At 43.1% G+C, this 57,671-nt stretch carries 52 protein-coding genes, 1 pseudogene and 1 riboswitch (1 of these 54 running past the window's edge); of the genes and pseudogenes, 20 read left to right on the top strand and 33 right to left on the bottom strand.

Annotation, left to right across the window (positions count from 1 at the left end):
- The 5 genes in view from sufD to V7Q33_RS11155 are tightly spaced (at most 35 nt apart) and all read left to right on the top strand, a layout consistent with a single transcriptional unit that may run on beyond the window.
- Positions 1 to 39, top strand: the 3' end of a protein-coding gene (gene sufD, locus V7Q33_RS11175; protein WP_331976537.1) for a Fe-S cluster assembly protein SufD. The gene continues 1,269 nt to the left of window position 1, outside the view; only the last 39 of its 1,308 coding nucleotides appear in the window; the start codon falls outside the window, past its left edge; the stop codon is at positions 37 to 39.
- Between the two features lies 1 nt (position 40).
- Entirely contained in the window at positions 41 to 1,288 is a 1,248-nt protein-coding gene (locus V7Q33_RS11170) for an aminotransferase class V-fold PLP-dependent enzyme (RefSeq protein WP_333819891.1), read from the top strand.
- 3 nt (positions 1,289 to 1,291) lie between these two features.
- Positions 1,292 to 1,726 carry a SufE family protein gene (locus tag V7Q33_RS11165; protein WP_333819890.1) on the top strand — a complete coding sequence of 145 codons (435 nt, stop codon included), beginning with the start codon at positions 1,292 to 1,294 and terminating at the stop codon, positions 1,724 to 1,726.
- The gene (locus tag V7Q33_RS11160; protein WP_331976531.1) at positions 1,723 to 2,070 is read left to right on the top strand and encodes an SUF system Fe-S cluster assembly protein; all 348 of its coding nucleotides are present in this window, start codon (positions 1,723 to 1,725) and stop codon (positions 2,068 to 2,070) included. Before V7Q33_RS11165 ends, V7Q33_RS11160 begins: the two co-directional genes overlap by 4 nt.
- Before the next feature lie 35 nt (positions 2,071 to 2,105).
- Entirely contained in the window at positions 2,106 to 2,522 is a 417-nt protein-coding gene (locus V7Q33_RS11155) for a BrxA/BrxB family bacilliredoxin (RefSeq protein ID WP_331976529.1), read from the top strand.
- 64 nt (positions 2,523 to 2,586) lie between these two features.
- Here the strand turns inward: V7Q33_RS11155 and V7Q33_RS11150 are convergent, their stop codons facing one another.
- The 3 genes from V7Q33_RS11150 to V7Q33_RS11140 are packed head-to-tail and all read right to left on the bottom strand — an operon-like array spanning position 2,587 to position 5,807.
- Entirely contained in the window at positions 2,587 to 4,173 is a 1,587-nt protein-coding gene (locus tag V7Q33_RS11150) for a Na+/H+ antiporter (protein WP_333819889.1), read from the bottom strand.
- Between the two features lie 31 nt (positions 4,174 to 4,204).
- Complete coding sequence (locus tag V7Q33_RS11145) at positions 4,205 to 5,125, bottom strand: NAD-dependent epimerase/dehydratase family protein (RefSeq protein WP_331976525.1); 921 nt, start codon at positions 5,123 to 5,125, stop codon at positions 4,205 to 4,207.
- A gap of 25 nt (positions 5,126 to 5,150) precedes the next feature.
- Positions 5,151 to 5,807 (bottom strand): phosphoadenylyl-sulfate reductase, encoded by a 657-nt coding sequence (locus V7Q33_RS11140; protein WP_331976523.1) that lies wholly within the window; start codon positions 5,805 to 5,807, stop codon positions 5,151 to 5,153.
- A gap of 121 nt (positions 5,808 to 5,928) precedes the next feature.
- Between V7Q33_RS11140 and V7Q33_RS11135 the strand changes: the two genes are divergently transcribed.
- The 7 genes and pseudogenes from V7Q33_RS11135 to lhgO all read left to right on the top strand — a co-directional run bounded on the left by V7Q33_RS11135 (position 5,929) and on the right by lhgO (position 14,737).
- Positions 5,929 to 8,076, top strand: a complete 2,148-nt coding sequence (locus V7Q33_RS11135) for a gliding motility-associated C-terminal domain-containing protein (protein ID WP_333819888.1) — start codon at positions 5,929 to 5,931, stop codon at positions 8,074 to 8,076.
- A 4-nt stretch (positions 8,077 to 8,080) separates the two neighbouring features.
- Entirely contained in the window at positions 8,081 to 9,001 is a 921-nt protein-coding gene (locus V7Q33_RS11130) for a PorP/SprF family type IX secretion system membrane protein (protein WP_333819887.1), read from the top strand.
- 63 nt (positions 9,002 to 9,064) lie between these two features.
- A complete protein-coding gene (locus V7Q33_RS11125; RefSeq protein ID WP_333819886.1) occupies positions 9,065 to 9,475 on the top strand; it encodes a 6-pyruvoyl trahydropterin synthase family protein in 411 nt (136 codons plus the stop codon).
- Positions 9,435 to 10,124 carry a GTP cyclohydrolase I FolE gene (gene folE, locus V7Q33_RS11120; RefSeq protein WP_331976517.1) on the top strand — a complete coding sequence of 230 codons (690 nt, stop codon included), beginning with the start codon at positions 9,435 to 9,437 and terminating at the stop codon, positions 10,122 to 10,124. Before V7Q33_RS11125 ends, folE begins: the two co-directional genes overlap by 41 nt.
- A gap of 115 nt (positions 10,125 to 10,239) precedes the next feature.
- A complete protein-coding gene (locus tag V7Q33_RS11115) occupies positions 10,240 to 10,749 on the top strand; it encodes a MarR family winged helix-turn-helix transcriptional regulator (RefSeq protein ID WP_331976515.1) in 510 nt (169 codons plus the stop codon).
- A gap of 40 nt (positions 10,750 to 10,789) precedes the next feature.
- Positions 10,790 to 13,045 (top strand): annotated as a pseudogene (locus V7Q33_RS11110) (aconitate hydratase); the annotation flags it as partial.
- A 495-nt stretch (positions 13,046 to 13,540) separates the two neighbouring features.
- Positions 13,541 to 14,737: an L-2-hydroxyglutarate oxidase gene (lhgO, locus tag V7Q33_RS11105; RefSeq protein ID WP_333819885.1), complete on the top strand. Its 1,197-nt coding sequence runs from the start codon at positions 13,541 to 13,543 to the stop codon at positions 14,735 to 14,737.
- A gap of 42 nt (positions 14,738 to 14,779) precedes the next feature.
- Here lhgO and V7Q33_RS23415 read toward each other — a convergent pair whose 3' ends face one another.
- From V7Q33_RS23415 to V7Q33_RS11090, 4 genes are all read right to left on the bottom strand, one after another.
- Positions 14,780 to 14,866 (bottom strand): hypothetical protein, encoded by an 87-nt coding sequence (locus V7Q33_RS23415; protein ID WP_442945935.1) that lies wholly within the window; start codon positions 14,864 to 14,866, stop codon positions 14,780 to 14,782.
- A 388-nt stretch (positions 14,867 to 15,254) separates the two neighbouring features.
- The gene (locus tag V7Q33_RS11100; RefSeq protein ID WP_333819884.1) at positions 15,255 to 18,098 is read right to left on the bottom strand and encodes a DNA gyrase/topoisomerase IV subunit A; all 2,844 of its coding nucleotides are present in this window, start codon (positions 18,096 to 18,098) and stop codon (positions 15,255 to 15,257) included.
- Between the two features lie 26 nt (positions 18,099 to 18,124).
- Positions 18,125 to 20,029 (bottom strand): DNA topoisomerase IV subunit B, encoded by a 1,905-nt coding sequence (locus tag V7Q33_RS11095; protein ID WP_333819883.1) that lies wholly within the window; start codon positions 20,027 to 20,029, stop codon positions 18,125 to 18,127.
- 251 nt (positions 20,030 to 20,280) lie between these two features.
- Positions 20,281 to 20,721: a hypothetical protein gene (locus tag V7Q33_RS11090; RefSeq protein ID WP_331976507.1), complete on the bottom strand. Its 441-nt coding sequence runs from the start codon at positions 20,719 to 20,721 to the stop codon at positions 20,281 to 20,283.
- 112 nt (positions 20,722 to 20,833) lie between these two features.
- A riboswitch (TPP riboswitch) is annotated at positions 20,834 to 20,925 on the top strand.
- Positions 20,926 to 21,001: 76 nt separating this feature from the next.
- Between V7Q33_RS11090 and V7Q33_RS11085 the strand changes: the two genes are divergently transcribed.
- The 6 genes from V7Q33_RS11085 to mtaB all read left to right on the top strand — a co-directional run bounded on the left by V7Q33_RS11085 (position 21,002) and on the right by mtaB (position 26,979).
- Complete coding sequence (locus V7Q33_RS11085) at positions 21,002 to 21,703, top strand: class I SAM-dependent methyltransferase (protein WP_333819882.1); 702 nt, start codon at positions 21,002 to 21,004, stop codon at positions 21,701 to 21,703.
- Positions 21,704 to 21,706: 3 nt separating this feature from the next.
- On the top strand, positions 21,707 to 22,783 hold the full coding sequence (locus V7Q33_RS11080) for an AIR synthase family protein (RefSeq protein WP_333819881.1): 1,077 nt from the start codon (positions 21,707 to 21,709) through the stop codon (positions 22,781 to 22,783).
- Between the two features lie 28 nt (positions 22,784 to 22,811).
- Positions 22,812 to 23,447, top strand: a complete 636-nt coding sequence (locus V7Q33_RS11075) for a thiamine phosphate synthase (RefSeq protein WP_333819880.1) — start codon at positions 22,812 to 22,814, stop codon at positions 23,445 to 23,447.
- Between the two features lie 32 nt (positions 23,448 to 23,479).
- The gene (locus V7Q33_RS11070; protein WP_331976499.1) at positions 23,480 to 23,761 is read left to right on the top strand and encodes a Trm112 family protein; all 282 of its coding nucleotides are present in this window, start codon (positions 23,480 to 23,482) and stop codon (positions 23,759 to 23,761) included.
- 66 nt (positions 23,762 to 23,827) lie between these two features.
- Entirely contained in the window at positions 23,828 to 25,558 is a 1,731-nt protein-coding gene (locus tag V7Q33_RS11065; protein WP_331976497.1) for a phospho-sugar mutase, read from the top strand.
- A 101-nt stretch (positions 25,559 to 25,659) separates the two neighbouring features.
- Positions 25,660 to 26,979 (top strand): tRNA (N(6)-L-threonylcarbamoyladenosine(37)-C(2))-methylthiotransferase MtaB, encoded by a 1,320-nt coding sequence (mtaB, locus tag V7Q33_RS11060; protein WP_333819879.1) that lies wholly within the window; start codon positions 25,660 to 25,662, stop codon positions 26,977 to 26,979.
- A gap of 282 nt (positions 26,980 to 27,261) precedes the next feature.
- On the opposite strand, the gene V7Q33_RS11055 is transcribed toward mtaB, so the two are convergent.
- Positions 27,262 to 27,918: an ABC transporter ATP-binding protein gene (locus tag V7Q33_RS11055; RefSeq protein WP_333819878.1), complete on the bottom strand. Its 657-nt coding sequence runs from the start codon at positions 27,916 to 27,918 to the stop codon at positions 27,262 to 27,264.
- Positions 27,919 to 27,988: 70 nt separating this feature from the next.
- On the opposite strand from V7Q33_RS11055, the gene sucC reads away from it, so the two are divergent.
- On the top strand, positions 27,989 to 29,200 hold the full coding sequence (sucC, locus tag V7Q33_RS11050) for an ADP-forming succinate--CoA ligase subunit beta (RefSeq protein WP_331976491.1): 1,212 nt from the start codon (positions 27,989 to 27,991) through the stop codon (positions 29,198 to 29,200).
- Between the two features lie 63 nt (positions 29,201 to 29,263).
- A complete protein-coding gene (locus V7Q33_RS11045) occupies positions 29,264 to 30,130 on the top strand; it encodes a DUF6089 family protein (RefSeq protein WP_333819877.1) in 867 nt (288 codons plus the stop codon).
- Between the two features lie 52 nt (positions 30,131 to 30,182).
- Here V7Q33_RS11045 and V7Q33_RS11040 read toward each other — a convergent pair whose 3' ends face one another.
- The 25 genes from V7Q33_RS11040 to V7Q33_RS10930 all read right to left on the bottom strand — a co-directional run.
- Complete coding sequence (locus V7Q33_RS11040) at positions 30,183 to 32,051, bottom strand: polysaccharide biosynthesis protein (RefSeq protein ID WP_333819876.1); 1,869 nt, start codon at positions 32,049 to 32,051, stop codon at positions 30,183 to 30,185.
- A 247-nt stretch (positions 32,052 to 32,298) separates the two neighbouring features.
- Positions 32,299 to 37,074 (bottom strand): hypothetical protein, encoded by a 4,776-nt coding sequence (locus V7Q33_RS11035; protein WP_333819875.1) that lies wholly within the window; start codon positions 37,072 to 37,074, stop codon positions 32,299 to 32,301.
- An 84-nt stretch (positions 37,075 to 37,158) separates the two neighbouring features.
- Entirely contained in the window at positions 37,159 to 38,280 is a 1,122-nt protein-coding gene (locus V7Q33_RS11030; RefSeq protein WP_331976483.1) for a DegT/DnrJ/EryC1/StrS family aminotransferase, read from the bottom strand.
- 20 nt (positions 38,281 to 38,300) lie between these two features.
- On the bottom strand, positions 38,301 to 38,702 hold the full coding sequence (locus V7Q33_RS23410; RefSeq protein WP_414693425.1) for an exosortase F system-associated membrane protein: 402 nt from the start codon (positions 38,700 to 38,702) through the stop codon (positions 38,301 to 38,303).
- Entirely contained in the window at positions 38,699 to 39,241 is a 543-nt protein-coding gene (gene xrtF, locus V7Q33_RS23405) for an exosortase family protein XrtF (RefSeq protein ID WP_331976481.1), read from the bottom strand. Before xrtF ends, V7Q33_RS23410 begins: the two co-directional genes overlap by 4 nt.
- Before the next feature lie 4 nt (positions 39,242 to 39,245).
- On the bottom strand, positions 39,246 to 39,872 hold the full coding sequence (locus tag V7Q33_RS11025; RefSeq protein WP_333819874.1) for an acetyltransferase: 627 nt from the start codon (positions 39,870 to 39,872) through the stop codon (positions 39,246 to 39,248).
- Entirely contained in the window at positions 39,869 to 40,483 is a 615-nt protein-coding gene (locus tag V7Q33_RS11020) for an acetyltransferase (protein WP_333819873.1), read from the bottom strand. Before V7Q33_RS11020 ends, V7Q33_RS11025 begins: the two co-directional genes overlap by 4 nt.
- On the bottom strand, positions 40,473 to 41,075 hold the full coding sequence (locus tag V7Q33_RS11015) for a sugar transferase (RefSeq protein WP_331976477.1): 603 nt from the start codon (positions 41,073 to 41,075) through the stop codon (positions 40,473 to 40,475). Before V7Q33_RS11015 ends, V7Q33_RS11020 begins: the two co-directional genes overlap by 11 nt.
- Positions 41,076 to 41,105: 30 nt before the next feature.
- A complete protein-coding gene (locus tag V7Q33_RS11010; RefSeq protein WP_333819872.1) occupies positions 41,106 to 42,263 on the bottom strand; it encodes a glycosyltransferase family 4 protein in 1,158 nt (385 codons plus the stop codon).
- Entirely contained in the window at positions 42,250 to 43,245 is a 996-nt protein-coding gene (locus V7Q33_RS11005) for a polysaccharide deacetylase family protein (protein ID WP_333819871.1), read from the bottom strand. Before V7Q33_RS11005 ends, V7Q33_RS11010 begins: the two co-directional genes overlap by 14 nt.
- A 79-nt stretch (positions 43,246 to 43,324) precedes the next feature.
- On the bottom strand, positions 43,325 to 44,545 hold the full coding sequence (locus V7Q33_RS11000) for a hypothetical protein (RefSeq protein WP_331976470.1): 1,221 nt from the start codon (positions 44,543 to 44,545) through the stop codon (positions 43,325 to 43,327).
- A 3-nt stretch (positions 44,546 to 44,548) separates the two neighbouring features.
- Entirely contained in the window at positions 44,549 to 45,538 is a 990-nt protein-coding gene (locus V7Q33_RS10995; RefSeq protein ID WP_333819870.1) for a GNAT family N-acetyltransferase, read from the bottom strand.
- 101 nt (positions 45,539 to 45,639) lie between these two features.
- Positions 45,640 to 46,758 carry a glycosyltransferase family 4 protein gene (locus tag V7Q33_RS10990; RefSeq protein WP_333819869.1) on the bottom strand — a complete coding sequence of 373 codons (1,119 nt, stop codon included), beginning with the start codon at positions 46,756 to 46,758 and terminating at the stop codon, positions 45,640 to 45,642.
- Positions 46,759 to 46,816: 58 nt separating this feature from the next.
- A complete protein-coding gene (locus V7Q33_RS10985) occupies positions 46,817 to 47,626 on the bottom strand; it encodes a glycosyltransferase (protein ID WP_331976464.1) in 810 nt (269 codons plus the stop codon).
- Between the two features lie 61 nt (positions 47,627 to 47,687).
- Positions 47,688 to 48,776 (bottom strand): glycosyltransferase family 4 protein, encoded by a 1,089-nt coding sequence (locus V7Q33_RS10980; RefSeq protein WP_333819868.1) that lies wholly within the window; start codon positions 48,774 to 48,776, stop codon positions 47,688 to 47,690.
- The gene (locus tag V7Q33_RS10975; RefSeq protein WP_333819867.1) at positions 48,773 to 49,918 is read right to left on the bottom strand and encodes a glycosyltransferase; all 1,146 of its coding nucleotides are present in this window, start codon (positions 49,916 to 49,918) and stop codon (positions 48,773 to 48,775) included. The genes V7Q33_RS10980 and V7Q33_RS10975 overlap by 4 nt, the downstream gene beginning before the upstream one ends.
- Positions 49,918 to 50,454, bottom strand: a complete 537-nt coding sequence (locus V7Q33_RS10970) for a serine O-acetyltransferase (protein ID WP_331976458.1) — start codon at positions 50,452 to 50,454, stop codon at positions 49,918 to 49,920. The genes V7Q33_RS10975 and V7Q33_RS10970 overlap by 1 nt, the downstream gene beginning before the upstream one ends.
- A 1-nt stretch (position 50,455) precedes the next feature.
- The gene (locus tag V7Q33_RS10965) at positions 50,456 to 51,385 is read right to left on the bottom strand and encodes a glycosyltransferase family 2 protein (protein ID WP_333819866.1); all 930 of its coding nucleotides are present in this window, start codon (positions 51,383 to 51,385) and stop codon (positions 50,456 to 50,458) included.
- Complete coding sequence (locus tag V7Q33_RS10960; RefSeq protein WP_333819865.1) at positions 51,367 to 52,134, bottom strand: FkbM family methyltransferase; 768 nt, start codon at positions 52,132 to 52,134, stop codon at positions 51,367 to 51,369. The genes V7Q33_RS10965 and V7Q33_RS10960 overlap by 19 nt, the downstream gene beginning before the upstream one ends.
- 49 nt (positions 52,135 to 52,183) lie before the next feature.
- On the bottom strand, positions 52,184 to 53,086 hold the full coding sequence (locus tag V7Q33_RS10955; RefSeq protein ID WP_333819864.1) for a glycosyltransferase family 2 protein: 903 nt from the start codon (positions 53,084 to 53,086) through the stop codon (positions 52,184 to 52,186).
- Between the two features lie 21 nt (positions 53,087 to 53,107).
- Positions 53,108 to 53,920, bottom strand: coding sequence for a glycosyltransferase family 2 protein (locus V7Q33_RS10950; protein WP_333819863.1), 813 nt, complete (start codon positions 53,918 to 53,920; stop codon positions 53,108 to 53,110).
- Positions 53,917 to 54,906, bottom strand: coding sequence for a glycosyl transferase (locus tag V7Q33_RS10945; protein ID WP_333819862.1), 990 nt, complete (start codon positions 54,904 to 54,906; stop codon positions 53,917 to 53,919). The genes V7Q33_RS10950 and V7Q33_RS10945 overlap by 4 nt, the downstream gene beginning before the upstream one ends.
- Before the next feature lie 48 nt (positions 54,907 to 54,954).
- Positions 54,955 to 55,731, bottom strand: coding sequence for a glycosyltransferase family 2 protein (locus tag V7Q33_RS10940; RefSeq protein ID WP_331976446.1), 777 nt, complete (start codon positions 55,729 to 55,731; stop codon positions 54,955 to 54,957).
- A 12-nt stretch (positions 55,732 to 55,743) separates the two neighbouring features.
- A complete protein-coding gene (locus tag V7Q33_RS10935; protein ID WP_331976444.1) occupies positions 55,744 to 56,883 on the bottom strand; it encodes a glycosyltransferase family 4 protein in 1,140 nt (379 codons plus the stop codon).
- A partial coding sequence (locus V7Q33_RS10930) for an NAD-dependent epimerase/dehydratase family protein (RefSeq protein ID WP_333819861.1) occupies positions 56,856 to 57,671 on the bottom strand: 816 nt, incomplete at its 5' end. The genes V7Q33_RS10935 and V7Q33_RS10930, both read right to left, overlap by 28 nt.

The raw sequence follows: 57,671 nt of genomic DNA, 5'->3' as shown, positions 1-57,671 counted from the left end.
GACAACGTGATCAGCGAAAGATTACATAAAGATTTTTAGTATGACTTCTTCCTCTCCTGCTATAGATCGCAAACTGGACATCGATGCAATACGCAAAGAGTTTCCGGTGCTGCATCAACAAGTAAATGGTCGCGACCTGGTATACCTGGATAATGCGGCCACTTCGCAGAAACCGCTGAAGGTAATCAACGCGCTGATCGATTACTATCAGGGATACAACGCCAACATTCACCGTGGTATTCATACGCTGGCGGAGCGCGCTACAAAAGCATACGAAGAAACGCGCCATACCTTGAAGCGTTTTATCAATGCCAGGTCTGAACAGGAGATCATCTTTACCCGCGGTGTAACAGAAAGTATAAACCTCGTAGCGTCTTCGTATGGACGTGCCTTCATAAAAGAAGGTGACGAGATTATTGTATCGGGATTGGAACATCACTCCAACATTGTTCCCTGGCAGCTTGTATGCGAAGAGAAAAAGGCTACGCTCAAGACCATTCCCGTATTACCGGAAGGTGTGCTCGATCTTGATGCCTACAGGAAATTACTCTCATCAAAAACGAAGATCGTTTCGGTTAACCATGCTTCCAACAGCCTGGGTACTATAAATCCTGTAAAGGAAATTATAAAGCTTGCGCATGAAGCAGGCGCTGTAGTGTTATTGGACGGTGCACAATCAGGAGCGCATATCGAGATCGATGTGCAGGATCTGGATTGTGACTTCTACTGCCTGTCGTCACATAAGATGTATGGCCCCACAGGGACGGGTATTCTGTATGGCAAGAAAGACCTTCTTGAAAAGATGCCTCCCTATCAGGGTGGTGGTGAAATGATTAAGGAGGTAACATTTGAAAAAACAACATACAACGACCTTCCTTATAAATTCGAAGCGGGCACTCCCAACATTGCCGATGTTGTAGCCTATAAATATGCGGTAGACTTTATCAACGAACTCGGCAGAGAAGCCATGGCAGCTTATGAACATGAGTTGCTGAGCTATGCTACCGAACGCATTTCAAAATTGAAAGGTGTACAACTCATCGGCACCGCTCCTGAAAAAGTGAGCGTGCTTTCATTTACGGTAGAAGGCATTCATCACTTTGATATTGGTCAGATGCTGGATGCGCGTGGTATCGCGGTTCGCACGGGCCACCACTGCACCCAGCCGTTAATGACCTGCTTTGGTATTGAAGGAACTGTGCGGGCATCTTTTGCAGTTTACAATACAAGAAAAGAAATTGATCAACTGGCGGAGAGCCTGGAGCGGATCATTAATTTCATGAAGTAACAAATGACGGTAGACCAGATACAGGAAGAGATTATCAATGAGTTTTCGCTGCTGGACGGTGATATGGAGATGACAGTCTTTTATATCATGGAACTGGGGCAGAAACTCCCGGAAATGCCGGAATCGGAAAAGACTGAAGACAACGTTGTGAAGGGATGCCAATCCAAAGTATGGCTCACGGGAAAGATCGAAGACAACAAAGTCTATTTCGCAGCCGACAGCAATACGGCAATCACAAAAGGTCTGGTAAGTCTGCTGGTAAGGATTTTCAATGGGCAAACACCTGATACGATCCTCCACGCTGATTTGTATTTCATGAACAAGATTGGCATGGAACGGTTTATCGGAACACAGCGTTCCAATGGTTTTGCGGCGATGATCAAGCAAATGAAACTCTACGCACTTGCCTTTAAAACCAAACTGGAAGTAAAATCATGAGCGAGCAAGTTCAAAATATCAACCTGACCGAGACCTCTGTGCCCGACCTGCGCGATAAGGTTATTCAAGCGGTAAAAACGGTTTACGACCCAGAGATTCCGGTAGACGTATACGAGCTGGGATTGATCTACGAGATCAATGTGTACCCAATTAATAACGTATATGTTCAAATGACGCTTACCTCTCCTTCCTGCCCGTCTGCTGAAGTAATTCCGGGCGAGGTGGAACAGAAAATTAAAGCCATTGAAGGTGTCAATGATGTAAAAGTTGAAATTACCTTTGACCCACCCTACTCGCAAGATATGATGAGCGAAGCCGCAAAACTCGAACTAGGATTTCTATAATTTGTTATACTATCAGATTTAACTGAACATAAACTATGTATCCCGAACAATTAGTAGCACCCATGCGCACCGATTTGACAAGCGCTGGTTTTGCTGAACTAAAAACGCCTGAAGAGGTAGATAATTACCTGAAAGACAAGAAAGGAACGACCTTGCTGGTAATCAATTCGGTTTGTGGCTGTGCCGCCGGTGCTGCCAGACCCGGAGTAAAATGGGCCCTGCAATCGTCTCCCAAAAAACCAACCAACCTGGCTACCGTTTTTGCCGGCGTTGATAAGGAAGCGGTTTCAAAAGCAAGAGAATATACATTGCCGTATCCGCCATCATCTCCTTCGATAGCACTTTTCAAAGATGGAGAACTGGTGCACTTTGTTGAGCGCCACCATATTGAAGGCAGAAATGCCCAGATGATCGGCCAACATCTTGTAGAAGTTTTTGATGAATTCTGTTAATCAGATATAAAAATGAAAAGCGGGCTTCTACCCGCTTTTTTTGTCTTCATACTTCCGTTCCGCCTTAGGCAGTAGCCTGATCAAGGATGAGCCGGGTTTCTTCCAGGTCGAGCTCATATTCAATTCTTCTCAAAGCTTCATCGCCAATCTTGCCTTGCCTGCGCATTTGCAACAGGTCTTGTCGCTCTTTCTGCAGCAGTTCTTGCTGCAGCCTGTGAAACGCACGTATCTCCTCTTCATTCAGTTTCTTCTCCGTTTCATCTTTGCGCAAGCGCTGAATACGGATTTCGTATTTCGTTTTAATCTGGTTCAACACTTCATCGCTTAGGGATAGTGCATAGTTTTCTTCAATGTGCTCAATGATCGAAGAAGCAATCAGCAACCTGGCCCGCTGTTCTTCCTCCTGGTCTTTACCATCGGCTTGCAATCCAAACCAATTGATCAACGGTCGAAGGGTAAGACCTTGCAATACCAACGTTGAAAAGATAACACAGAAGGTAAGAAAGATGATGAGGTTTCTGTGAGGGAATGGTTCCGTTCCTTTACCGGTAAGCGGCAATGCCAGCGCTGCCGCCAGCGACACCACACCACGCATGCCTGACCAGGCTACGATCGTTGCGAGTTTAATATTCGTTTCCGGTTCACGCTCCCGTATCTTCCTGCTTAGCCATCTTGGTATATAGGTTCCCGGATATACCCAAATGATGCGGCCAACAATAACCGCGATGCTTATGATGATGGCATACTTCCACGCCCAGAAAGAATTGGCTCCTATGTTTTTTACAATTTCGGGAAGTTGCAGCCCGATCAGGATAAAGATTACGCCATTCAGAATAAACAAAACTGTATTCCAGGAACCGTATGCCTGCAGGCGCGTCTGCTGTGAAAACACTTCGCTGGAATTCCAGGCTACATATAGTCCGGTAGTCACCACAGCCAGCACACCTGAAACATGCACTGACTCGGCTACAAGGTAGGCCACGAAAGGTGCCAGGAAAGTGAGTGTCGTATCCGTAGTGGGATTATCAGGAGTGAATTTGTGAATCCATTTAAAAGACCAGCCGATCAGAAGCCCCAGTACAATACCCCCCGTAGCTACAATAAAAAATTGAATCCCTGCATCCCAAATGCTAAACACACCCGTACCAACTGCCACTACGGCATATCGATAGGCGATCAAACCTGTGGCATCGTTTACAAGGCTTTCACCCTCCAATATTGTAATCACGCGCTTGGGCACGCTGAGTCCTTTGGTCGCAGCGGTGGCCGCTACGGCATCGGGAGGAGAAATGATAGCGCCCAGCACAAATGCCTCCGCCCAGTTAAAACCAGGAATTACCATGTGTGCCACCCAGGCAACTGCACAAGTAGTGAAAATCACGCAGCCGGTGGCTAACAGAATGATTGGACGCTTGGCTGCTTTGAAATCCGGCCACGAAGTATTCCAGGCGGATGCATAGAGCACAGGAGGAAGAAAGACCAGAAAAACGATATCAGGATTAAGCGAGATAGAGGGCATTCCGGGAATCATGCCGATCGCGATCCCTGCCACTACCAGCAATATCGGATATGGAATTTTGATCTTGTCGGTCACCTCCGCGAGCGCGGTGACGACAGCAAGCAATATGATAACAATAGCAATATCCTGCATGCAGTGGGGTTAACAAATAAAGAGGCTAACGTTAATAACTGAACTTACCCAGAAATTCTTCGAGCTCTTCCTTCAGCGGCCGGTCGTTTGTTACGCCCAGCAATTTATTCACGTCTGCATTTACTTTTACATTCAGCTCATGCAGCCGCAGGTGCTGGTTGATAAAAATAAACTCGAGCGGTGGAATGAGCTCCTTCAGGGCATCCAATATATCAATTACTTTCAAATTGCGCTCAACCAGGTTGTAGGTTCCGCTTGCCAGACTGGCGGTGAGCAGATTGGCTAACGCAGAAGCCATACGGTTAATGTGAATGAACGTACGCGACTGTTTACCATCGCCTTGTATCGTGATCAGCTTGCTGAAATTGGCTTCAAAGGCAAACTTGTTGATCACGGCATCAAAGCGCATGCTGCGGCTATAACCGTATACATTTCCGCAGCGCATAATATAAGTGTCGATCTTGCTGGCCAGTCTGCGTACATGCTCCTCACCCCGCAGTTTGGAAATAGCATATAATGTTTGCGGATCAGCAGGTGTATTTTCATCGGCCGCTTCTTTTGAAGAGCCATACACTCCTGTGCTGCTGGTATAGATGAACCGCTTTACATTGCTTTCTTCCACAGCGTATACCAACTCGGCTGTGCCCCAGTGATTTACCTGTTCGTACGAATGTGCATCAGCACTGGCAAAAGGTGTAGTTACCTTGGCCGCCAGGTGATAGACTACATCTACTCCCTTTAAAACTTTTCGAAGGGCTCGCGAGTCCAGCAACTCTCCTTTTACAAATGTGATCTTCGTGTGGTTCTGAAGCCTGAGGCCCAGAAACATATTGTAGTTGGGGCGGCTCAGGTTATCGTATACTATTACTTGATCTACTTCGGTTTTTGCTATCAGAGCACTGATCAGCTCAGTGCCGATATAGCCGGCACCTCCGGTAACTAATACTTTCATCGTTAACTAAATACTGCTAGGAAAATTACTTGTTGATCAAATCTGTATGCAGCCCACACTCCACCTTATTCATACCAAACCAGCGTGCTTCACGCTCCTGCATTTCAGGGTCTAATTTACGGGTACAGGGTTCACAACCTATACTGATATATCCTTTTTCTTCCAGCGGGTGCTTGGGAAGATTGTATTCTTTCTGGTATTGCCAGATCATCCTGGCATTCCAGTCGAGCATGGGGTGAAACCGCGTACAGCCATGCTTCGCAGGTTGCTCTACTTTCATAGCAGCCCGCACAGCACTTTGATCGGCACGCACACCGTTAATCCACACATCGTGCGAAAGCAGGATGGCATCTGTTGGCTGGGTTTTGTTCAGATAGCAGCAGTGATCGGGATCGGATGTGAAGAGCAATCTGCCATCGGCATCGCGCTGCATAAATTTCGGAACGTCTGACTTCAGGTCGATAATGTTCAGCCCGAACTGCTCGCCGATGTAGTCTCTGAATTGCACCGTCTCCGGAAAATGATACCCTGTATTTATAAAATAGATCGGGATAGATCGGTCTATCCGGCTCAGGATATGGAGCAGCACCAGGCTGTGCGATTGGAACGAAGAAGTCGTAAAAAGCTTCTTGTCCTCCGCCTTGTAAGCTTCCAGTTTGGCCTTTATCTCTTCAAATTTCACTGCAACTCATCGATTAAGTAAAACATTCTAACTACCTAATAATCAAATTAACAAGAATAGAATAGTAAATAAATACTTTATCTTCTATATTCGGTTACCTTATTCCTAAACCTATCTACCCTTGAGCCCTAAATATCGCGTTCTTTTAGCAGTATTGCTCACACTGCTGGCGATTTGTAGCCAGGCCGTGTTTGGGCAAACCAAAATTGTCCAGAAAATAGTTCACATTGACCAGCTGACGGTAAATGTTTCACTCGACAAGCTTACTCCCCAGGATTGTCAGGCTGGCCCAGGAGGCATAGCCATTACCGTTACAGGTGGATCCGGCAAATATACCTATGCATGGTCAGGCCCTTCCGGTTTTATTTCCAAACTTGAAGATCTTTCCAACCTCAACGCAGGCACTTATACACTTCAGGTAAAAGATGGTGGTGATTGTATACTTACCGAATCGTGGGAGGTAAAAGCTACCTGCACATCAACGTGTGCCCTGCGGGATGTTGCTGCCATCACGCTCTCGAAAACCTGCAGCTCGAACGATGGCTCGATCAAAGTCACTATCAACGGAGGCTCGGGGTCTTACAGCTACCTATGGTATGACCAGGCCTTCAATATCATTGCGAACACAAAAGACTTGGCTGCCATATCGCCAGGAACTTACTACCTGGAGGTTGCTGACCTGAAGAACAGCACTTGTACCGCTACCTTCTATTATTCCCTGGAGTCAGCATTAAAGGTTGGCTACACTACCACCAGCAACACCCATTGTACTTCACCTTTTACCGGAAGTATTACAGCTGTTGTTACCGGAGGATCAGGCAGTTATTCTTATCAATGGCAATCCCCTGACGGGTCAAAAGCCACCAGCGCTACGGCCTCCGCCACCGGTTTACGAAGCGGCAATTATGTGCTTACGGTCACCGACAAAGTGCAAGGGTGCAGCGTGCAGAAATATATCTACCTCTCTAATGCAGCTGCAGCCACACTCGCTATAAATGAAACTGTAACACCGGCTACCCACTGCTCCCCTGCCAACGGCAGTATTGATATTGCAGTAAGTAATGGATCGGGGAATTATACCTATACCTGGTATAATCAATCAACCGGTGGATTTGCCAGTGCCACAGAAGATCTGGCCAATGCGACACCTTCCACCTATAGCGTGTATGTGGTTGATAATGTTTCAGGATGTTCCGTTTTCAAACAGTTTGATATAGCCAACAAAACCCAACCACCTTCTCTGAGCTTCACAAAGACCGACAATACCAGCTGCTCTACTCCTTTCAATGGTGCAATCGATCTGACCGTTACGGGCAGTAACAATTACACGGTACAATGGAGTAATGGGCAAACCACAAAAGGTATAGCTGCACTGTCACCGGGTACGTATGGTGTATCTGTTCTCGATAAAAGTACAGGATGCATAAATACCGTCACTCCTACTGATATACAAGCTGTTACCATTATCGATAACTCTGCGCAACCACTTTCAGTTAACATCGATGTGAGTATCAACAATACACAATGCATGACACCTTCCGGATCTGTGCAAGCCACCGTACTGTCACCTGCCGCGCCGGTAACAATCTCCTGGACGGGGCCGAACGGCTATACTTCCGACCAGGAAGACATCAGCGGCCTGGCGGCCGGCAATTATATACTTACCGCCACCCTGCAATGCAATACAGCTCCGGTCATTGATACCGAAGAGATTGTAACACAACAAAGTACCCTAGTCGAACTCGACCTGCTGACGATAATTTCCGATCGCGACAATAACCTGGACCCGGCCAGCATCGCCATTATCAAGATGCCTGAGAGTGGCGCTAGCGCATCCATCACTGCCAATCATAAACTCCGTATTCAGTATAAAGATGCTTTTTCAGGCACCGATAACATGACCATTCAGGCTTGCGACCTGATGAAGGCTTGTTCTTCCAATGTGATTACAATCAATGTGGAGGCTGCTCCGGAAGCCAGCAAGCAAGGTCAGGTAATCGTATATAACGCTGTAGCGCCCAAGAGTATAGGCGATAACAAGTTTATGCGCATTGAATACTTACCGCCTATCGATAATCGCGTGAGCATCTTTAATCGCTGGGGCGATAAAGTTTTTGAAGTTCAGAACTATACAAATGATCTTCCAGGAAAACGCTTTGAAGGATTGAGCGATCACGGTAAGGAGCTACCGAGCGGCACCTATTTCTACAAGATCGAATTTGCCGATGCCTCCTCACCTCTAACCGGATACCTGTCCTTAAAGCAATAACTGCATGAAGTATCTTTACCTGCTCTGGCTCCTGGCTGTGTTCACCTCAGCATTTTCCCAGGAAGATCCGCTCTATGCCCAGTACCTCAACAACCCACTCGTAATCAACCCGGCCTATACCGGTTTGAATAACAACTTCAATGCTTCTGTATCGTATCGCAGGCAGTGGAGTAATTTTGATGGGAGTCCGACCACGATCAATGTAAGTGCCCATTCATCGGTAAGCCATAACAAGATGGGACTCGGCATGTTAGTAGTGCAGGATAAGACGGGCGCGAACAAAAACACCGAAGCGTATGCTACTTATGCATACCGGCTCAATCTCAACGGCTCATCTCTATCCTTCGGTATACAGGCCGGCTTTATCAATTTCAAAACCAATAACGATGCGTTAAATACATACGATCCAACTGATCCTGCCTTTAGCAACAACCTGAATGTTACCAAGCCAAGCGTGGGTGCCGGGCTGATCCTGAACAGCGAACACTTTTTTGCCGGGCTCTCTATCCCGCGCATGCTACCATCTGCAACTATATTATCAGATGATAACACGGGCAACACGGTAAAGGCTCGCCTGTACGATCAGCATTACTATGGAGCTGCAGCCTATGTATTCTATTTGTCGCCACGGGTTCGGTTAAGACCTTCTGTGTTGGCCAAGTACGTTCCGGGAGCGCCACTGTCTGTTGACTATACGATGGCTATCAACCTGGATCAGAAATACTCAGCAGGGTTGTTTACCCGCAATGCCAATGCGTTTGGATTTTTGTTACAATGCAGGTTTGCAGATGCTTATCGCTTTGGATATGTTTTTGAAGTACCCGCAGGCAACGCTGTGGGCACACGCTTTAATACCCACGAGATCACGTTGGGAATAAACCTGGCACTCTTCAGTTTTCAAAATACGGCCCTCACAAACTTCTAAATTAAACCCGATTACAGAAAGTGAACTGAACCTTTTGAACCTAAACCTGTTTACCTTTATGACATGAAGATAAAGGTATCGAGGAAAGAACATTTTAACGCAGCCCATCGACTTTTCAATCCGGAGTGGTCTTCGGAAAAAAATCAGCAGGTATTCGGTAAATGCAGCAATCCTAATTTTCATGGCCACAATTACGAAGTAATCGTGAGCCTTACGGGAGAACCCGATCAGGCCACTGGCTATGTATACGACATGAAAGTGCTGAGCGATCTGATTAAAGAGCATGTGCTGAACAAGTTTGATCATCGTAACCTGAATCTTGATCTCGACTATTTTAAAGAACTTAACCCGACTGCTGAAAATATAGCGATCGTTATCTGGAGAATACTTCGGCAACAAATCGACTCAAAATTTGAATTGAAAATTACTTTGTATGAGACAGAAAGGAATTTCGTTGAATATCCGGCCAACTAGCCCCGAGGATGAAGACTTTGCGGAAGATCATGTAGGAACTTCTGCCGAAACTCCTCTCCGTCCGGACGCATTCGATATGGACGATGAAGAAAAGATCGAGCACATCGAAAAGCACTTTCGTGAGATTATGACCATACTCGGCCTTGATCTTACGGATGATAGTCTCAACGGTACACCGCGAAGAGTTGCCAAGATGTACGTAAAGGAAGTCTTCAGCGGACTCAATCCCAAGAATCGGCCGCACTCCAGGCTGTTCGACAATAAGTATAATTATGACCAGATGCTGGTGGAGAAAGATATTACGTTCTACTCTCATTGCGAGCATCACTTCGTGCCCATCTATGGCAAAGCCCATGTAGCGTACTTCTCAAGCGGTAAAGTAATTGGCCTTTCAAAAATTAACCGCATTGTTCAATATTTCTCTAAACGTCCTCAGGTACAGGAGCGTCTCACGGTGCAGATCGGCAAGGAGATGCAGCGCGTTTTACAGACCGCAGATGTCGGCGTAGTGATCGATGCCAACCATATGTGTGTGGCATCGCGTGGTGTAGGCGACACAAACAGTAAAACCGGAACCGCGTATTTTTCAGGTAAATTCCAGGACGAAAACATCAAAAGAGAGTTTCTTAATTATATAAACAGCAAATAGCAGGGATGGCCGGCTGTTAAAGTCATTAGGTGTTGTACCGGATTATTCAGGTATTCTGTCGGCACGACTTCTTTAATAGCTACTTTGGGTGTCTAAACCCAGAAAACCCCGCTATATGTCATTTGAACAAGAGATTCACGAGGAGGATTTCAGAAACGAGTTTCAGAAAGCCTTATTAAACATGGTATTCACAAATTACCATGTCGTTGACAAAATGAACGTTGTGTTTAAGAAACACGACATCACGCGGCAGCAGTACAATGTACTACGGATCTTGAAAGGTCAGTTGCCAGGTCATGCATCTATTAATCTTATTAAAGATCGCATGTTGGATAAAATGTCGGATGCATCCCGCATCGTAGAACGACTTCGTATCAAAGGTCTCGTTACCCGCGACTTCTGCGAAAAAGATAAACGCAGTGTTGAGGTAAAGATCACACAAACAGGTCTTGCTATACTTGACCGGATGCAACCGGAAGTAGACGCCTTCGAAGACATTTTACACAATCTCTCCGAGGACGAAATCCACCAGCTTAACATTCTGTTGGATAAAATAAGAGGTACTGATAAAGTAAAGCAGACGAATTCAAAGCAAACGCTAGCAGCAGAAACTTCTTCGCGATAAAAAATTTGCTACTTTAGCATCGCTTTAAATTTAAACTCTTATGGTATTCGATTTAGAAATGATCAAGGCTTTGTATGCCAATATGCCCGCACGCATAGCCAAAGCTCGAAAAGTTGTCAATCGTCCACTCACGTTGTCTGAAAAAATACTATACTCTCATCTCCACGAAGATCAAAAGCTGGAGAACTTTGGCCGCGGAAAATCATACGTTGATTTTGCTCCAGACCGCGTAGCGATGCAGGATGCAACGGCCCAAATGGCGCTGTTGCAGTTCATGTCTGCCGGAAGACCTAAGGTAGCGGTGCCGTCTACTGTACACTGCGATCACCTGATCGTAGCCAAGACGGGTGCTAAAGAAGATTTGATTACTGCTAATACAGAAAGTAAAGAAGTATTTGATTTCCTGGCTTCAGTATCCACTAAATATGGTATCGGATTCTGGAAACCAGGAGCTGGTATCATCCACCAGGTAGTGCTCGAAAATTACGCATTCCCTGGTGGTATGATGATCGGTACGGACTCTCACACCGTAAACGCCGGTGGCCTCGGTATGGTGGCAATCGGTGTTGGTGGAGCGGATGCCGTAGATGTTATGTCGGGCATGGCCTGGGAATTGAAATTCCCGAAGCTAATCGGTGTAAAACTTACCGGTAAACTAAGTGGCTGGGCTTCCGCTAAAGATATTATTCTGAAAGTGGCTGGTATCCTTACCGTAAAAGGCGGAACCGGCGCTATAGTAGAATACTTTGGCGAAGGTGCCGAAGCATTGAGCTGTACAGGTAAAGGAACCATCTGTAACATGGGCGCTGAAGTCGGAGCTACTACATCAACTTTCGGATACGATGAGTCGATGGAGCGCTACCTGATCTCCACCGGCCGTGCAGAAGTTGCTAAACTTGCCAACGGTATACGCGAGCATCTTACTGCTGATCCCGAAGTATATGCAGAGCCTGAAAAGTATTTCGACCAGATCGTTGAGATCAACCTGTCGGAGCTTGAACCACACCTGAACGGTCCGTTCACTCCAGACTTGGCTACTCCTATTTCAAAGATCAAAGAAGAAGCTGCTAAAAACGGCTGGCCTACTACTGTTGAAGTAGGATTGATCGGTTCCTGTACCAACTCTTCATACGAAGATATATCCCGCGCTGCGAGCCTTGCCAAACAAGTAGCCAGCAAAGGATTAAAAACCAAAGCGGAATTCACCATCACTCCAGGTTCAGAACAGGTACGCTATACAATTGAGCGCGATGGATTTATCGATACATTCGATCAGATCGGTGCCAAAGTATTTGCCAATGCCTGCGGACCTTGCATTGGTATGTGGAGCCGCGTAGGTGCAGAGAAGAAAGAGAAGAACACGATCGTTCACTCCTTCAACCGTAACTTTCAGTCGCGCAACGATGGCAACCCGAATACATTTGCCTTTGTTGCATCGCCTGAGCTGGTTACAGCATTGGCTATTGCCGGTGACCTGACGTTCAACCCTGAAACAGATTACCTGACCAATGAGCAGGGTGAAAAAGTAAAGCTTGACCCTCCTACCGGAGATGAGCTTCCTGCAAAAGGATTCGATGTAAAAGACCCTGGCTTCCAGGCTCCTGCTAAGGATGGCAGTAAAGTAGTAGTGAAAGTAAATCCTGCTTCAGATCGTCTGCAACTCCTCGATCCATTCAAACCATGGGAAGGTAAAGATCTGAAAGGTCTGCGCCTGCTCATTAAAGCAAAAGGTAAGTGTACTACCGACCATATCTCTATGGCAGGTAAATGGCTGAAGTATCGCGGTCACCTTGATAACATTTCCAACAACCTGTTGATTGGTGCTACTAACTTCTTCAACGAGAAGATCAATAGCGTTAAGAATGGTCTTACAGGTGAATACGATGAAGTACCTAAAGTGCAACGTGCTTATAAAGCCGATGGCATAGGATCGATTGTAGTGGGTGACGAAAACTACGGAGAAGGTTCATCACGCGAACATGCTGCAATGGAGCCACGCCACCTGGGTGTGCGCGCTATACTCGTAAAGTCGTTCGCTCGTATCCACGAAACAAACCTGAAGAAGCAAGGTATGCTCGCGCTTACTTTTGCCAACAAGGAAGACTATAACAAGATTAAAGAAGACGACTCTTTCGATATCGTTGGTCTTACCACATTCGCTCCGGAGAAGCCACTCACACTGGTAATTCACCATAGCGATGGTTCTGAAGAAAGCATTTCCGTTAACCACACGTACAATGCAAACCAGATTGAGTGGTTCAAAGCCGGATCTGCACTGAACCTGATGGCGAAGAAGTTTGCTGCCGAGAAAAAACCTGCTGCTAAAACAGAGGCTCCCGCTCCAAAATCTTCCGCTCCAGCTCCTGTCAGACCTGTTGCCAGTAAACCTGCAACAAAAACAGCAGCACCCAAGCCAACAGTGGCACCGAAGAAAACTACAGCAGCACCGAAGAAGGCTACAGTAGCAAAGGCTGCTCCTGCCAAGAAGACAACAGCTGCTAAAAAAGCTGCAAAGAAAACGGTAGCCAAAAAAGCAGCACCGAAGAAAGCCGCTAAAAAAGTAGTAGCTAAAAAGGCTGCTCCTAAAAAGGTGGCCCCGAAGAAAGCTGTGAAAAAAGTTGCTAAGAAAGTGATCGCTAAAAAAGCCGGTAAGAAACCGGTAGCTAAAAAATCACCGAAGAAGGTGGTAAAAAAAGCAGCTAAAAAGAGGAAATAGAATAACGAGGCCCCGGTAAATCCGGGGCTTCTTTTTTATAGATGTTTACGTTAGCTTCGGGCAAAATTCAAGTCCGTGCAATACGATGTTATAGTGATTGGAGGTGGCGCTGTCGGTCTGGCCACTGCCCTGCAACTCACCAGCCGAAATTCCAGGCTTAAAGTAATTGTAATCGAAAAAGAGAATGCTGTCGCCAACCATCAAACCGGTAATAACAGCAACGTCATTCACTCCGGTATATACTATAAACCCGGAAGTTTGAAAGCCCGAAATTGTATTCACGGCTACAACCTGCTTCTTAACTTTTGCCGCCAGCATGATATACCACACAACATCTGCGGAAAAGTGATTGTCGCTACTGATGAGAAGGAGCTTCCCCTGTTAAAGAATATATACGATCGCGGATTGCAAAACGGCCTTCAAAATCTTAAGATGCTAAATGCTTCTGAGCTGAAAGAATATGAACCTCACGTTGCCGGCATCGCCGGTATACATGTACCACAGACAGGTATCGTTGATTACCGTATGGTAGCCGAGAAATATGCCGAAGTATTTCAGCAACAAGGTGGAGAATTGAAGCTCGGCGAGAAAGTGATCGATATACAATTCGATAGCGACAAGGTGGTGGTGGCTACACAAAAGGCAAGCTATACCGGTAAGCTGGTGGTGAATTGTGCCGGACTATATTCGGATAAAATTGCGCGCCTTACTTCTTCCCATGTAAATGTAAAGATCATTCCCTTCCGTGGTGAATACTATAAGCTTAAGAAAGAGAAAGAATATTTAGTAAAGACACTGATATACCCGGTGCCCGATCCGAACTTCCCGTTCCTGGGCGTGCACTTCACAACGATGGTAGGCGGTGGTGTAGAGTGCGGACCAAATGCCGTACTCGCTTTCAAGCGTGAAGGCTATAAAAAATCGGACATCAACCTTGCAGAACTCGGTGAAACACTGGCGTGGCCGGGCTTCCGTAAAATTGTAGCGAAGTACTGGCGAACCGGCATAGGCGAAATGCATCGCTCTTACTCCAAAGCGGCATTTACCGAAGCGCTTCAAAAACTATTGCCGGAAATTAAAGAAGAAGACCTCATGGAAGGCGGAGCCGGAGTGCGTGCCCAGGCCTGCGACAGAACAGGCGGCCTGCTGGACGACTTCATGATTCTGGAAGAAAAACAAGCTATCAATGTCTGCAACGCTCCTTCCCCTGCCGCTACATCTTCACTGTCTATTGGAGAGACAGTGGCTGAGCTGGTGGAGAAAAGACTTTGATATCCGTGAACAGTTAACCGTTACAGGTAAATTGAAAATCTATTAACGATTAACGTGTAACTTATAACGGATCTGCAGGCTACCTGATTGGCGAACGAAAATGAAGCCCTCTTTTTCTAAGAGCTTGATTAATTTTAGGCTTCATCCAACATTTCGGTTGTAAGCCTGGCTATCTCCTCTTCCATAATTGTATCTAAGTACAATTGAACTGCATCCTTCAAATTCTCCAATGCTATTGCGGGAACCTTACCATGCGTATGGCATCCTGGCAGCTCAGGGCACCAGGCATGAAATTCATTCCCGTCTTTTTCGATCTTGCCCGATAGCGATTAACTGATAACGGATATGCAATTCTGTGAGATCTGTGGAAAAAAAAATTATCCGCTAACTGTAAGCATCACACCCACAATTAACGGATAACAATTCGCCGATAACGACTAAACTGATAACTCAATCGTATCGCCTGCGCTGAAAGTGCCAGAAGACTTTCCGTCTTCCGGACTTCCGGACTTATTCCTTATCTCTTCTTCGCCTTTTTTGGCGGAGCTTTCTTCGCTGCTTTTTTGGCTGGCTTGGCCGAAGAGGCCTTGCTGCTCGACTTGGATTTTTTTGGTGGGCTCGCTTTTTTGCTGGTGGCTTGGGGCCTGGCTTTTGCTTTCTCCTTTTTCACCGCCTGCTTTTTCGGGCTCGCCGAAGAGGCTGACTTGGCCGTCTGCTTCGACTTCGGGCTCAGATTCGAACTCAATTTTTTTTTTGACGACTGATCCGTGTCAGTAGTCTCTGTCAAAGCACTCTCTTCATCACCTTCTTCCAAACCGGTTTCTTCTTCCTGCACCAGGTTTACTTTCGTTACCTTGTACTGAGAAAGTTTATTACCCACGGCCTTCCAGCCTTTGATATCTACAACCTCTTCGAGGTTCACAACTTCTGTTACCTTCGGTTTATCTTTAGCTTTCACTACCTCCACTTCTACTTCCGGTGTTTCAGAGGTGGTTACGGCCACGAGGCGTGAGCCGATGCCTTCTGAGATAAATCCAAATTCCTTATCGAGTGTAGTCGTTTCAATCATAAAGCGCTTCGCCATATACTGCTTGCTCTCGCCATCTACGTACACAGCCGATATAGCTTTTTCAGGATTGAATCTCTCTACGTGCAACGTCTTCTCCGGATCAAAACGATTGGTAAGTTCATAATTCGTGATCTTGTAAGAACCATTGCGGTAGAAAGTGATAAGCTTATCATCAACATCGAACTTGCCCAGATAGCGCCCGCGCTTCTCTTTGTTCAAACGACCTGCATCGGCATCGAACCAGAGGTCAAGTTTACTTAGAGTCGATCCCCCCGCTTTGAGGAAGTCAACCTTACGAACCGGGTATGGTGTAAGTATATTTCCGCGAGAGCTTCTGCCCTTTATTTCCAACTCGGCAAAGTCGTACGTAAATATCTTCTTGCGCGCGGTACTGGATTGCGAAAGTTTTACTTCTACTTTCTCCGCTTCGCCATTCGGATTTCCACTCACATAGAGAATGCGGGAGTTCGGATTGCCCTGCGTCAAATCATACTCCTTATCGCGGGTAACACCTGGTATATTGAAACGCTTCGCGAAGCTCTTACCTCCTTTTCCATCGGCATAGATCACATTATATACCATACGATCGTCACCTTTCTTCCAGATGCCTACATACAGTATATCTTTACCCATGAAGACTTTATCCTGGATACGCGACACTCTCGCTTTACCATCCTTGCGGATCACGATTACATCGTCAAGATCAGAACAGTCGCAGATATACTCATCTTTCTTCAAACCATATCCAATGAAGCCATCAGCGCGGTTCACATATAACTTCTGGTTGTTTGCGATAACTTCCACAGCCGTAACAGACTGGAAGCTCTTGATCTCTGTTTTACGCTCGCGACCTTTGCCATATTTCTCAAGTAGTCGCTGGAAGTAAGCAATAGCAAAATCAGTCAGGTTCTTCAGGTGATGTTCTGTTTCCTTCAGTTCTTTCTGAAGATCGCGCAGCATCTCATCTGCTTTGAATGAGTCAAATTTGGAGATACGCTTGATGCGTATTTCCGTGAGCCGTACAATATCATCTGTCGTAATCTCGCGATAGAATTTCTTCTTGTGAGGTTTCAGTCCCTTATCGATCGTCTGAATTACTTCTTCCCAACTTTCCGCTTCTTCAATGTCGCGGTATATACGGTTTTCGATAAATATCTTTTCGAGTGATGAGAACAGGATCTTCTCCATCAGCTCTGAACGTTTGATCTCCAGCTCACGCTTCAGGAGTTCTACGGTTTGATCCGTATTGGCTTTCAATATCTGGTTCACCGGCATGAACCGTGGCTTGTCGTCCACAATCACGCAGGCATTCGGCGATATCGATATTTCACAATCCGTAAATGCATAAAGGGCATCGATCGCTACTTCCGGAGATTGCCCTGGCTGCAATTGCAATTGGATCTCTACATTGGCAGCTGTATTATCAATCACCTGCTTTACCTTGATCTGGCCTTTCTCACTCGCCTTCACGATCGACTCCATGAGAGATGTTGTGGTGGTTGAGAAAGGTATCTCCTTGATAACAAGCGTCTTTTTGTCAAGCACATCAATCTTGGCTCTCACCTTGATCTTCCCTCCTCTCAATCCCTGGTTGTAATCGCTGAAGTCAGCAATACCTCCGGTGGGAAAGTCAGGGTATATTTTCGGATTCTTACCCTTCAGTATATCAATAGAAGCCTTGATCAGCTCGCAGAAGTTGTGCGGCAAAATTTTGGTTGAAAGACCTACCGCTATACCTTCTACTCCCTGCGACAGCAACAGCGGAAACTTTACCGGCAGCGTAACCGGTTCTTTCTTACGACCATCGTACGACAATTGCCATTCGGTAGTCTGCGCGTTGTAAACAACATCGAGCGCAAACTTCGAGAGGCGCGCTTCTATATAACGTGGCGCTGCTGCACCATCGCCGGTGCGAACATCTCCCCAGTTACCTTGTGTTTCAATGAGCAGATCCTTCTGCCCTATATTTACGATTGCCTCACCAATGGAAGCATCACCGTGCGGGTGATACTGCATGGTGTTACCAATCACGTTCGCTACTTTATTGAACCGGCCATCGTCCATCTCTTTAAGTGAGTGCATGATTCTGCGCTGCACGGGCTTGAACCCGTCTTCCAGCCGCGGAACGGCACGCTCCAGAATTACATACGAGGCATAATCGAGAAACCAGCTTTCGTACAGACCATCGATCGCAATGGAGTGGATTACATCTTCACCTGTACCGCCACCGTTGCTTGGTTCTTCGTTCGACTCGTTGTCGTGGTTTGCTTTCGGGTTGTCTTTCTTACTCATGACCGATTAAAAAAATGTCTTCAATACTATGCTTCTACTTCTTCCTCTGTTTTTTCTTCTGCCACCCCTTCTACCTTATCCAGTTCAATGCGCAGGTTCTCAATAATAAAATCCTGACGTGTAGGCGAGTTCTTGCCCATATAGAACTCCAATATCTTCTGCAGGTGGCTGTCTTTATGCAGCAACACCGGCTGAAGACGAATATTCTCTCCGATGAAATTTCCAAACTCATCCGGCGATATCTCTCCTAATCCTTTGAAGCGGGTAATCTCCGGTTTGCTTCCAAGCTTCCTGATGGCAGCCTGCTTTTCTTCATCGCTATAGCAGTAGATGGTTTCTTTCTTGTTACGCACCCGGAACAGCGGAGTCTCCAGAATGAATACATGGCCAGCCTTTACCAAATCGGGGAAGAACTGCAGGAAGAACGTCATCAACAACAGGCGAATGTGCATACCATCCACATCCGCATCGGTAGCGATAATTACTTTATCGTAACGAAGTCCATCGAGACCGTCTTCAATATTCAAGGCGTGCTGCAGCAGGTTGAACTCTTCGTTCTCATACACAACTTTTTTAGTAAGACCGAAACAGTTCAACGGCTTACCGCGCAAGCTGAATACGGCTTGTGTCTCCACATCACGCGACTTGGTAATAGAACCACTGGCCGAGTCACCTTCGGTAATGAAGATCATGCTGCCGGCACCTTTTGGATTCTTTTCATCGAAGTGATAGCGGCAGTCCCGCAACTTACGGTTGTGCAGGTTTGCTTTTTTGGCACGCTCGTTCGCCAGCTTTTTGATACCGGCGATCTCCTTGCGTTCACGTTCTGATTGCTGAATGCGTTTCTTCAATGCATCAGCTGCAACCGGGTTGGTATTCAGGTATATCTCCAGTTCTTTGGCAACAAAGTCGCCTACGAAACTTTTAATTGGCTGCCCTCCTTCCGGAGCAGTATGAATCGATCCGAGTTTAGTTTTAGTCTGCGATTCGAATACAGGTTCCTGCACACGCACGGCAATTGCACCAATGATACTTGCACGGATATCGGCAGCATCAAAATCGGTTTTATAAAATTCGCGAACACCTTTTACAACGCCTTCACGGAACGCTGCGAGGTGCGTACCTCCTTGTGTAGTGTTCTGGCCGTTCACAAAGGAGTAGTATTCTTCTCCGTACTGGTTGCCGTGGGTAAGAGCAACTTCAATATCTTTTCCTTTCAGGTGAATGATCGGATAGCGAAGATCATCAGCATCAGATTTCTGTCTGAGCAGATCGAGCAGACCGTCTTTAGAAAAGAACTTCTGTCCGTTATAATTTATGGTAAGACCGGCATTGAGGAAGGCGTAGTTCCACATCAAGTCATCCAGGTATTCCGGAATGAAGTGATAATTCTTGAACATCGTGCTATCCGGCTCGAACTCAACATACGTTCCGTTCTTCTCCTCGCTCTTGCCGGGTTTCGGATCGTTCACCAAAACGCCTTTCCTGAACTCTGCCAGTTTCTGCTGGCCTTCGCGGAATGCCTGCACTTTAAAATAGCTCGACAAAGCGTTCACCGCTTTTGTACCGACACCGTTCAGACCTACGGATTTCTGGAAAGCACCGGAATCGTATTTCGCACCCGTATTAATCTTGGACACAACATCCACGACCTTTCCGAGGGGTATACCACGGCCGTAGTCGCGAACGGTAACTTTAGATTCGGTTATCGTTACATCGATCGTCTTTCCGTAGCCCATCATGTGTTCATCGATACAGTTATCGACTACCTCTTTTACCAATACATAAATACCATCGTCCTTGGATGATCCGTCACCGAGTTTACCGATGTACATACCCGGACGCAGGCGAATGTGTTCACGCCAGTCGAGCGACTTAATGCTCGATTCATCATACGTAAACATGGAAGATTCTTTCTCCGATTTTGCCATAGCACGAATAGGATTTAGCGTTCAGAAAATTGAAGACTAAAAAATTCAATATCAAAGTTTAAAAAATCTGCTGCTTCATGAAAACCTGCAAGCGAAAGGATCGCCTGTTGGGCCGCAGCAAAATATCTATCTGGTTCTAATAAAATGAATTTTAAAGTCACTTCAAGGGATTCAATAAAAACTCTAATTACAAAAATGAATAAACTACTATACTGTAATCAACTGTGTAGCAAGAGCTAAAATCAGCTCAACTAAACTGATTGATTTGATGATTTCTTGTCGAAAAAGCGCACAAAAGGCCAGCTGATCGCCCACAATGCGACCAGTCCTACACTACCATAGATTGCAAAGCCAATGCGGCTAAAGTCGAAACGTTCATCGCTGTTATAGGCATTGATCAGGAATAAGCCCACCACGAAAAAGAAATTAATAGCGATAATAAGTCCGTAGAACCATGCACGAAACGTATGATCTTTTTTATACAAACTTGAAATCAAATACACTAACACGTTGATAATGGTGAGGAATGCTACCACGATGTAAAAGAAAACATCACGCGTAAGCAGCACCGTTTCGATACCTTCCTGCTGCACAATAACATTCTCCGGCAGGTCGGCATATACATACAGCAAGGCAGCCAGCACACCCAGCAACGAGAAAAACCACACTGCCCGAAAGATCTTAAAAATCATATTACGTCCTCAATTTTGGCGCAATTAACCACCATCATTTTTAACAACCAAGAAATTAGAAGACACTTCTCCCCTTGCATCTCACAACACAATAGCCTTCCTTTGTTGTTAAATAAACGCATCGGGGTGCCACTTGTGGCTGAGATTATACCCGGGGAACCTGATCTGGTTAGTACCAGCGAAGGGAATGCTAAGCTTCGATTTTACTTTTTACGGGTAATAAGATAGTGAGCCGCATTCCTTTTGGATGCGGCTTTTTTTTTCACTTAAAATTGAAGCTATGTCTTTTAACCTCGTCACACAAAATCTGAGATCGTGGCAGAACCGGAAAGAATGGTTCTTCAACCGCGAGCATACCGACACATACGAGTTGTGGTATGAAGGCCGCTACAAGCGTGCAGAGATCTGGCAGAAGAAAATCATGGGCGATTTGGTATTGAGCGATCCCCGCATCCGCACGCTCCTGGAATTTGGCTGTGGCACTACGCGGTTCACCCGCTGGTGGCACAACATCGGCATTGAAGCTACCGGTGGCGACCTCTCTCCTTTTATGCTGGGGCAAGGTGCACAGTTATTCAAAGGCGACCTGGTGCTGGCAGATTCGCACTATATGCCCTTCAAAGACAAAACGTTCGATGCCGTTGCCTTTATTACCACTTTTGAATATTACCGCGACCCGGTTCAGGTAGTGCGTGAAGCTGCACGGGTGAGCCGTCATGGTATTTTCTTCGGCATGATGAACCGGAACTCGCCCAAGATCGTACGCAGAAGAGTACAGCAGTTCTTCGGCAAGAACCCATTCTATGTAACTGCTACGTTTCACACTCCGGCAACGCTAACCAGAGTCATACACAAGGCGCTGCAGGGAAAAGAATATACCCTCGAATGGAATTGTACCGGATTGCCCAAGTGGTTCCCGGTTCAGCAGTGGAAAGTACCATACGGTGATTTCTTCGGACTTCATGTAAAATTCAAAGAATGATTTATGGACACACTGGAAGCAACTCAATTTCCGGACACCGGGAAGATTCAGAACAGTTTCTTTAAAGAGAGGATATTTCCCTTCTGTGGTGCAGCACGGAGGGAAGTAATGATTGGACCGGAATATGGCGTGGACATTTCGCTGGTAAGTCTGCCCAACGGATTAGCCATGGCCATGACGAGCGATCCGCTGTCGCTCATACCAACACTCGGTCTGCGCGAATCTGCCTGGCTATCGGTGCAACTGATGGCCAACGATATGGCCACCACCGGCTTTGCCCCGCAATATGCACAGTTTACCCTGAACCTGCCCACAACGCTTGAGGTAGACGACTTCGAACAATACTGGCGCTATATACATGAGTTTTGCGCACGGCTAGGAATTGCCATTACCGGCGGACATACCGGACGATTTGAAGGTTTGCAATCTACCGTTGCAGGCGGAGGCACTATGATCACCCTTGCTCCAGGCGAGCAGATTATTACCAGTAAAGGCGCCAGACCGGGCGATATATTGATCATGACCAAGCAATGCGCACTGATCGCCACCTCCATCCTCGCCCTGAGCTTTCCGGAAACAGTAAAGAAAGGATGTGGAGCAGCTGTTCAACAACAGGCCGCTTCTTTATTTTATGAGACCAGTGCCGTGGAAGCAGGGCTGATTGCAGGAGAAATTCACCGACACACTTTTGCCGTAACGGCCATGCACGATGTTACCGAAGGTGGTGTACTAGGGGCTATTATTGAGCTTGCTCATGCTTCGGGCTGTGGTGTAGAGGTAAATGGCGACAACATTCCAGTAGGGCATGCGCAACAATTGATCGGAAAGTTATTCAACATCGATCCGCGATTTTGTGTTGGAGCCGGCTCGATGATTATCACCGTTAAACCGGAAATTCTGGAACCGCTTCTTAAAAAATTTGCCAGCCAGAAAATCCAGGCTACTGTTATCGGCAAAATTACCGAACCGGCTAACGGTCTGATACTTTCTGAAGATGGTACACAAAAAAAGCTGCAACATCCCGGGGCTGATCCTTATTGGAACGCATTCTTCCAGGCATTACAACTTGGGTGGAAATGAGCACGGATCACCTGACAATAAGTATATTATGAGTAAGCCCAATATTCATGGCGGTCTATACCTGGTGGTTGATCCTTATCCCGGTCAAGAGCATGTACTTCCCCGTCTCAAGGAAGCGATCGAAGGTGGCGTTGATGTTATTCAGTTATGGAACCATTGGCACCCACAACAGGATCAGCAAAGTTTTATCAATGCCACTCTATCGCTGGCTCAGCCAACCGGTGTACCGGTGTTGATACACGAAGCATGGCAATGGCTGCAGACCACTGCTTTGAACGGAGTACATTTCGATTCTATCCCTGCTGACTGGCCGGAGATGCAAAAGATAATAGGCCGGCCTTTTATAACCGGCATCACCTGCGGTAATGATTCTGCACGCATAGACTGGGCCATCCATCATGCTGACTATATATCGTTCTGCTCAATGTTCCCTTCTTCTTCTGCCAATAGCTGCGAGATCGTTTCACCTTACATCGTGGAGCAAACGAGAAGCAGAACCAGCATGCCTATTTTCGCTGCCGGTGGCATAACTACCGAAAATGTACCCGGACTCTTGTTGCTGGGTATAGATGGCGTGGCCGTGATCTCGGCGATCATGAAAGCCGATGATCCGAAAGAAGCCACACAAAACTTCAAGCATCGATTGGAGAAAAATTTATACTAAGATATAGCGAATCAACTTTACAATCTCATCACATGAAAACCTCATTGCTTTCCAAGCTCGCCTGTCCGTTCGACAAGAATGACCTGGAACTCAAAATATTCAAACAAGATCAGGACGACATCATGGAGGGTATTTTTACCTGTACACATTGCAAGCGGTACTATCCGATTATCTACGGCATCCCGATCATGTCGCCAGATGAGTACAGAGAGAAGTCGCTGGAACATCCTGTCTTACACCGCTGGGGCTTGCAACTGGAAGGAGACACATCCACATTTCGGTTACTCCCTGCCAGAGAGGAAATTGAAAAATGACCGCGGAAAAAAGTGCGTCTGTAAAAACTTGTGATAAATTGCGCCCTTTAAACGTAAAAAAAGATCATGAGTGAGTTACTACAGACCGTTCACGCAAAGGCAGAAAGCTGGCTTAACAGTCGCGCCATCGATAATGCTACCAAGGCAGAAGTAAAAGCACTTTTAAATAAGGAAGACTCAAAGGAACTGATCGATAATTTCTATAAAGATCTGGAGTTTGGTACAGGCGGACTACGTGGCATCATGGGTGCAGGCTCCAACTGTATGAACAAATATACTGTTGGCGTTGCTACTCAAGGGCTTGCCAATTACCTGAATAAAACTTTCCCGGGCCAGGAAATCAAGATCGCCATAGCACACGACAGTCGTAACAACAGCAGTACGTTTGCCGAAGTAGTGGCAGCCGTTTTTTCAGCCAACGGCATCAAAGTATATATGTTCAATGAATTGCGCCCCACTCCCCTGCTCTCGTTTGCCATTCGTTATCTGCAATGTCAATCCGGTGTGGTGATTACAGCATCGCATAACCCGAAAGAATATAACGGCTATAAGGCTTACTGGACCGGTGGCGCGCAAGTGGTTCCTCCTCACGATAAAAATATCATTGAAGAAGTAAAAGCCATCACTTCATTTGAACAGGTAAAGTTCAAACCCATACTTGCCAACATCCATCTCATTGGTGATGAGGTAGAACAGGCCTATTACGAAGAAGTAAAAAAGATCATCCCCAACCATGACGTAATTGCCCGGCAGAAAAATATTCCGCTGGTATATTCCAGTCTTCATGGAGCTGGTATTACCATGGTGCCTGAGTGTTTGAAGCAGATCGGTTTCACCAACATTCACATTGTAAAAGAACAGGAAGAACCCGATGGTGATTTCCCAACCGTAAAATCTCCCAATCCGGAAGAACAGTCAGCCATGGAGCTTGTTATCAAGCGTGGTAAGGAAGTAAATGCAACGATGGTAATGGCTACCGATCCGGATACAGATCGTGTAGGTATGGGAGTTCGCAAATCAGACGGAGAATTTATTCTATTGAATGGCAATCAGGCTTTCAGTCTCATGATGTATTTCATCATGAAAAATCTGAAAGACAAAAACAACACCTATATCGCCAAAACCATTGTTACCTCCGAGCTCATCGATATGATGGCCGCACGCTTCGGCGTTGAATGCTATAACACGCTAACCGGATTCAAATATATAGCAGAGCTGATGGGTAAACTTGAAGGCAAGAAGAAATTCGTTGCCGCTGGTGAAGAAAGCTATGGCTATATGGCGGGCGATTTTGTACGCGATAAAGATGCCGTATCATCCTGTGCATTCTTTGCTGCCATGGCCGCGAGCGCTGCGGATGAAAGCAAATCCATGTACGACTGGCTGATCGATATGTACGTAGAGTTCGCCTACTATAAAGAGGCACTGCTGAACGTGACCAAAAAAGGTCAGCAAGGTGAGCAGGAAATCAAAGCTATGATGGAGAAGTTCAGAAACAATCCTCCCGCTACCATCATTGGAAGTCGCGTAGTTCGATTGCTCGACTATAAAATTCTGAAAGAGAAAGATTTGCTCACCGGCAAAGAAAGTGACCTTGATTTTCCGAAGTCAGATGTGCTCCAGTTCTACCTCGAAGACGGCACTAAAGTATCTGTGCGTCCGTCTGGTACGGAGCCCAAGATCAAGTTTTACATCAGCGCCCACGCGCCACTGGCGTCACGCGCGGACTTCGAAAAGGTAGATCAGCAACTTGATGTCAAAATCAAAGGCATAGAGCAATATCTTTTGAGTGTCTAGGTTAATACGTGTTTAGGTGTGTACGGTTCAAGCCTCCCAACATAAACATGTGCACGCGTAAACACCTAAACACGTAAACCCCTATCTTTGCGGGCTTGATCATGAAAAAAGTCGCTTTTTATACGCTGGGTTGCAAACTGAATTATTCAGAGACCTCCACTATTTCCCGCATGTTCGAGGAAAAGGGCTATAAAAAGGTCGATTTTACAGATACTCCTGATATTTTCATCATCAACACCTGCTCGGTAACGGAAAATGCCGACAAGAAATGTCACAAGATCGTACGCGAAGCACGCGGTATATCGCCTGAAGCCTATGTAGCCATTATCGGTTGCTATGCACAGCTCAAACCACAGGAGATATCCGAAATACCAGGCATAGATGCCGTTTTAGGAGCAGCAGAAAAATTCCGGTTGGTGGAATTACTCGATGGTTTTGTAAGAAAGCCCCAAACTGAAGTATTTGCTTCTGATGTCGAGCAGGCCAACACTTTCAATACCTCCTACTCGATCAACGATCGCACCCGTACTTTTCTGAAAGTGCAGGACGGCTGCGACTATTCGTGCACCTTCTGCACCATTCCACTGGCCCGCGGCAGCAGCCGAAGCGACAGCATTCAAAATATACTCAAGACAGCACATGAGATCGCAAAGACCGAAGTTCGTGAGATCGTATTAACCGGTGTAAACACAGGCGACTTTGGAATCCAAAACGGCACACGTATAGAACGCTTTGTTGACCTGGTGAAAGCGCTTGATAATGTTGATGGAATCGATCGGTTTAGAATTTCATCTATCGAGCCCAATCTCCTGACGGATGAAATCATTGAGTTTGTAACAACATCGAAAAGATTCGTTCCTCATTTTCATATACCACTCCAGTCCGGCTCTAACAAGATTCTGAAACTCATGCGCAGACGCTACTTGCGTGAGTTGTATACCGATCGTGTGGCGAAGATCAAATCACTCATGCCACACGCTTGCATCGGTGTTGATGTGATTGTGGGCTTTCCTGGCGAAACACAGGATGACTTCCTGGAGACATACCAGTTTTTGAATGAACTGGATATATCCTACCTCCACGTGTTTACATACTCCGAACGGGAGAACACGCCTGCAGCGATAATGCCTGGATCTGTGCCCGGAAACCAGCGGGCAGATCGTTCCAAAATGCTGCATATTCTTTCTGATAAAAAGCGAAGGAAATTCTATGAAGACAACCTGGGCCGTGAATCCACTGTGTTGTTTGAGAATGACGTTGAGAATGGTATGATGCATGGATTCACGGAGAACTATATTCGCGTTACGGCCAAGTACGATCCGATTCTCATCAATGAATTAAAGCGGGTAAAACTGATCGCCATTAACAATCTCGGTCTTGTTGAGGTTGAAGACACTTTCTCTGAAGTGTTGGCACACTGATTCGTTCGTGCGTTTTTCCAGGTAAGATTACTCGTAAGGTTTCGCTCCTCTCAGGTACATTTTGGGAATTTTGATCAGCATATTGTGGAGATAATTCCATCTTCTTACACCGTGCTTTATAGGCTTAGTCTCAAAAAATTACCTTCTGTGATCGCTATATATTTGTATCACATTTAGGGTTACAAAAAGAAATAAGCGGAGCCTACTCAAACCTGCTTAATCAAGAAAAGAGAGAACCAAGGTCAACGAAGTTGGAAGTGCTGGGTTCTCTTCTTTTATTTTTTACTGGCTCACAATTCCGTCCTTTATCTCAATTCTCCGGTCAGCCATTTTGGAAAGCTCTTCGTTATGCGTAACGATAATGAATGTCTGCTTTAGCTCCTCCCGAAGTTGAAAGAAAAGAGAATGAAGCTCCAACGCATTTTTGGAATCCAGATTTCCGCTGGGCTCATCGGCCAGAATAATGGCTGGGGCGTTAATGAGTGCCCGTGCTACAGCCGTACGCTGCTGCTCTCCTCCTGACAATTCTGATGGCTTATGATGCATGCGCGAGCTTAGTCCGAGCATCGATAACAATTCTTCCGCCCGCTTTCGCATATCAGTTTCACTTTGCAGGTTCCTGATCAATCCCGGTATCAGCACATTTTCAAGAGCAGAAAATTCCGGCAACAGATTATGAAACTGAAAAACAAATCCGATAGAACGGTTCCTGAACGCTGCTAAGTTCTTGGCTGACTGTGCAAATACGTTTTGCCCCTGGATATGTATACTGCCTTTATCCGGTGTATCCAGCGTTCCCAGAATATGTAGCAACGTACTTTTGCCTGCTCCGGAAGCTCCAACAATAGCCACTACTTCACCCTGGCTTACTTCGAGATCCACGCCTTTCAGCACCTTTAATTGTCCATACGATTTTTCTATCTGCGTTGCTCGTAACATCGCTAATTATATATATTCCCTTTGAAATAAAGCTTTAAATACGCTAGTTTCGCCCAAAACAAAAAATGCAATGAACATTCACGAATACCAAGGCAAAGAAATTCTTAAGAAATATGGAGTGGCAGTTCAACGAGGCATCGTGGCAGATACCCCTGACAGCGCTGTAAGTGCAGCAAAAGAATTGCAAGCTGAAACAGGCACGAAGTGGTTTGTCGTTAAGTCTCAGATACATGCGGGAGGACGTGGGAAAGGTACCGTGAAAGAAACCGGCTCCAGAGGAGTTGTTCTGGCCAAAGGTATAAATGAAGTTCCTGATAAGGTAAAAGCTATTCTGGGTGGTACGCTGGTAACAATTCAGACTGGTCCGGAAGGTAAAAAAGTAAATAAGGTTCTGATTGCCGAAGATGTTTATTATCCCGGTGAAAGCGAACCAAAAGAATATTATATGAGCATTCTGCTCGACCGTTCAAAAGGTTGCCCGGTAATTATGGCTTCAACAGAAGGCGGTATGAACATCGAGGAAGTAGCAGAAACTCATCCTGAAAAAATTATCAAAGAGTGGATTGATCCGCTGTTGGGTCTTCAGCCATTCCAGGCCCGCAAGATTGCCTTTTCTCTTGGTTGGGAAGGTAATGCCTTCAAAGAAGGTGTAAAGTTCATCAATTCACTTTACAATGCCTATCTCGGACTGGATGCTTCTATGTTTGAGATCAACCCGTTATTGAAAACATCTGATAATAAGATTCTTGCAGTTGATGCAAAAGTGAATCTGGATGATAACGCCCTTTATCGTCATAAAGACCTTGCAGAACTTCGCGACATCTCAGAAGAAGATCCATTGGAAGTTGAGGCTGGTACAGCCGGATTGAACTATGTAAAACTCGATGGTAACGTTGGTTGTATGGTTAATGGTGCCGGTTTGGCAATGGCTACCATGGACATTATCAAGTTGTCGGGCGGTGAGCCTGCAAACTTCCTTGACGTAGGTGGTGGTGCCAATGCCGAAACAGTAGAAGCCGGTTTCCGCATAATTCTGAAGGATCCAAATGTAAAAGCCATCCTGATTAATATATTTGGGGGTATTGTTCGCTGCGACCGTGTAGCCAATGGTGTAGTAGAAGCCTATAAAAAGATTGGAGACATTAAAGTGCCAATTATTGTAAGATTACAGGGAACGAATGCGGAAGAAGGAGCAAAAATCATCGAACAATCGGGGCTTAAAGTGTATTCAGCTATCGTGCTGAAAGATGCGGCTCAGCGAGTAAAAGAAGTATTGGCATAGAGTTTTCTGACATAGCCTGTCAAAATTGCTATATTGTATAAACTTTGACCGTAAACCCGATCAATGAAAAGGCTCCTTTGGTTTCTCGTTGCTATTTGTCTGATCCCCTCCTTCATGGAAGCGCAAAGCTTTTACTCTACAAGGAGAAATAGAAATTTGCTTGTCGGTTTTGGTTCCGGAACAGCCAATTACTATGGCGAAATGGTTAACCCTGGAGAATTTGGTGCCCTGAAGTTTAACATCGCTGCAAATGCTGAGTACTATTTGCGTGAGCGCATAAGCGTCCGTACCACGCTTACATTTTTTCAAATCTCAGGTAACGACGCAAAAGCAAATGATGACAGACAAGAGAGAAATCTTTCATTCAAGTCAAGCAACATTGAATTAAGTGCGCTCGGGGTTTTGAATCTTAGTCCTGTGGGGCTTCGGTTTTATCAACGGTCGCAAATAAATTTGCATGCTTTTGCTGGTATAGGTCTATTATATTTTAATCCAAAGGCTGAGTACAAAGGGAAAACTTATGCACTTGAACCTCTACAGACCGAAGGCAGTGGATATAGTAGAGTCACTCCTGTGATTCCGATTGGTTTGGGTGCACGTATTAAACTCGATCCTTTCTTTAATATTTTGATAGAAGGTGGATATAGAATAACCTTCACCGACCATCTGGATGATGTAAGCGTAAGGAGGTATCCGGAAGCATCAACTTTAAAAAGCGATCTTTCAAGAGCTCTTTCAGATCGGAGAGTTGAAATTGGTACCCAGCCCCCAATCCCCTCTCAACAGGGTGTAAGAGGAAATCCCAATAAGAATGACGGATACTTTTTAGCAAATATCACGCTGCAATACTATCTCCCGACCGAAATTTTTCAAGATTCACAACGGAAGCTCTACAATCGAAAACGAAAATACTATTATAGAAGGCCTTAGAACAGAAACAAAAAACAAACGGACAACCTGATAAAGTTGTCCGTTTGTTTTTTTAACTACTTACATCCAAAATTTCGAAACGAGAGTAGTTGCTTTTGTATTCAGGAACAATTTCCTTCATTAACGTTACCATTTTGTGTTCGTTTCTATCCTCGATAAAATCCTCTAGTAAATCAAGGCTCTTGCAAATCTCCTCATACATATACTCAGATACTTTTGCCTTTAATATCTTTTCATGGTGCGTTGCAATTGTATTCTCCTGATCATTCAGCAGTTCTTCATAGAGTTTCTCGCCATCCCTCAAACCAGTAAATACTATCTCTATATCCTTATTTAGCTCTTTGCCAGATAGCTTAATCATCCTGCGGGCTAAATCGTAGATTTTTACAGGTTTTCCCATATCAAAAATAAAAATCTCACCTCCTCGTCCCATAACACCAGCCTCTATTACCAGTTCGCATGCTTCTGGAATAGTCATGAAAAATCTGGTTATTTCAGGGTGAGTAACCGTAACAGGTCCTCCCTTTTTTATTTGCTCTTTAAAAATAGGAATGACTGAACCATTGGATCCCAGGACATTGCCAAATCGCGTGGTTACAAAAGACGTCTTGGCTATGCCCATCCTTTCAAGATGTCTATCGAGAGATTGAACATAAATCTCAGCAATTCTCTTTGTACACCCCATTACGTTTGTAGGATTGACAGCCTTATCCGTAGAGATCATAACGAACTTCTTTACCTTGAATTCGATAGCAAGATCGGCCAGCAATCGGGTGCCAAAAATATTAACGCTTACCGCTTCTGACGGATTACTCTCCATGAGCGGAACATGTTTATAAGCTGCTGCATGGAAAAGCATCTCCGGGCGAAACTCTTCAAAGATTCTTCTTATTCTTATTTTGTTACAAACATCGGCTATGAATACAAAGATTCTTGTTTGCTTGTTCTTATTCCGCAGCTCCCGTTCAATTTCATATAGCGGAGATTCCGCCTGATCAATCAAGATCAGCGTTGACGGTTTAAAGTTCAGTATCTGTCTTGCCAGTTCGGATCCGATTGAGCCCGCTGCGCCGGTAATACAAATGATTTTTCCCTGCACATCTTCTTCAATAGCTTTGTTATTTAATTTTATCACTTCCCTACCGAGAAGATCCTCAATGTTAATGTCCCGTATTTCTTTAACGTCCCAATCATTCTTTAGCCATTTATCAAAAGACGTTACATAACTAACCCGAATCAAATGATTCAAAGCATCATCTACAATTTCATTCTTCCGATCGATTGAAAGGTTTCTGACAGCAATTACAATTTTCTTTACTTTAAATTTATTAACGAGCTCCGTAAGCTTGTCATAGCTATATATTTTTGTCCCATTAATATCCTTTCCATTTTTTTTAGGGTCATCGTCAATTATACCTACCAATTTGTATTGACCGGTCATATCAGACTCTATTGCCTGTTTTGTTAAAAAACCAGCAACGCCTGCTCCAAAAATCAGCACAGGAATTTTATTCGGAAATCGAGACTTATAGTGGTTGAAGATGCTTTTTACTATAAGCCTATATTGGTATAAGAGTAATGATGAAACAAAAAATGAAATAAAGATTACCGAAAAGGGAATGAGATTTTTACTGAAGTTGTAAAAGTAAATCAGATTTAAAGCAGTAAGAATAGAAACGCTCAGGAACTCCGTGTACAGGATTCTGACTGCATCCTGTATACCGGTGTAACGGACGATTCCAGCGTATGATTTCGTAATAAGTGTTGACACTAATGAAACCAAAAGCGCCAGGGGGATAGTATAGTGCGGGCTAAATACCGCAATGGTCTTCCAATTAAAATTAAACCTGAGAAAAAAAGCTAATGCCAAAGACAATGACACTACCAGCAGGTCGATTAAAATAATAACCCACCTGGGCAAAAAGGTAAGCCGGTTTACAATTTGATTAAACAAGGACGATGTTTTTAAATCACTTATTCTTTTGAAAGCTTTTTAAAACCCAAAAGCTTCCTCAACCCTAAAGCACAACCTCCTGCTATAAGCCATTCAATACCTGTTATTGGTACCGCTCCAGCGTCCGGGTCTGTAGTTGGGTTCCCCGGTTGCCCAAAAAGAGTTAAGCTTGTAAAACAAAACATAACGGCAAAAACGAGTCTATACCTCCGCATCATTTTAAGTTTAGTACCTTAATACTGATTTCTCCATCAAAATTAATGAAATAAAGTCCTGAAGGAAATAGACTTAAATCAAATGTTCCTATGTATCCCTGGTTTTCACTCGGTCTCAGATCAACCTGCCCCACCCTGTTACCCAAGGAGTTAGTAACAAATACGCTCTTACAATCAGCTTCCTCCAACTTTATTGTCAAAAGTTTGCCATAAGTAACCGGATTTGGATAAATGATCAGGCCAGGTAGCGAAGAATTTTCTGACGCTATGATTTCTTTACTTGTTTTCGTTAAACACCCTTTTGATTCCACCACCAACTCATACATTCCAAAAGCTTCAATAGGTAACGTAACATCTGTTCCCTTAATCAAACCGTTATAATACCAAGTGTTTCCACTTTTATAATTTGACACTAATTGCATGTTATCTTGAATCTCAATTGCGGCTTGTTGAATTTCTTCAACATGAAGAGGAATATAATACCTAAAAGCAGGAACGGCGTTGCATTGATTAGACCAGCCAAGTAGGGAGATTTCATTTATTCCCGCATTCAATTTCTGTTGTGGAATTCGTAGCGTGATGGATCCGGTATAGCCATAGACACTGTCCATAACAGAATCATTCAATTTGGCTGCATAACTATTATACTCAGTACCTTTAATGGTTATTAAAGCATCATTTCCTTTGCATATTATGTCCTGACTGAAAATATCCAGTTCATGTGGCTTGGGAGAAATCCGAACAACAAATCTCTTCATGCCAAAGCTTTTTACATCAGACGTTATATCGAAATCATATATAGTGAACTCATTCAGATTGATTCGCCTGCCCAAAAAATTATCGAGGAGTGATATTGTTGCCCCATTATCAAATGATTCAATCTCTGAAAAAATCAGCTTGTAATGCCCCTCCCCGGCATTGGATATATCCAATGAAATGTCATTCTCACATTTCAAAAAAGGTAACGAATTTATTGACGCTTTTTGACCGCTTTTTAGTACGGTTGAGAGATTGAAAATCTCATTCGGGAGTTTATAAGCATCAGCATGGCTATCAAATTGCTCAGTCGCATCTTCACGGAAATGAATCACGGTCTCATCCCGGTAATTACCCTGGCTCAGAGTTACTCTCAATAAATTGGATGGTGTAGCCTCCCTAAAAAAAATACCCTGACTGGATGGGGCTTTCACAGACTCCGAGCAGCTAAATGTAATAGGGCCTCCGTTGCTTTTTACAAAAAACGCTTGCCCAATGGGTATATATCTGCTTCCTCCATTTGTGCCTACTGTACCATTAAATGTAGCATATACCAGTGGACTTACAGAATTATCGGCCATGTATATAGTGTTATTCAATCCTGTTTTCGTCCACCCGGTAGAAGCATTCCAATCTATTGTTGAAGGGTACGGATTACCAACAAGATTCCAACCGTCATTGGCATTGTTACCTGAAGACGTATAGGAAACCAGCGGAGTAAAGTTAACAGCTCCGGCATTTATTGGATTACGTACGTCCCACAGGGCATTGCCCCTCGAAGCAATAGGATCTATATTCCCACGAACAAATATTGCATAGCCCCTTCCCGTTGTTAAAGTTTCAGTATTGCTATTGAGTGGAAAATCCAAATAACCATCATTTATATCATTAACGCCGTTACCATTGGTATCTGTAATGACGGACTCATTATAAGAAAACATAGATTGAGAGGTATTGCATCCAGTACAAATACTCGTTCCTGTAAATGATCCTGTTATGGGTATTTCATTTTGAATATCCTGAACCAAAGCATTTTGAACAGGTGATGATATATATCTATAGATTCTGCCATTATTGAAGAAAGGACTGTTACTTCCCCCTTCAATTGACATGTACCGTTGTATCGTAACATTTCCCTGAACTTGAGCCGTACCTGATAAAGCAGCTATCGCTCCACCAATTGAGGGATTATCACTGGTAGAAAGAACGGTAAATACTCCGGAGTTTGTACCTCCATCTGCGTCTACAGTTGCATTGGTAGCGAGTGTTAATACTCCTATCAACTCCTGTCTATTCTCAATCCTGACATCAGGCGCAGCCGTTGTATTGGAAACAGTCATGTTATTAAATCTTGTTATACTACCGCCGCTTATCACTTGGCTAACTGATGCCGTTCCGAGAAAGGCTACTGTGCCATTGCCCGCTACAAAATTTCCCTCATTGGTAAAAGCACCGTGTACATTTAATACAGCGGGGGCTGTTAAGCTGCCATTAATAACAATATTTTGGAATGAGGGATTAACCGCGCCCGCAATAGTAGTGTTGCCGTTAAAAACGATAGTACCATTATTTCTGTTAAATGTACTGTTGTTTAAAATATTACCTGAGATTGTTAAGGTAGATCTGGGTGCATTAAAAGTGCCGGTCAAATTTCTTAAGGAGGCAATTGAAACAGGATTAATGCCACAGGTAAATGTTCCAGAGGTAAGCGTAAATTCTCCCTGAGCCAATAGAGATGACGTTAGGGTAACTGTACCTGCGCTACAGGTTATGTTATTAACGGCTCCCTTAATTTCAACTCCGGTTAACATAGATCCACCCGTATAAGTTAAATTGTAGGGGCCTCCACTTGGCGCCAGGCTTGTTGATGTAAATGATGCGGCTGAATTTCTTGTTACTGCTGCCCCGCTTCCAAATGTTAATCCGGATATATTGTTAAAGATGCCATCCGCTAATGTAAAAGTATTTAATACCGTCAGTTCACTATTCAGCGTTACTAATGTTCCTCCGGTAGGTCTGTTCAGTAAGAAGCTTCCCAGCGAATTGCCTGTTGGAGAAAATGTAAGTGTACCTAACGTGCCCGCATTGAGTATATTTAACGTTGAGTTTTCGTTAGACGAAATATATCCTCCCGATAATCTGTTATTGAATTGGGATCGCAGTTCCAATACCTGATCTTCTATAAACAAGGTTGTACCCGTTGCCAGGTTCAAATCGTCATTCACTACCAATGGAGCATTCATATCAACATTGCCATTGCTGATAGTCAGATTTAACGTTGTAACATTCTGAGAAAAAACTACAGTGCCCGCAGCTCTGTTTACTGTTATTGCTTCTATAGAAGCAGGTCCCTGTAGCGGGAAATCCCTGCCCAGGTTGCCAGTGCCATTAATTTGAAGGTTACAATTATTGCCATTAAAAACTATATTGTTCGTCCCGCTCAGGGTTCCATTGATAATAACAATGGCATTTCCATTTCCACTATTCACCTCAACATTGCCTCCCGATAAATCAAGATTGCCATTTACCTGAACAGATCTGGCCGTTGTCGTTAAGGTTGCTAAGATTAAATTTCCACCATTAAGATGAGCATCCCGGGAGACAACTAAATTGTCATTCGCAATGGTAAGATTACCATTTGTTACATAAAGATCTCTTCCAAGGGTTAGCGAAGCAGGAGTTCCTAATTCAATTGAAACTCCGGAAGCATTATCTATTTCTGCATCAACGCCAGAAGCAGAAGGATGTCCATTCCCTATAAATTGTGGATTTGATCCACCGTAAACAATTCGCGAACCTACATTAAATGTCCGGGTCACTACACGAATATTCCCAACACCGGTTCCCGAGCCTGTTATTATCGCACCCGTAGAATTTTCAGATTCAACAATGAGAGTTCCTCCAACTGTTAATGAACTACCAGCTCCTCCCATAATCTGTGATTCACCGAGAACCCGAAGTGAATGTGACGCCGGTAAAGTATATCTCAATAAACTGGCTGTAGATATAGTACCTGTATTAGAGAATGTATGTGCTAGGTTAGGTCCTATAAAATTTATGTTACCGCTGCCAACACCTATCTCTGAAAATGTCCCTCCTATCAACTCATAGTTGTGGATAATATTAAGCGATCCGATTCCGTTGCGCGATATAGCCAATAGTCCTCCAGCGGCATCCATGTTAAAATCGTATATATTTAAAGTACAAACCCCTGACGTTGTAATGTCCGAACCACTTGGGTTAACAGAACTATACATGAAACTGCCTGTGATGTTATACACTGTTCCCGGAGCAGCCCCCGTAGTTGACAACCGAACGCGAGAATTACCTTCTATTGACAGGTTCCCTCCTATTGATACGGTGGGATTTTGGGACGTTGCCATTTGAAATATACCTGTTCCTGTATTCAGTATGCGCAAGTTCCCGGTAACAGTAGTCAATAGTCCATTCATATTAAAGGTACCGGTCTGGGATATACAATTCCACGTTACGTTTCCGAAAGGCTGAGACCAATTTCCGGCTGCAGTGGCAGTGGTGACAGAGGTATATCCCTGTATCAACACCGTTGAGTTGGCATTCCAAAAAGCAAGCGGAACAGCTCCTTGTGTTGTTGTAAATAAATGGTTGTAAGTAGAGCCTGATTCAAAAATCAAATTGCTGCCTGTAGCTCCGGTAAGATTTGATGTGTTCTGCCTGACCAGCGTACCATACACATGGTTTTGTACAAAACCTGGACTTGTTTGTGACAGTAAACTTAATGTTCCTCCTGTGTTTATCGTCAATTGTCCATTCAACGTTAAGCCATCGACTGTAACGGAATACCCACTTGGGATTGAAACATTGTGATTCACAACAATGGATGTAGAGTTAGTGGTTGTTGGAATCACACCACCGATCCAGGTGGAGGTTGCGTTCCACGGACCGTCTTGATTTGATGTAATTGTTTGAGCTTGAATCTGCGATGTGGAAAGCAACACGCAGACTATAGATGTTGCCTTCAGGTAGTTGATCGTGTTCATAGGAAAGGGGGTCAAGTTTTCCGCACACAAGTTAGAACATGTAAGTTACTACATATTCAACTTAAATGTTCAACCCCTTTTCCTTTATTTTTTCATCACGCTGACTATTCTTTCTAATTGATTCTCAGTAAGATTGGAACCGGAGGGAAGGCACAATCCAATATTGAACAATTCTTCAGACACCCCGGACAGATATGCAGGGTGATGCTTAAAAACTGGCTGAAGATGCATTGGTTTCCAAAGTGGTCTGCTCTCAATATTTTCTTTTTCGAGTTTTTCCCTGACGCTCTCTCTGTCAAAGCCTGCTTGTGCCGGGTTAATGAGTATTGTTGTCAGCCATCTATTCGAAAATGCGCCCGGAATCTCTGACTGAAATTGAATCCCATTTATATCTGCTAATCGTGATCTATAAAATTCGAAAACAGTTCTCCGTTGTTTTATTCTTTCATCCAGGACAAGCAGTTGTCCTCGTCCTATCCCTGCAGATATATTGCTAAGACGATAGTTATAACCTATATGGGTGTGTTCATAATGGGGCGCCGGATCACGGGCCTGTGTTGCCAAAAATTTAGCGTTGGTAACCCAATCTTTATTATTTGAAACCAGTGCACCACCACCGGAAGTAGTAATGATCTTGTTACCGTTAAATGAATAAATGCCTATATCGCCGATTGATCCAAGCTTCTTCCCGAAATAGGTTGAACCCAATCCTTCTGCGGCATCTTCAATCAAGGGTATCTCATATTGCTTTGCAATCGCAGAAATCTCATTTACTTTGGCAGGCATACCATAAAGGTGAACAACAATAATTGCCTTGGGCTTCTTGCCTTTTGCAATGCGGTCTTTGATTGCTTCTTCTAATAAAATGGGATCCATATTCCATGAATCCAGTTCAGAATCCACAAAGACGGGTACAGCCCCTTGATAAGCTATAGGATTGCAGGAACCGGAGAAGGTAAAAGAAGAACATATAACTTCATCTCCAGCTTTGACATTCAACATTATTAGCGCCAAATGAATTGCAGCTGTACCGGAAGAAAGCGCTGCGCAGTATTTTACTTCATTATAGTTTGCAAGTGCTTCTTCGAATGCATTTATATGAGGCCCTACCGGTGATATCCAGTTTGTTTCAAAAGCTTCATTCACGAATCTAATCTCATCTCCACCCATATGAGGCGAAGAAAGCCATATCTTTTCCTTATCCATAAAAGTTAAATATACATTAGTCAGCCTACTTTATCGCTTATTTTCTTTTGATAGTAAAACGCTGGAATCAATAACAATAAAAGTGTCGGATTTAAAATCAGTCTGTGTAAAAATGAAAGCAAGGGACCGTTATAGGTAGGATAATGCATCTTTAGGATAAAATATGGAATTAAGAGGAAAACGATTCCAATCCCTTGTATCCAGAACGAAAAAATGACATACTTCCTTTCATAAAAAAGTGCATAGATTAATGCAATCGTTAACAAGTCGTTAAGAAGAAAACGGATCGACCGATTTATAATAAATTGGTAGATCGGAGTTGTGGCTAGATTAAATATTTCAGCCAGATTAATCCTCTGAAAAAGGAAAACAACAGCGAGTCCCGCCACTGAACAAAATCCAATGATGATGCGAAGCCTCATCTTTTAGAATTCAAAGAAAGAGACAATCGCACCCACCCTATCCACAAAATCAGAACCATTACATAAATGATAGCCGTGAAGAAATACTTATGCGTAAAATACATATAGTGCGGCAGGTCACGTGATACCCAAAATAACAATATAATGCGTATCAGATTAATCAGATAAATGCACGCGAATCCCAATAGCAAAAAGTAAAGCATCTTTTTTCCTATTGGGCCAAAAGCTACTGTAAATGCAAGGAACACAATCATTACATTTATACCGTTACAGCCCTCATAAACCGTAACCGGGCTCTTTCCATCATAAACAAGAGCGGTAGTAGGTCGCGTAGGATGATCAGAAGTGACCACATCGAGTCCGATAAATCTTAGGAGTGCCGCAGAATTTTCAGATACAATGTGCGTAACCGGATCTGGTTTAGGATAGTAGGCCGTTATATAAAATCCATAGAGAAGGTTTAAGACCAAGTATATACCGACAAATTTTGTCAGGAAGAAGAAAGTAGGTTTAAATTCCCTTAATTGAATACCTTTCATTTATCTAGATTTCTTTTGCAGGCACTCCCACCACCGTCTTAAAAGGCTGCACATTTTCCAAAACAACTGCGCCCATCCCAACGGTGCTGGCTTCTCCTAAAAGCACCTTGTTAAGAACATTGGCACCTGATCCTATATATACCAGGGGGCAAGCATTTACCTCCCCTGCTATATTTACCCCGCACATAACAGACGAATAATTTCCGATTGAGGAATCGTGACCTATGGTTGTATTCAGGTTTATCAGCGTATGATCACCTATGCTAATATCATTGGTCAGAATCGTTCCTGCACATAACACACATCCTATACCCAGCTTTATAGTAGCAGGCTCTTGCAGAACAACGGATGGGTGAATCAATATTGGAAACTGCACCTGGTATGTATCTAATTGATTAGCCAGCTTCCGCTTAATTTTTGTATCGGCAATAGCGAGAATAATATGAGGAATCTTCTCCATGGAGTCTAGTGCTTCCAAACCACCTAATACCGGTATATTTTTTATCATGGAACCTTTGGGGACATTATCGTCCAGGAAACCAACAACCTCCCACTCCGGTAATAGAAATACCAATGTCAATATTTCCCGACCCAGCCCACCTGCTCCGTATATAATCAAAGGCTTTTTCATGGTTGGTTATATCGTATTATTCGTGCAGGGTTCCCTACTGCCACAGCGAAATCTGGTATGTCCTGAATTACAACGGAGCCTGCTCCAATGGTCGTCCATGCTCCTATCCGTTTTCCCGGGATAACCGTTGCGCCAGCGCCTACAAATGCGCCTTCACCAACTTCCACACAACCACAAAGAATAACTCCCGGAGCAATGTGAACGAAATCGTATAAAACGCAATCATGGTCTACTTTGGCACCTGTATTAACAATAACGTGATTCCCTATCCTGGCTTGTGCCTGAATGATACTTCCCTGCAAAATCATATTACCGTGACCTAAAGACGCATACGGAGATATTATGGATGAAGGGTGTATCACATTTGTGAATCTGTGTGTTGTTTGGGAAACGACCTTTTTACGGACTGCATTATTTCCTATTGCAACTGTTATCATTGCCAGGGGTTCATAGTCGGGATTGTATATACCTAACTGAGGCACCCCGAAAAGATATCCGGAATATTTAGGGTCAAAAATACCAATCACATTACGCCTCTGCGCTAACAGACTGTCAACCACTACCCGAGCATGTTCACCTCCCCCTTGTAAAATGATCTTCTCAGTTTCCACGAAATTTTTCCATTGTAACTGACGTGTTGCTACTTATCCCTTCGGCTTTAAAAACCTTTACCACTGTCAAAAATAAGATTTTAACATCTAATGCAAAGGATATATGATCGACATACCAAACATCGCAGGCAAATCGCTCTTGCCAGTTCAGCGCGTTACGCCCGTTTACCTGAGCCCAGCCTGTTATACCCGGATGAACTTCATGACGCCTTCTCTGCTCATGATTATACAAGGGAAGGTATTCTACCAACAGTGGCCGGGGGCCCACGATAGACATATCACCTTTCAAAACGTTGATCATTTGAGGCAATTCATCAAGGGAAGTCTTTCGTATAAACTTTCCTACAGCGGTTAGACGCTTTTCGTCAGGCAGAAGATTACCCAACGCATCACATTCATCAGTCATCGTTTTGAATTTCAACACCCTGAATATCCTGCCGTTTTTTCCGGGACGCTCTTGTAAGAACCAAACATTTCCCTTGTTAGCAAACCATAACAGACATATTGAAACCAATAACAACGGCGAAGTTAAGATTAGCACAATCGATGCTATAAATTTATCAATAAGCGGTTTTATTACAGATTTATACACACTCAAATTTATTGGTATTTACCCGGTATCTTATTGCAGCAGCATATTGTACTCGTTCAGTAATTCCTTCCAGACAAAACGCTGATCAAAATTATCCACAATATAATTTCGGGCAGCCAGGGAATATGAGGTTCGCAGACGGGGATGCTCCATAAGCATTACCATTGCCTGATACACTGCTTCAGCATCCTTTACAGGAACAACGATACCTGTTTTTTCATGCTGTATAATCTCGTTGCATCCGTTAATGTCTGAGACAATACAGGGAACCATAAGGCAACAAGCTTGCATCACTACATTGGGAAACCCCTCCCGATAGCTCGGAAAAACAAAGGCATCAGACGCCGCAATCCAAGGTCTGACATCGGACTGAAAACCAGCCAATATAACGTTCTCTCCATTGTGCAAAAAATCATAGTCTTCTTTACTCAGTGGGTCTAAATCTTGCTCAAATGAACCTATCAACAGCAAATATACTTTCGTTTCCGCTTGCGAAGATATTCGTCTAAATGCTTTGATAATTTCCCCTATGCCTTTGTCCTTCACAATTCGTCCAACAAACGAAAACACAACATCTTCTTTTCTTATTCCATATTTACTGCGAAGCTCATCCACTTGCTTCTCAATATCATCCGATCTTCTAAAATATACTGTATCAATACCATTGCTACTACCCCTGCCAATGATCTTCAATTTATCTTCTCTCGCCCCCATCGATTGGATCATATAGTCTTTTAATCCGGCAGAATTCGGGTAGACTCTTGTAGCACAGAAATAGGTGATCTTTTCTGTTATCACCAATATGAATCGCTTTAATCCAGTTGCTTCCACCAGGGGCAAACCAGCGACAGTATGCATGCGTACAGGCACCCGGCATATCCATGCAGCGAGCATGCCGAGCAGGCCGGCCTTAGGCGTGTGAGTATGCACAATGTGCGGACGAATTGTTCTAATTACCTGTATAATCTTTCCGAGACAAATAAGGTCCTGAACAGGAGTAATTTTCCTGGTTAATGGTACTTCAATATGCTCACCACCTTCTTTCAATACTTCTGATACCTCTTTACCGCCCGCACTCATGGTATACACATCAAAGCCTTGTTCACGCATAAAGCGAAACTGTCCTTTCAATAACAGATGCAAGGAAATCGGAACAGTAGTAATACGCAGTAATCTAGTTCTTTCCATGTACCTGGTAAATTCGGTCAGCAGTTTCTTCCATCGTCAGACTTTCCATTTTATAACGATCCTTACAAAAATTATAGTGATTGAGAATTTCTCTGAGTCCGTTAATACTTTGCTCAGGATAGCTGCCGAAGTTGTGAGGATGCCACCATAAATGATATACTTCATTGCGTTTAGCAGCACGTTCCAGTTCTTTCTTAATTCGATTAATTTTTATCGCATTCAAAAAATACTCGGATGGTCTGTAAGGACGTAACAATCGGCTGGCCGGCAAGCATAACGGTAGTCCTGTACGTACTTCGACCGAATTAAGTGTATACGTATTTTTCTTCCCAATCGGTATATAAGCATCAGCCCCACGGTTAAGGCGTTTCAGGACAGATTCATTTTGTGTACTTTGAATATTCCAGAACCAGTCTCTCGGATTATCACGAACAGCAACGAACCCTTCTTCATAACAAGCACGGAGGTAATCTTCATTGAATTGATTTCGGGGAAATACTAGTGATCTCAATTTTTTACCGTACAATGCAGCCGATTGCTGAGCTGCACGAAGATCAGCCCGAAATTCTTCAAGCGTTTGACCTGCTTCATTACAATAATAATGTGCAAACGTATGAGACGCCAGTTCCTGATGCCGTGTATCCAGAATAATCTTCACTAACGATGCACCATAATGAAAAGGATCTTCGTGTTCATCTTTCCCTATACCTTGCTTATTGATATAATTATAGGCTGACAAGTTCTGATTCTGGTATGTTGGAGTTTTGGATGGTATGGCCCTATACAGTGATTCATAGTTGGAATGAAACAACATACCGACTCCGGCCCAGGTAACGTGTACTTCATGCTTTTCGAAGAGCGAAAGCATCTGAGGTATCACCTTCCTTGTATTAAAAAAATATTGCTTATACTTATCCAGTTGCCATTTCTCAAAACCTCCCCAATGAAGTTCAAAATCCAGTGATATAGTAAAGATGCCCACTTCCAGTTTAAATTTTGATTCCTGATAATTTGCAGCAAGTTTTCAGAAGTATATATACTATCGTAAGACAAACGGAATGTTATCCAGACTGAATCTTAAGTTTAAGCGACTGGAGCTGGGCTAATCTCTTTTTCCGTTCATTTGCCAGCCGCCACTCCTTCATCTTTTCATCATCCATAAATGAAATGATTACAAACATAAACAAGATCATAACCTGGCTTTTTTGACGCATGGCCAGACCGAGATTTCCTGAAATCTGCGCCAACGCTATTGACACTGTGAGGAAACTGAAAAATGCACTCTTTGATAAAAAACTGCCCGTTATCAGGTAGCGAAGTCCTTTTAGCGAAGTCAACATTTTTATAGTTATGGCCAGATAGAATACATTTTCAAAAGATACGATTATACCCAATGCACCTGGCGCATCTACAAACAGCGGCCGATATAAGAATGTAAACACTTGCATGGGCAAGCTATAGTTAGTAATATCAACTCCTGATGTTGCCTTTGATAATTCTTTTGCCCTGTGCGCCAGGTCTAATCCTTCTGTAGCAAAATTATCTTCATTCATTCCCACGAGCGTAAGAACATCTTTGTAGATATAAATAAATACAAGTGATGCGCCTGCCAGGAAGACTACGCGCCAGGCTATGCTTATTCCTTTTGTTGAGAATACAAAACCAATTGCGGATGATACCAGCATAACAAGCATAATATGGGGGCGAACATGGTATATAATAATTCCACCGATAACAATAGCCAGCATTCTCTTTTTAACATTACTGATACCAAAAAAGAAAAGACCTATACCCAGAAAGATAATCGATCCTTTTCCCAAGGATGCCGACCAGAAGTGCAGATTGGGTAGATAGAAAAATATCTTTAGAAGATCTCTGCCATAGAAATAGTGTTTAAACCGGATGTTTTCACGAAAGAAGATATAGAAGTATATAAAACCAAGAAAACCAAAAAACGAGAACAAGGCCATCATGGCTTCGTATGAAAATCCCAGATATTTTATAAAAGGATATGCCAGGAATTCAATGAATATTGTGCTTGTGCCATAGTGCTCACCCCAGGTAGCTCCTCTGAAATCCTGTATAATATTTATATAGTAGCCTTTTGAATCAGACGGATTGAATGACACATAACCATAATACGCCAGTGAAAGCACTATATGATAATAAAAGAGATTCCTTAGCATTACATCATCAATGAAAGGATATTTCGCTTTCATCCGATTAATAATTGCGAATGAAATGATACCCGTTATAAAGATGAGTGCAATCCCTCCAAGCATAACTTAAAAAAGTTCAAGATCGCCTAATGTAGGACTCCAATTTGAAAAACCAACCAGTGAGTGCATATCCTGCAAATTTACGTTGCGAACGGTAACAATGGGACCAATGTTCATATTTCTCAATGAAAGCCCCTTCTTTAAAATGTTCATAGCACTGAAGCCACCCAAAGTTGCATAATCGGCATTATGCTCTTTAATTTTTTTATTTACAAGATTTCGTATAGAATTGAAATCCTCAGTGGCAGTAAAGTAAAAATCGGTTATGCGTAATTCTCTTCCCATGCGGGTTGGCTTAATGCGATAGAAAAACAAATACGGTAATCTTTCCTGCTCCTCGATTCCAGCAGCAAAATATTGGGCCACAGGAACATGTTCATAACGCCAGCGCAGGGAATTGACCGAGTGATCTGTAACCAAACAATTGGAGTAATGCTTTCTATTATCAGTAATAAGCTGCGGCAATCCTTTATGGCCTAAAAAATATGAGACTGATTCATCATTATGATTTTCAAAGGGCTTTACGTTGCTTGTCAGAATATTCCTGATTGTATTGAAGGGCTTCGCTATACAAAGACTAACCGGAAGTTTACCAGCCTCTTTCCATCCCATCTTTAAATATCCCGGCTTACTTTTTTCATTGGGTGTATTAAATACAAAATGCCATCCATTTGCCTTGCATTCATCCAGCAATGAATAAGTAAGTTTGCTAAAAATACCCTTTCCCTGGTAATCGGGATGTGTAGCGGTGTCTACTGCCCGGATGGCTTCAAACGATTGCTCTCCTCTTAACCAGCGCCAACGCATAAACGCTCTGATGCCAATGATAGTATCCCCCTCGGAAGCCACAAGCACAGGCGATTCGCCAAATGGATTCTGTTGATGTTTCCAGAGCCAATATCCCTCCGACTTAGGCATTAATCCCTCGCCCAAACTAGCTTTTAGCAAAGCAACGATAGCCGGCAAATCTGCAACTGTAGCTTTCCGTATTTCCATAAGGAATGAATAAAATTAAGCATTAATCGTTACGAGTGTATTTTGAACATTCCATTTTTGTATGGCTGTTTGCAACGCGATGAAGGTAAAATTTATTTCCTTCATGCGTATTTTCTGTAAATCGCTTCCAGTTCAGCAACCATTTTCTGCATACTGAACAATCTGATTATCTTCTCACGCCCGGCCAGCCCCATTGTCTCCCTGTATTGATCATTTCCTATAAGTCTTACGGCAAAATCTATCAGCTGCTTTGCATCATCAACAGAACAGATCAAACCATCTTTTTCGTGATCGATAACTTCCTTCACTCCTCCTGCATCTGTCGATATTACCGGACAGCCACTGGCCATTGCCTCTAATAATGCTATTGGCAGTCCTTCAAATATTGAACTCATCATATATATATCAAAAGCTGCCAGGTAAGGGCGTACTTCCGTTTGTAAACCTGCCAGGTGAATCCTGCTATTTAAACCCAATGCTTCCCTTTTCTCAATCAGTTTATCCTTCAAAGGTCCATCGCCTACAATAATAAAATGGGCTTGCGGAATCTTCTTCAAAATGGCCGCTGCCAGCTCCATCCAAAGATCGAGGCGTTTCTGAAAGCGGAATACTGCTATCGTTCCAATTACCGGGGCATCAGGTGGAATAGAAAATGATGCCTTTACAGCATTGTAATTCTGTTGCTGATGCGGAACAAAGTGATCAACATTTACACCATTTAACACCACATCCAGGGGCACTCTTAAACCCGGTTTGTTTTTCCTGATCGACTCTTCCACATCTCTTGACACCGCGATGACATGAGTTAATTGCGACATGGTGGCAAGATTCATCCATCGGGTCAATATATGGTAGCGTTCTTGCTTATTATGTTCAGTATACAACACAGGTATACCCGTCACACGTCCCACTTGCCTTGCCACTATTCCTGCCCAGGGTAAATGCGCATGAATTACCTGGATACCCTGGCTACGGACATAACCAACTACATCACGTATACGAAGCAGCATCTGTATATTATTATTTGCAGAAAAACACACAACAGTACCTTCATTGTTCTGCAAACTCTCTACCATCTGATCCTTCCAGGGAAGGAAGTAAATATAGTGAAACTCAAAAACTTCTTTATTGTGAAGTTTCAAGGTTTCTGGCAGCAACATTTCCGCTCCTCCCCGTCCCAGCGATTTAATGATATGAAGTATTTTTATCTTTGAATTCATTCTTATGCAATTACTTATTGTATAGGGCACACGTTGTCATCTCAGGCTTTAAGTATCCTTATCGATTCCTGCCCGGGTCTACGCTTTTTCCTAATTTTCCAATGAGCCCGTGATAAGTCCCGTACACTAAAAGATATAATTTTCGTATTTTACGTTCTTCCCTAAATAGTATGTTTGCTATGTATTTCACATACATAATTATCGTTCTCTTTGTACGCGCCCATGTATAGTCTACAATGCGTGTACGATAATAAAATGTATTGCGAACAACATAATAGTAATACCAGGATGGATGCTTGCTGGTGCGATGATGTAAATGATAGAGAACGGCCTCTTTACACCGATACGGCTCAACATTATATATACGTGGTATTCTGTTTTGCAAATACTCTGTATCCTCACTCCAATAGAAAAGTTCCTTCATAGGGAGGCCTACTTTCTCCACTAATGCACGCGTAAGCAAAATTCCCCACCATCCATAGGATACAATTTCTTCACCAGAACTTTTCAATACTTTCGGAAAAACATACTCATGCTTATCAATATGATTTAGTAAATGTGTAAGACAATCAGGGTCTACCACTACATCATCATCCATAAGCCATGCGTATGAGGAAGTTCCTTCCTGAAAGGTTTTTAATCCATAGTAAAATCCTCCAGCCGGTCCAACATTATCAAAGCATTCAAATGTTACCGGGTTTCCCGCCCTGACAAAGGATTCAAGTACATCAATCGTACCCTGATCATTGGAGTTTACCACTACGTGAACTTTCAAAGCAGCATATTGCTGGTTAAATAAACTCAACAAACACTTTTCAAGTACCGGAGGACGATTGAATGTAACAATGATGGCCAATACTTCTTTCATGACAATACTAAACCTTATTAATACCTTCTTCTCTTCAATGGAACACTTTTATATCGCCTGATCATCCAACTATGATCTTATACTGTTCTGCAAAACGTTTCGCTATATGAGGCATCAAATATTCTCTATATATAAGGTCCTTTCCGGCCTGGGCGAGTCGTTTTCGCAAGGCGTCATTTTCTACCAGTGTATTTAGATGTTTTATATAGACAGACTCATCTTCTTTTTCTACACAATAGCCATTTTCATTGTTAAAGATAATTTCAGGTATACCTCCTACTGCTGAAGCTATTACCGGTACGCCGCATGCGAGGGCTTCCAAAATAACACCAGGCAGCCCTTCAACGCGCGAAGGCATGAGCATAATATCGCTGGATTTGATAATAGAAATAACATCTTTTCTATATCCCCAAAAGCGTACACGTTCACCAATCCCTAATTCTGAAACAAGTTGTTCAAGTTTATTTCTCAATTTTCCGTCTCCTACCAGCCATAAATAACCCTGCTTATAGTTTGTAAAGTAGCCGCTGAATAATCTTAGTAAAAACTCATGATTTTTCTCCGGCACAAAACTACTAACGTTGATAAATACCGGCTCTGACGGCTTTGAATTTAGCGGCAACGATGGTATTTCCTCAAACGGATATGTACCAATCGTGATTGTACAGGAACGATCAGAGGCCCCCTTGTATAATGCAATGAGATCCTGGCGACAGTTCTCGCATACAGATATAAAATAAGAACATTTCTTTAAAAAGAATCTATTGAGGCTTCTATGAAGGCCATTCTTCATAAAGTCGCCCATCTTACTCGCATTTCGAAATATCAACGGAGCCTTCCAGCCATAAAGCACTTTAGAAATGACAGCATATTTTAAAGTATCACTTGCGTTAGCCTGAACAACATCATACTTACCTTGTTTGATTATGTCACGTAAACGCCTATAAGCCTTAAAATCAAAAAATCTCTTTTCCTGAACTGCACCCAACGCTATATATGACAGGCTGAATGACAAATCAAAGTTTTTATGTTCAAATAGATATACAACATCAACCTGATGCCCAAGCTTTATAAGTTCCTCCGAGAGCTGGCAGGCAAAAATCTCTGCCCCCCGAAGCTCGGGTTTCTGAATTATCTGTAATATTTTCATAGACAAGTTAAGAGGTCATCATACGTCTTTTCGTATTGTTCGACGATAGACTGCAAATCAAATTTTGCCATCGCCTGTGCATAAGCATTGAACACTTTATTATTGATTTCGGATGATGTTAGTGCGATACTCATCGCGGTTGCCAAATCCTGTATATCTCCCGGCTTATGTAACGTGGCAGAAGTATTATCAACACATTCCATGTTCTCGGGTATTCTCGAAGCTACAATTGGGACTTTCGCCATCATGGCCTCAATTAGTGCGCCGGGCAACCCTTCATAATGCGATGGAAACACAAAGCAATCGGCAACAGATAACAGCCTGGGTACATCACTTCGATTGCCTAGTAATTTCACATGCTCGTTCAATTCAAGATCAGCGATTGCCTGCTCTATCAATTTTCTGTGCGGACCATCACCGGCAATCAAAAGTATAGTGTCTGTGTGGTCTTTCCGTATTATTTTAAATGCATGAAGAAGATCGATCTGACCTTTCCTATCCAATAGCCTGCTCACATTCAGAATTACCGTTTGATGCTGAATATATAATTCATTCTTTAGCAATTCGGTCTCTGATACAGGTATATTTTGAAAGTCCTGAACATTACGACCTCTGTAAATAACTTTTATCTTTTCCAAAGGTATTCCCAGAGCCTTTGCATTACTGTGTCGTATAGCCTCTGAATTGGAAATAAACAAATCTACTTTACCAGCAGTAAGAGCATCTATCAGCTGCACGCCCTTCAACTTAAGTTTCATCACAAACCCGGCATTCCTGAAACGACTGGGATGGTAGGAATTATTAATAAGACTATTGATCAAAGGCACCTTTAACCTGGAAGCAACTACCCTGCTAATTATATCGGACCGGAACAAAGAGGAGTGAATAATATCAGGTTTACATTTTCTCACTATCTCGGTAACACCTGCTATAGCCTTACTAAAATTATAGGGTGGTGGAATGTTTAACGAATAAACCTGAATTCCTCTTGCCATGTATTTGTCTTTTAACTCCTCTCCTTTGTATACATGGCAAACTATAGGTATATAGGTTTTGAATTGCGGGAGTATATCGAGAAGGCTTTTTTCTGCTCCACCTGTATTTAACGTATCGATCAGGAATAAGACCTTTTTTGACTTCATTACACTAAATTGTTAATATAGCCGGCACTACCTTCATGGGATACAATCTTGGCCGGATTTCCGATAACAACGGCTTTATCCGGCACATCAAAATTAACGAAAGTAAGAGGGGCAATAAGCACATCGTTACCTATCATTATGTTACCTACGATTACCGAATTTGCACCAACCCATACACGATCCCCTAATGTCGGATATCCCTGCTTCTCACCACGGTTCACCTGACCGATTGTGACGCCCTGGGCAACATTGCAATTGCGGCCTATCCTGGTTCTCTGATTAATCACTATACCGCCATAGTGCCCTAAAAAAAAACCTGCTTTAATGCTAACGGTATGCGGTATCTGAAAACCAAATTTTACCTTCAGCCGCTTATGCCATAGCCTTGCCAGGAAGCCAACGGGATGAAGAGAAGAAAACCGGTTGCATAACCGGTGCATCAGCATAAAACGACATCCCGGATGAAACAGAATTACCTGCAATCTTTTCAGACTATTTTTATTTCCCGTATATCGTCCTATATCCTGGCTTATCATCTTATTTCAGTTTAGCAAGTTTCTTATGCAATTTGATAAAAAGTGCTCTTGATAAAATTACACCTGAGAAATACGTCAGCACAATTTTCAGGTCAGCCAATTTATGAGCTTTTAGCACCTTATAATCAAGGGTAGCTTCCTTCTTATTACCACTATAAAAATTCAGCCACATGGATTTATAGTACCAGCGCGTCATCAGAAAAACAGAATTCTGAATTTCCTGCGATTGCTTCGCCATTATAACCTTGTATGCAAAGGCATTCTTGCTATAGTTAATTGTGAGACGGTCGCTCAGATTGTTATCCTTAAAGATAAGATTCTTATGAATAGGAAGTCCCTGGTAAAACTCACTGGCCCGAATAAACCAGTCTGTATCTTCAGCAGCTCTCAACGACTCATCAAATAACCCGATTTTGTCAAAAGCTTCTTTTTTGATCGTAATGCCTGCTGCTGTTCCTACCTGCAGTTGATATAAATATGGTTTTTTGAATTTGGAAAAGCGGTCGGGCAAAGTCCATACCGACCGGGAGACTGGCTCTCCTTCTTTGTAAGCTTCTATGTCTCCGACACCGGTATAGGTAAAACCATAACTATCGTTGGTTGATTCTATAGCCTGTATACTGTACTTCAAAAAATCCGGATGGTACATATCATCCGAATCCAGCAATGAAATATATGGTGTGACCGCATGTTGTATTCCTGCATTTCTGGCTGCCGCTGCACCGGAATTTTTCCGGGTTTTCAATACCTGAATTCGAGGATCGCTAATGGATGAGGCAACTGCAAAGGTCTCATCCGTTGAGCAGTCATCAATCACTAACAATTTCCATTGCTTGAAAGATTGCCTTATTACGCTTTCGACAGACCTTTTGATAATGTTTTCACGGTTATAAACCGGAATAATAACCGTTATTAATTCTGTTGTCCCCATAGTGCATCAAACTCTATAACCTGTCCGTTTGCTTTTTCACGCGTTACAGGAACGAGTGATATAATTCTATATCCCTGGGCTTCAAAGAACTCAATTGATTTCGTATAGTGCGGCATACCGGTATATAAAGGGATTACAGACAGTTCACTTTGAATATACTTAATCAAGTGCTTATGCTTTGATACCCCCTTGAACACTTCCAGGTCAAATCCCTGCGTATCCAACTTTAAAAAAAGAGATTTAACCCCATTAAATACGGGCTGCGACTCTATGAATGAATCAAGTGTTTTAACCGGCACTTCAATTTTTTTGGATACATTGAATTTATCCTTAAATCTTTCAGAGCTTTTATCATTTCCCTGCAGGAAAGAACTTAATTTTGAATCTTCATAGATATTAAAGGACATACTTCCTTCTGATGCACCCAGTGCAAAAGGAAAAATTTCCAACGAAGTATCAGCAGTCTTTAACTTTTGCAACGCTGCCTGCATTTCCGGATTGGGCTCGAATGAAAAAATGCGCCCCTTATAACCAACCTCTGTTCGCAGGTAAGTATAAAACTGACCACAGTTTGCACCAACATCAAGAACCAGGTCTATTCCCTTATCTCTCAATATAGATTGCATTCCGATATAGGCAATGTTATTGAAATATCGGGCTGATCTGATAATATCTCTCTTCTTTCGGTTGGACAGAAACGTTTCCTCGATCAGTTCTTTTATGTTGTTTGTTATCAGTTTAATATTCATACAATGCATTTTTAGAGACGATATTCGATTCTCTTCTTATCGATATCCATTACCTGGTATCCGGCTGCTTCCAGTACAATCTTGCCAGAAAAGGTATAGCAAACAACAAGTATTGCAAGTAGGCCTTTAAACGCAAAGGCTTTTTCATAATCACTTGTCCTATACTTTTGCGAGCCTCATCAATATCACCATGTTGAAATGCCCCAAGCGCATAGATGGTTTTATAATTTGCAAATGCTTCGGGCTCATTCGCAAAATAATCAGCGTGCTTTTTCAGAAAGTGAGCAATGCTTTTATACTTAGCAGAAGAATATGTGTTAAATCGCTCACGCGAGTCTCGAAAATTTACTATAACACCTTCCCTGTCAACAATACAAACCGAGTTTTCATGTAACTTTTTCTGCAACTTCAGGCGCAGGAAGAACTCCGTATTTTCTGAATAGGCAAGCTTAGTATCATATCCACCTATCAATTGAAAAAGCTCTTTGCTGATAGCAAATGCACCCGCAAGCGGTGGCCCGAATTTTCCATTACTTTTTTCAGGCTTAACATGAACGATCTCTTTTCCATTGGGATCAATGTATCTCGCATAACCAAATCCGATGGTGCATGAGTTCTTTGCGAACTCAACACTTAAACTTTCCAGGTATCCTTCTGTGAATCGATCATCCGAATCAAGGAACAGCAGATACTTTCCTTTTGCTGCAGCAGCGCCAGTATTCCTTGCCGTTGAAACACCTGCATTCTGCTGATACAGGTACCGCACCCTTTCGTCCTTTATAGATTCAAGAACACTTTTAGTATTGTCGCTGCTTCCATCATCAACCACTATCACTTCCCATAATTTATACGTTTGCAATACAACGCTGTTCACAGCGTCACAAATTTGGGCTGCACGGTTATACGTTGGAATAATTACCGAGAAAAAAGGATCTGTTGCGGGTACGCTCATAACTAAGCCATGCAAATTATACTATCTGTGAATCCTGTTTGAAATGATTCGTCTTTTCAAAGCCACAATGCCGGTAAGTCTGAAGATTCGCCGTGCATTTCCTAAAACAAAGTGAAACACGCGCGCCTGAAGTGCAGAAGGTTTCGAGCCAAAGTACTTCAAAAGAATTTTGTCGCGCTCATCAAAGCCGGTAGTTGTAATGGTCGAGCTTTTAGATGCCGGTTGTTCACGAAAGGCGCCCAGGTAAAATGGTATATGCCTGATAACAGCAGTTTTTGACATTCTGCACCAAAGGTCAAAATCAATCGCGAACTTCAATTTTTCATCCAACACTCCTGCGCGAAGAAACACATCACGCCTCCAGAAAGTACATTCCTGGGGCAATGCTTTACCAAATTTCAATTGACCTGGAAAGTAAAAAAAATAGGCTCGCTTACTCAGCAGCTTGGAGTTCGGATCAATAATATGCCGGTCACCAAACACTAGTCCGGTGTCTCTATACTTTTGAAAGTATTTGCCAACTATTAGCAATGCTCCCGGAAGCAGCAGGTCATCCGAATTTAACCAGTACAGAATTTCACCCGTTGCTTTTGCAAATCCTTTATTGATGGCATCACCAAAACCCCGGTCTTTCTCACTAATCCAGTATGCCAGACGATCGCTATATTTTTTAATTATATCCACCGAACCGTCTGTACTTCCGCCATCCACCACTATATATTCATAATTAGGATAATCCTGATTAAGCACTGAAAGCATTGTTTCTTCAATGAACTGAGACTGATTAAAGCTTGGCGTTACAATGGATATCTTTGGCAACATACTTTCCGTCATACACCAAAGAGTTTCTTTATATAAGAATTCGTTCTAAACTTCAGTGATAATCCAATACGCTGCTTTTTAGAATACTTTCCATGCCCAAATTTCAGTTTTGGTTTGGATGCGGAAAATTTCGCGTAATCATTATCCAACAACCATTTTGCATATTCATGAAAAAGATCTTTCAAATCAGGTCTTGCTTCCAGTGTAAATTCGCGCGTTTTTATTTTACTAACATACTGCATGTTCAACGGTTTAAAACCACTGAAATGAAAGAAAACAAGTGGATGCTCTTCGTTTACGAAATACTTTCCCTCTTTGCTTAATAGTTTTCGTTCATGAAAATTCCAGCAGGCCATGTTATACCCAGGGTTCATCAATACTTCCACGTCTTTAAAAATCAAAGGAACAAGGTTTATCCATATCTGATCTACAAAAAGGCCGCGCGCATAATCTATATAGCAGTGATCTTTTAAACGCTCTTGCCACCAGACTAAAAAGTTTCCGGATTCTTCTGTATTTCTAATTCCAATAAAGCCAAGGTTATATATACCAACGTTTAGTACCATGGTTTCAAATGGACTGACGGGCAGTTGAGCTTTTGTCAAGTGAGGTGTAATAACGATGTTTTTATTTTTCAGCGATTCATTTAACGACTCCAGACTTGAATAAAAGGCTATATCAGGGTCGATATAATAAACCATACTGTTCTTTCCATACTGTTTAAAAATATACTCGAAATAGAATGGTTTAACAGCCGTATTAAATTCTATTACATTATATTTTGCAAGCATTTCAGAAAAAAAAGCATATCCAATTTCACTATAGGGCAAAACCTCGTAAGGAGCAAAATAGCTATAATCTATCGCCGGATCCCGCTCATCTACGAGGCCAATAATAAAATGAACATCAGGGTTATGCTTTTTTAATGAATCACCTAATGTCTTGGCGTGAGCCAGGTAATTATTGGAACACAGTGTAAAGACAATTGATGTCTGCATGTTTTATCGTTATTTAATTCTTTTGACCGAAGAAGAAGCTTGCCAAGATTAATATACTTTTCCCTGCGGAGGCGGAAGCGAAAGCTTGCGTTTAATCAAATCGATCAGATACAAGCCCTTGCTTTTATAATATCGTTTCAGCACAGACTCTGGTAAATCACGCCAGCCATACCGCACTATTATCTTGTTGATATTTTGCTTAAAAAGATCATTCCGCATTTTAATACTCACTCCCCCCGGAGCAAAATAAGCGATTTTCAGAGGCACATACATTTTACGAATGCTCTTGTTGAAAAAGCATTTCAATGAAAAGTCATAATCGGCATGTGCAGTATAGTCGATATTGAATACCCCTACTTTGTCAAAAACGGATCGCTTACAAAATATAGCCTGATGACAAATATTCTGTTTCAACAATTTCATTGTATCAAACTCGCCATCATAGTTTTCACCATAATCAGGAGAGAATACATTTCCATAGATAAAGTCTACATCATGCTTCTGCAACAACTCCTGAATTTTCGCCAAGACTTCATTATCCCACAAATAATCGTCTGACCCCAAAAAATACAACCATTCTCCGGTGGCTTTCGCAAGACCTTTATTCATGGCATCATATACACCTTTATCTTTCTCACAAATTACCCGCAGCCGTGTATCCTGGTATTTTCTTACGATATCAAGCGTATTATCGGACGATACTCCATCTACAATCAGTATTTCGAAACTTGTAAACGTCTGTGTCAATACACTGTCTATAGCACGACCAATAACCGCTTCTGAGTTATAGGTTGGAATGACGATGGAAAAAAGTGGTGTTGTCATGCAGCTTTAAAGCTATAGGTTTAGAATCTGATTTGCATACGCAACAATCCTGTCTGAATACTGGAAAGATGGTGGCTGAGGTCGCTGCAAAATTACGGACTCCATAATTTCAGCTAATGCTGCCTCATTTGCCGGGTCAAAATAATGTGCCTGGTTTCCACATTGCTCTTTATGTACATTTAAGTGCGAGGCCACAATCACCTGGTCCATCGCTTTGGCGTCTTCTATTACCGTGCTCCATCCTTCGAACAAAGAGGGCTGTATAATCGCCAGTGAATGTTTCATCAACTGAAGCTGTTCGCTCCGGTCAATAAATCCAAGAAAGCGAACCTGTTCTTCTATACCGTTTTGCCGGGCATATTCTTTCAAAGATTCTGCATAACCCGGGTTTCGGTAATCTTTTTCATTACCTGTAAATGCAACTTTATATATATATCCCTTGTGTTTTAAGCGGGCTATTGCTTTCAGAATTACAATATGATTCTTATGCGCCCAAAACTGATTGGGTGACATAAAATACGGTGCTTCCAGGCTATACTTTGAACGAAGAGCTGATATACTCAAATGCTCAAAAGCGGGTAACGTAGTGGCAAAGGGCATCACTACAACCTCACTCCTGTGCGCCGGATAAAACTTGTTAAAGTCGGATCTTGCATCTTCACTGCTTAACACAAGCTTCAGAGGCAACGAAGCGATTCCATCAAAATTTTTATCACGAATATTGATCTCCTCTTCAGAAAAAAAATGCTGCAGATATTTATGCTGAAAATCGGCAATCCAAAAAATCTTTCTCACCCTGGTGAGACTTCCACTATCGACATAGGCAGGCGAAACACAGGGGAACACAAAATCAACTATGCCGGGCTCATATTGAGGTGTGTAGCGATAATTTTTATCCACCAGGCGTCTGACTTTTATATATACCCGCTCTAACAGTGACGCAGGCTTTTGCAGCGGCAAAAATTCAAGAGCTGGATAGGCTGTTGCCTGAATTTCCGGACTTATTTCTTTCTTATAAAAAATTACAATGACCGGCTTTTCAGGATCGGGCAAATGCTTGAGAGCCCGAATAATATTTAAAAGATAGTAGAGTCCACCTGTCCAACTACTGTCAAAGCTAAAAATCAAGCCAATTCTTTTCCTTGCAGCCATTGCAGATAGCGTTTAATACCTTCCTCAAAACTAATGCTTTGTTTATATCCCAGGGCGGCAAGGGCAGTAATATCGGCGCACCAGTTTAAAGGATCGCCAGGACGCACTGCATTATTAAAAGTATAGTTAAACTGTATGCCACTTTGCTTTTTAAATATGGCAATAGCATCCTCGATAAACACTTCTTCGCCATTGCCTACATTAATTATTTCCGCTTGGAACGAAGCATTTTCTATGACGCATGAGATTGCTAAAACCAGGTCGTCTATAAAAATAAAATCACGTGATTCTTTTCCCGTACCGAAGAGTGTTATTGTGTCTGATTGTCTGATTTTTTGATACCAGTCCCAGAACAATTGCTTGCGTAAGCCCGGACCAAAAGCCGAGAATATCCGGATTGAACAGGTTAATATTTTAAAATAGGAATAGAATTCCCGGCAAATCATTTCGGAATAGTACTTATGCCAGCCATAAGGAGATAGTGGCTGGGGAAGCATGTTTTCCGTAACAGGCAACCGCGCGGGATTTCCATAAACAGCTGCCGAAGATAAATTCAGAAATTTACATGCCGGTTGATGTTTCCGTATCGCCTCCAGAATCAAATATACATTTCTGGCATTCAGGTTATAGTCGCGCAACGGATGAGCAAATGAGTCTGGAACGCTCGCTGCTCCGGAACAGTTGATACATATATCGAAAGTGTTACCTTCAAATATTTCGTCATAAGAAGCATTCGTTGCATCTACCTGGAAATAACGGTCATCATTATATTCAACAACAACGTCACA

The sequence above is a fragment of the Ohtaekwangia sp. genome (assembly GCF_036786105.1).
Taxonomy (GTDB): domain Bacteria; phylum Bacteroidota; class Bacteroidia; order Cytophagales; family Cyclobacteriaceae; genus Ohtaekwangia.
This window is presented reverse-complemented; position numbering and strand designations above follow the sequence as displayed.

Bases quoted from the DNA above. Each gene is read 5' to 3' on its own strand.
- V7Q33_RS11170 (WP_333819891.1), top strand. From the start codon at position 41: ATGACTTCTTCCTCTCCTGCTATAGATCGCAAACTGGACATCGATGCA.
- V7Q33_RS11165 (WP_333819890.1), top strand. From the start codon at position 1,292: ATGACGGTAGACCAGATACAGGAAGAGATTATCAATGAGTTTTCGCTG.
- V7Q33_RS11160 (WP_331976531.1), top strand. From the start codon at position 1,723: ATGAGCGAGCAAGTTCAAAATATCAACCTGACCGAGACCTCTGTGCCC.
- V7Q33_RS11155 (WP_331976529.1), top strand. From the start codon at position 2,106: ATGTATCCCGAACAATTAGTAGCACCCATGCGCACCGATTTGACAAGC.
- V7Q33_RS11150 (WP_333819889.1), bottom strand. From the start codon at position 4,173: ATGCAGGATATTGCTATTGTTATCATATTGCTTGCTGTCGTCACCGCG.
- V7Q33_RS11145 (WP_331976525.1), bottom strand. From the start codon at position 5,125: ATGAAAGTATTAGTTACCGGAGGTGCCGGCTATATCGGCACTGAGCTG.
- V7Q33_RS11130 (WP_333819887.1), top strand. From the start codon at position 8,081: ATGAAGTATCTTTACCTGCTCTGGCTCCTGGCTGTGTTCACCTCAGCA.
- V7Q33_RS11125 (WP_333819886.1), top strand. From the start codon at position 9,065: ATGAAGATAAAGGTATCGAGGAAAGAACATTTTAACGCAGCCCATCGA.
- folE (WP_331976517.1), top strand. From the start codon at position 9,435: ATGAGACAGAAAGGAATTTCGTTGAATATCCGGCCAACTAGCCCCGAG.
- V7Q33_RS11115 (WP_331976515.1), top strand. From the start codon at position 10,240: ATGTCATTTGAACAAGAGATTCACGAGGAGGATTTCAGAAACGAGTTT.
- V7Q33_RS11100 (WP_333819884.1), bottom strand. From the start codon at position 18,098: ATGAGTAAGAAAGACAACCCGAAAGCAAACCACGACAACGAGTCGAAC.
- V7Q33_RS11095 (WP_333819883.1), bottom strand. From the start codon at position 20,029: ATGGCAAAATCGGAGAAAGAATCTTCCATGTTTACGTATGATGAATCG.
- V7Q33_RS11090 (WP_331976507.1), bottom strand. From the start codon at position 20,721: ATGATTTTTAAGATCTTTCGGGCAGTGTGGTTTTTCTCGTTGCTGGGT.
- V7Q33_RS11085 (WP_333819882.1), top strand. From the start codon at position 21,002: ATGTCTTTTAACCTCGTCACACAAAATCTGAGATCGTGGCAGAACCGG.
- V7Q33_RS11080 (WP_333819881.1), top strand. From the start codon at position 21,707: ATGGACACACTGGAAGCAACTCAATTTCCGGACACCGGGAAGATTCAG.
- V7Q33_RS11075 (WP_333819880.1), top strand. From the start codon at position 22,812: ATGAGTAAGCCCAATATTCATGGCGGTCTATACCTGGTGGTTGATCCT.
- V7Q33_RS11070 (WP_331976499.1), top strand. From the start codon at position 23,480: ATGAAAACCTCATTGCTTTCCAAGCTCGCCTGTCCGTTCGACAAGAAT.
- V7Q33_RS11065 (WP_331976497.1), top strand. From the start codon at position 23,828: ATGAGTGAGTTACTACAGACCGTTCACGCAAAGGCAGAAAGCTGGCTT.
- mtaB (WP_333819879.1), top strand. From the start codon at position 25,660: ATGAAAAAAGTCGCTTTTTATACGCTGGGTTGCAAACTGAATTATTCA.
- V7Q33_RS11055 (WP_333819878.1), bottom strand. From the start codon at position 27,918: ATGTTACGAGCAACGCAGATAGAAAAATCGTATGGACAATTAAAGGTG.
- sucC (WP_331976491.1), top strand. From the start codon at position 27,989: ATGAACATTCACGAATACCAAGGCAAAGAAATTCTTAAGAAATATGGA.
- V7Q33_RS11045 (WP_333819877.1), top strand. From the start codon at position 29,264: ATGAAAAGGCTCCTTTGGTTTCTCGTTGCTATTTGTCTGATCCCCTCC.
- V7Q33_RS11035 (WP_333819875.1), bottom strand. From the start codon at position 37,074: ATGAACACGATCAACTACCTGAAGGCAACATCTATAGTCTGCGTGTTG.
- V7Q33_RS11030 (WP_331976483.1), bottom strand. From the start codon at position 38,280: ATGGATAAGGAAAAGATATGGCTTTCTTCGCCTCATATGGGTGGAGAT.
- V7Q33_RS23410 (WP_414693425.1), bottom strand. From the start codon at position 38,702: ATGAGGCTTCGCATCATCATTGGATTTTGTTCAGTGGCGGGACTCGCT.
- xrtF (WP_331976481.1), bottom strand. From the start codon at position 39,241: ATGAAAGGTATTCAATTAAGGGAATTTAAACCTACTTTCTTCTTCCTG.
- V7Q33_RS11025 (WP_333819874.1), bottom strand. From the start codon at position 39,872: ATGAAAAAGCCTTTGATTATATACGGAGCAGGTGGGCTGGGTCGGGAA.
- V7Q33_RS11010 (WP_333819872.1), bottom strand. From the start codon at position 42,263: ATGGAAAGAACTAGATTACTGCGTATTACTACTGTTCCGATTTCCTTG.
- V7Q33_RS11000 (WP_331976470.1), bottom strand. From the start codon at position 44,545: ATGCTTGGAGGGATTGCACTCATCTTTATAACGGGTATCATTTCATTC.
- V7Q33_RS10995 (WP_333819870.1), bottom strand. From the start codon at position 45,538: ATGGAAATACGGAAAGCTACAGTTGCAGATTTGCCGGCTATCGTTGCT.
- V7Q33_RS10990 (WP_333819869.1), bottom strand. From the start codon at position 46,758: ATGAATTCAAAGATAAAAATACTTCATATCATTAAATCGCTGGGACGG.
- V7Q33_RS10985 (WP_331976464.1), bottom strand. From the start codon at position 47,626: ATGAAAGAAGTATTGGCCATCATTGTTACATTCAATCGTCCTCCGGTA.
- V7Q33_RS10980 (WP_333819868.1), bottom strand. From the start codon at position 48,776: ATGAAAATATTACAGATAATTCAGAAACCCGAGCTTCGGGGGGCAGAG.
- V7Q33_RS10975 (WP_333819867.1), bottom strand. From the start codon at position 49,918: ATGAAGTCAAAAAAGGTCTTATTCCTGATCGATACGTTAAATACAGGT.
- V7Q33_RS10970 (WP_331976458.1), bottom strand. From the start codon at position 50,454: ATGATAAGCCAGGATATAGGACGATATACGGGAAATAAAAATAGTCTG.
- V7Q33_RS10965 (WP_333819866.1), bottom strand. From the start codon at position 51,385: ATGGGGACAACAGAATTAATAACGGTTATTATTCCGGTTTATAACCGT.
- V7Q33_RS10960 (WP_333819865.1), bottom strand. From the start codon at position 52,134: ATGAATATTAAACTGATAACAAACAACATAAAAGAACTGATCGAGGAA.
- V7Q33_RS10955 (WP_333819864.1), bottom strand. From the start codon at position 53,086: ATGAGCGTACCCGCAACAGATCCTTTTTTCTCGGTAATTATTCCAACG.
- V7Q33_RS10950 (WP_333819863.1), bottom strand. From the start codon at position 53,920: ATGACGGAAAGTATGTTGCCAAAGATATCCATTGTAACGCCAAGCTTT.
- V7Q33_RS10945 (WP_333819862.1), bottom strand. From the start codon at position 54,906: ATGCAGACATCAATTGTCTTTACACTGTGTTCCAATAATTACCTGGCT.
- V7Q33_RS10940 (WP_331976446.1), bottom strand. From the start codon at position 55,731: ATGACAACACCACTTTTTTCCATCGTCATTCCAACCTATAACTCAGAA.
- V7Q33_RS10935 (WP_331976444.1), bottom strand. From the start codon at position 56,883: ATGGCTGCAAGGAAAAGAATTGGCTTGATTTTTAGCTTTGACAGTAGT.